This window comes from Bacillus cereus group sp. BceL220 (assembly GCF_051776965.1).
In the GTDB taxonomy this organism is placed as follows: Bacteria; Bacillota; Bacilli; order Bacillales; family Bacillaceae_G; genus Bacillus_A; species Bacillus_A cereus.
Genome location: NZ_JBPWBC010000004.1, coordinates 57,672 through 114,398, shown reverse-complemented (window position 1 = coordinate 114,398; position 56,727 = coordinate 57,672). Strand labels below are relative to the sequence as shown.

Here is a 56,727-nt window from a genome sequence, read left to right as displayed (position 1 = left end):
TACGGCTGGGAACTTTGTGCGAATCTTCTCGTATGTCATATGACTAAGAGCGATTTAGTTATGAAAAAACAAGTAAATGGCACCGTGAAACGTTTCAATAAAGAAAATCATCCAGAAGAAGTCGAGAAGCTATATGAAATTTTTGCAGAACGTTTTTCAGGTATGTTAGTTCGAGAGAAGAACTGGTGGTTACAAGTGGTTTATGATGATTTAGCATTAGCGATTTACTATGATGAAAATAAAACGGCAGCTGGTTACATGTTATATAAAATAGAAAACTATAAAATGACAGTAGAAGAATTTGTACCACTGCATAATGAAGCACGAAATGGTCTGTGGAACTTTATTTGCCAGCATGATTCTATGATTAAAGAACTTGAAATGACAGTAAGTGAAAACGAACCGTTGTTATATACATTGCAAGAGCCACGCGTGAAGACAGAAGTGAAACCATATTTTATGGGCAGAATTGTAGATGTAGAGCAGTTCTTAAAACAATATGAGTTGAATTGGAACAATGTACAGCAAGAAGTGATCCTACACATTACAGACGCATTTGCTCCGTGGAATAACGTAACAGTGAGACTTGCAAATCATGAAATAACAATTGTAGAAGAAACAACGGAAAAAGGAATCAAACTGGATATAAATGCACTATCGACAATAATGTTTGGATACAAACGTCCATTAGAACTAAACGAACTTGAATTAATTAGCGGAAGCGAAGAGGCAATGTGGTCATTTGAGAATTTAGTACCAGTGCGTAAGCCGTTTATTTATGATTTCTTTTAATTAATACACTGTGCAATGTGTCATTAAAAAAGTACTATAATGAAAAACAGTTATTATAGTACTTTTCAATTAATAGAATGAAAGCATTATTTTAGGAGGGGAAATAGAATGATTAGGCAAGCTGTAGGCGCAATCATATTCCAAAATAGTGAATTTTTATTGGTACATAAGGTAAAAATAAGCGATATAGAAGGAGAATACAATTTGTCAAAGGGGGAGTGGGATTTTCCTAAAGGCGGATTAAAACATACAGATAATGACTTAGAAAGTGCTATATTGAGAGAGCTTGAAGAAGAAACCGGTTCAAAAAAGTTTATAGTTATGAAACAAATGGAAGATAAAATTTGCTTTGAGTTTCCTGAAGAATTAAAAGTGAAAACTGGATTTGAAAAACAAGAAACAACTATGTTTTATGTAGAATATATAGGTGATAGAACAGATTTGAATCCAAAAGATAATGAAATAAGTCAAGTTCAATTTTTTAAGACACAAGATATATTGAGCATTTTAAGTCACGATGATACAAAGAATTTTTTTGAAGTGTTAATTCAAAAAATGCATTGAAATCTAAGTGAGTGTGTTATTTGAAAATGCTACATTTGCGTAGTCACACACTTGACTTTTAATCCATCTAATTTATAATTAAAAAAGGAATGAATTTTCATTCCTTAAAATTGAGGTGAGAAAAATGGCTAAAAATAAACAAGAAGACATTTTTGAAGCAGCTATACAACTATTCGCAGAGCGTGGTTACGATGGTACGACAATTCCGATGATCGCTGAAAAAGCAAATGTCGGCGCTGGTACGATTTATCGCTATTTTGAAAATAAAGAGGCACTCGTTAACTCATTATTTTCAAAAAGTATGTTGCAACTATCTGAAATGATAAAAACAGATTTTCCTGTTGAAGCAAATATTCGTGAACAGTTTAGTCATACATACAACCGTTTATTTGAATTTGCGAGAAACAATGTGGATGCTTTTCTTTTTACAAATTCTCACTGTGATAGTTATTTTCTTGATGAACAGAGTAAGAAAATATTTGACGATTTTATAGGCTTCTTTATGAATATTATAGAAGATGGAATCGCAAAAGGGTTTCTCCGTCCATTGCCTCCAGTTGCATTAATTATCATTGTATACCAACCGCTAGAAAAATTAACTAAAGTAATGGCGACAGGGCAATTAGAATACTCAAAAGAATTAGTAAAAGAATTGGAAGAAAGCTCTTGGAATGCTATTAGAATCATTTGATTCTATAGCTTTATAAGGAAAGGAATGAACATTCATTCCGAAATGGATTTTTAAAATGAAATAGGGGATGATATATTTGTAGTACTAAGAGAATGAATATTCATTCCGTGAAAGGTAATTTAAAAGGGTTTTAAAAATAATTTAATAGAGTGATAGGAATGAACGTTCATTCCGAAATGATAGTTTTAAAAGGATAGAAATGAATGTTCATTCCTAGCTTAACATGACAAGCTAAAAATGGGAGATGATTCAAATGAGCAACCTAAAAAGTTGGAGAAGTTTATCTTTTCTATTATGGATCGTTATTACTATTACAATGGTCGTAACAATGCCTAATATGGATAAACTAGTGAAGGAAAAAGGGAAAATTACAATTCCTAATACAGAACAAAGCAGTATTGCTGACAAAATGATCAAAGAAATGGATAAAGAAGGGGTTGAAAAATACGAAGTTATCGCCGTATTTAATAGTGGCAATAAGGCAGCTTTAACAGATGAACAAAAGAAGGAAATAACAAAAACGATCAACGCCCTGCAAAATGAAAAAGAGCAATTAGGAATTAAGGAAGTTGTTTCACATTTAGATAATAAAGACTTGGAGAAACAATTAGTTTCTAAAGATAATACGACTATTTTAACGCAAATATCGATAGATAAAAAACATGGTGAAATATCAAGGGTTTCAAATAATCTGCATGAAAAAGTGCAAACGAAAGAGGTAAAAACGTATTTAACAGGAAGTGACTTAATAGCGGGTGATTTTCTTAAATCCTCTCAAGAGGGAGTGAAAAAGACAGAAGTTATTTCAATCATTTTCATTCTTGTAGTATTAATCCTCGTATTCCGTTCACCAGTTGTTCCAATTGTTTCTCTTCTTACAGTTGGTATATCGTATTTAGTTTCAATGGGGATTATTGCTCAGCTTGTAGATCAATTTAATTTTCCATTTTCAAACTTTACACAAGTGTTTGTAGTCGTCGTCCTGTTTGGGGTAGGAACAGATTATAATATTTTATTATATACGAGGTTTAAAGAAGAATTAAGTAAACAAGAAAATGCATTTTTAGCTACGAAAGAAACATTTAAATCAGCAGGTAAAACTGTATTATATAGCGGAATTGCGGTGCTAATTGGTTTTGCATCACTTGCGTTAGCAAGTTTTAAATTATATCAATCTACTTCAGCGGTAGCAATTGGTGTTTTAGTATTACTACTCGTATTAACGACTTTAAATCCATTCTTCATGGTGCTTTTAGGAAAAGGAATGTTTTATCCAGTTAAAACATTTAAAGGTCATGAGGATAGTCGCTTATGGGGATTCTTTGCGAAAAACTCAGTAGCAAGGCCATTTGTCGCTTTAATCATTGTATTCGTAATATCGATTCCTTTCGTATTAAAATACTCTAATACACTAAATTACAATGATTTATTTGAAGTGGATAATAAGTATGAATCAAAGATGGGTATTAACGTAATAGAAGATCATTTTCCGCCTGGTTTCTCTTCACCAAGTACATTAGTCATTCAATCTGATAAAAAGCTGGATGAAGGAACTTCTCTACAAATTTTAGACGAATTAACTGATAAAATTTCGAAAGTTAAAGGTGTGTCAGAAGTATATGCACCAACACGTCCAACTGGTGAGAAGATAAAAGAATTATATTTAAATAAGCAAGCGGGAGAATTGAATACAGGATTAGGAGATGCCGATGGTGGCATAAAGGAAATTAATGATGGATTAACGGATGCGAAAAATAAAATGGGAAGTAATGATTCAAATAGTCTTGCGAATGTTCAAAAATTAATTGATGGAACGAACGAGGCGAAAAACGGGGTATCAGCATTAGGAACAGCTTTACATCAATTATCAAATGGCATAAACGACGGTGCACAAGGAGCACAGCAAACTGAGAGTGGTTTAGCTTCAGTAAACGAAAATATAAATGTTCTATCTAATGCAACGTCGCAGCTGCATGCTGGTTATGCACAGTTAGAAAAAGGTTTAAACTCTTACGATCAATACTTCGGAAGTATTTCTCAAGCGATTGATGGTGCGAAAAAGGGATATGAACAAATTGAAATGTTAATGACCAATTTCGTTCAAACGAAACCAGAATTAGCGAATGATCCAAACATACAACAAACGATAGGAATTGCTAAAGAGGCTCAAAAGAAATTAAGCGTACTTTCAAATGAATTAAATCAATTAGCAACGCAGCACAAAACGGCAATGAGTTCATTTAAAGAAGCGAATCAATCGTTACTGAAAGTAGATAACGGCTTAAAAGAAGTGGGCAATGGAGTTAATAAGTTACAAAAGGGAGCAGCGGATCTTAAAAATGGATTAAATGAGGGTTCTGCAGGTTCAAAACAAATTGCAAATAAATCAGTTGAGTTGCAATCTGGATTAACGAAAATAAACGATGGGCAAGGGCAACTTTTAACGGGCCTTAAAGACCTGCAGGAAAAGATGGGGCAATTACAATCCGGTTTATCTAAAAGTACAGAAGGGCTTGGAAAAGTAAGCAATGGCCTGCATGATGCGCAGGAATATTTAGGGGAGCTCAATGAATCGAAAAGCTCTGAGAAGTTTTATATTCCAAAAGAAGTGTTAGAGGGAGGAGATTTCCAAAAAGCATTGAACACGTACATGTCACAAGATAGAAAGATTGCTAAAATGATCATCATTTTAGATGTAAATCCGTATTCAAAAGAAGCAATGCCGATTATTCAAGAAATCAATAAAACAATCGAGGGCACTGTAAAGGGAACGGAATTAAAGGATGCGAAAACAGCAATTGGCGGAACAACAGCTAGAAACGTTGATTTAAAAGAAGTAACGGGGCAAGATTTCTTACGTACAGCTACGATTATGTTATTTGGAATTGCGATTGTATTAATGGTAATTACACGTTCATTATTAAATACAATATTTATTATTGGCTCATTACTATTAGCGTACTTTGCATCGCTTGGTATAAGCGAACAAATTAGTGCACATGTATTACATGTAGAGTCATTAAGCTGGAATGTTCCATTCTTTAGCTTCATTATGATTGTCGCTTTAGGAGTGGATTATAGTATTTTCGTAATGATGCGCTATAACGAGGTAGAAGGGGATTCGGTAACGAAAATTATAACCGCATCTCGTCATATAGGAGGAGTTGTATTATCAGCGGCGCTAATTTTAGTAGGGACATTTGCAGCATTAATCCCTTCAGGTGTATTAACACTTATACAAGTAGCATCAGTTGTTGGCGTTGCACTATTACTATTAGCTTTAATCGTGATGCCGATATTGTTACCTGCTTTAATGGGGTTAACGAGTAAATTGAAGAGTTATAAAGAAAAGATAATAAATACGAAATAAGTGAAGACTGTAGGGGATGATTTCTCTACAGTTTTTCTATATATAAAATTTTGAATGAAAAATGAATCCAATGTATTACAGAATGAGAAGTGAATGGTTATATGAGAAAGAGGTCAATGATATACATACAATAGCTAGGGGAATGGATAAAAACTATCCGATTTCATTATAGAAAGGTAATCAATCGTTGCTATTCATCCAGCTTCTACTATATAATAGCTATAGTCTACAATAATTGAGTCGTAATATGCGATTTTTTAAGACAATCGGTGAGAAAACGCTGAAATAAGCGGTATTAGTAGGAGGACACAAATGATTACAGTAAGTAACGTTAGTTTGCGTTTCGCGGATCGCAAATTATTTGAAGATGTTAACATAAAATTCACGCCAGGTAACTGCTACGGTTTAATCGGAGCAAACGGTGCTGGTAAATCAACATTTCTAAAGATTTTATCTGGAGAAATTGAACCATCAACAGGTGATATACATATTACGCCAGGTGAGCGTCTAGCAGTATTAAAACAGAACCACTTCGAATATGAAGAGTTCCCAGTATTAGAAACAGTAATTATGGGTCACACGCAACTTTACAAAGTAATGCAAGAGAAAAATGCTATTTACATGAAAGAAGACTTTAGTGATGAAGATGGAATGCGTGCTGCAGAACTTGAAGGTGAGTTCGCTGAGCTTAACGGTTGGGAAGCTGAGTCAGAAGCTGCAATCCTTCTAAAAGGTCTTGGTATTGGTGAAGATCTTCATGACAAAAAATTATCAGAATTGACTGGTGCAGAGAAAGTAAAAGTATTACTTGCTCAAGCATTATTCGGTAAACCTGATATTCTATTACTAGATGAGCCTACCAACCACTTGGACTTAAAAGCGATTCAATGGTTAGAAAACTTCTTAATGAACTTTGAAAATACAGTAATCGTTGTATCCCATGACCGTCACTTCTTAAATAAAGTATGTACGCACATGGCTGATCTTGATTTCGGTAAAATTCAACTTTATGTTGGTAACTATGACTTCTGGTATGAGTCAAGCCAATTAGCTTTAAAATTAACACAAGATGCTAATAAGAAAAAAGAAGAGAAAGTAAAAGAGTTACAAAACTTCATTGCACGCTTTAGCTCAAACGCATCTAAAGCGAAACAAGCAACTTCTCGTAAAAAATTATTAGATAAAATTACATTAGATGATATTAGACCATCATCACGTCGTTACCCATTCGTTGGCTTCACACCTGAGCGTGAAATAGGAAATGACTTATTAACTGTTGAAGGCCTTTCTAAAACAATTGATGGCGAAAAAGTGTTAGATAATGTGTACTTCACTTTAAATAAAGGTGATAAAGTTGCATTTATCGGTCGTAACGATATCGCGATGACAACATTATTTAAAATCCTTATGGGTGAAATGGAGCCAGATAGCGGTTCATTCAAATGGGGTGTTACAACATCTCAATCTTACTTCCCAAGAGATAACTCTAAATACTTTGAGAACAGTGACTATAACTTAGTTGATTGGTTACGCCAATTCTCTCCACAAGATGAGTCAGAAAGCTTCTTACGTGGTTTCTTAGGCCGTATGTTATTCTCAGGTGAAGAAGTTAAGAAGAACGTTTCTGTATTATCTGGAGGCGAAAAAGTTCGTTGTATGTTATCTAAAATGATGTTAAGTGGTGCGAACGTAATCACACTTGACGATCCAACGAACCACTTAGACCTTGAGTCTATCACTGCATTAAACAACGGTTTAATTGCTTTCAAAGGTACAATGTTATTCACATCTCATGACCATCAGTTCGTACAAACAATTGCAAACCGCATTATCGAAGTAACACCAAACGGTGTAATCGATAAAGAGGCAACTTACGATGAGTACTTAGAAAATGAAGAACTTCAAAAACAAGTAGATGCAATGTACAAAGGTCAATAATATATCATGAAAAAACTCGCTCTTTTTAGAGCGAGTTTTTTGTCGAGAAAACATAACACCACTGGTGGGGCAAATGAATAATTATTCAAATATAATATTAGTGAACATGAGGATTTTTCATGTACGGAAGAGATGTAATGACTTTAAGATTTAGTTGAAGCAGGGGAATGTAAGGTGAGCAATATAATTAAATAACATTATTTTGTCATGTGAAATATGTACCAAAATTGGAGATAGAATAGTTTGCGAATGAGTTTATAAAGGTATATAGTATGGGATGTCATAATTAGTGGATGAATCTTGGGAGAAAACAGGAAATGTTACAAATTTATTTTGTTAAATAGAAACCAAGGTCAAAATGTTTAAAAAGAAATAGTTGAATAAATACTAGCTTCAAATTATAATTACTAATATTCTTCATATAGTTAAATAAAGATAATCTATTTGAAGAAGAAAATTTGAATAGAGAGACAGACTTATAAAAAATAAGCCTTGGATGATTAAAAGAGGTGGAGAAATGAAACAGTTCTTATTAAAGAGCAAAAGTGTGTTAAGCAATCATTTTGGATTCTTTCTGTTTGCCGTTATTTTATTGTGGCTCAAAACGTATGCAGCCTATGTAACGGAATTTAATTTAGGAATTTCAAACACAATCCAAAAATTCTTGCTGTTTTTCAACCCGCTTAGTTCAGCAGTTCTATTTTTAGGACTTGCATTATTTGCAAAAGGGAAACGATCTTATATTTGGTTAATCGTTATCAACTTGTTATTGTCGATTCTTTTATACGCAAACGTAGTTTACTATCGCTTTTTCAGTGACTTTATTACGTTCCCGACATTAACACAAACGAATAACTTTGGAGATTTAGGTGGTAGTATTCTTGCGTTGCTACATCTTTATGATCCACTATACTTCTTAGACACGATTATATTAATTGTGTTAGTCGCAACAAAATTCGTAAATCCAAAACCAATTCGTGTTGCGAAGCATAAATTATCTCTAGTATTTGTAGCAGGTATTTTATTATTCAGTGTTAACTTAGGTCTTGCAGAGTCTGACCGTCCTGAATTATTAACAAGAACGTTTGACCGTAATTATATTGTGAAATATTTAGGGGCATACAACTACACAATTTATGATGGAATTCAAAGTGCGAAAGCATCGACAGAACGAGCATTAGCTGATGGCGATAATATGACAGAAGTACGAAATTATTTAACATCAACTTATGCAAGTCCAAATCCTGAGTATTTCGGTAAAGGAAAGGGAATGAACGTAATTTATATTCATTTAGAGTCATTCCAAAACTTCTTAATTGATTACAAATTAAATGGTCAAGAAGTTACACCGTTCTTAAACTCATTTACAAAAGATGCGAATACACTATACTTTGATAACTTCTTCCATCAAACAGGACAAGGGAAAACATCTGATGCGGAGTTTATGTTAGAGAATTCAATGTTTGGTTTACCACAAGGTTCTGTCTTTACAACGAAATCTCATAATACGTATCAATCAGCACCAGCTATTTTAGGACAACAAGGATACACATCAGCAGTATTCCACGGTAACTACAAAACATTCTGGAACCGTGACGATATTTATAAATCATTTGGTTTTAATAAATTCTTTGATGCGTCATACTACGATATGAATGAAAAAGACGTAGTAAACTACGGATTAAAAGATAAACCGTTCTTTAATGAATCTATTCCGTTATTACAAACGTTGAAACAACCGTTCTATACGAAGTTTATTACGTTATCGAACCATTTCCCTTATCCAATTGATAAGGCAGAAGCAACAATTGAACCAGCAACAACAGGTGATTCATCAGTAGATACGTACTTCCAAACAGCACGCTATTTAGATGAATCTGTAAAAGGCTTCATCGATTACTTGAAACAATCTGGTTTATATGATAACTCAATTATCGTTATGTACGGAGACCATTACGGTATTTCAGATAATCATAACGCAGCAATGTCAAAAGTAATGGGTAAAGAAATGAACTCATTTGAAAATGCACAGTTACAACGTGTACCTTTAATCGTTCGTGTACCAGGAGTGAAAGGTGGCGTACAACATCAATATGGCGGTGAAATTGACGTTCTTCCTACGTTATTACACTTACTAGGTACAGATACGAAAAACTATGTTCAATTCGGTTCAGATTTATTATCACCAGAGCATAAACAAGTCGTTGCGTTCCGTAACGGTAACTACGTAAGCCCAACTGTTACTGCACTAAACGGCAAATACTATGATACAACAACTGGAAAACCTGTAGAATTTACAGATGAAATAAAGAAAAATGAACAAATGGTTCAAAACTCACTAAAATACTCTGACCAAGTCGTAAATGGTGACTTATTACGATTCTACACACCGGAAGGATTCACTCCAGTAGATCGTTCGAAGTATAACTATAACAATCGTGATAAAAACAAAACGAAGGTAAAAACGACTCCGGAAGGGGAAGCTAAATAAAAAAAAGCGCTATTCATATGAATAGCGCTTTTTATTTGTAAATATACCATCATTATTAGACAGAACTAGCTGTTGCTTTTTGTTTTGCCTTTCCGAAGAAAACTACACCGACGATGATAATAATGATAAATGCCCATTTAATGAAAGGGTTACTTTCGAAAAATCCAGCAAACCATTTCTCATCTACAATCATTTTTGCAGCAGTATAAGCTAAAACCGCTGCTCCAATCGTAATGATGACAGGAAAACGATCCACCCATTTTAAAATCAATGTACTGCCCCATACGACTACAGGAATAGAAACTAATAGACCAATGATTACTAAAGAAAAGTTACCATGGGCAGCTCCTGCAACAGCGAGTACATTATCAATGCCCATTAACGCATCAGCGATAATAATGGTTTTAATAGCAGACCAAAATCCTTCTTCGGCTTTAATATCATGATTTTTGCCCTCAGCAATCAACTTGTAAGCGATCCATATAAGAAGTACACCGCCAATTAGGAGTAAACCAGGTATTTTTAATAACCAAACGACAACTAAGGTAGCGAGGGCTCTAATAGCGATTGCCCCGACAGTACCCCATATAATAACTTTTTTTTGTTGGTTTTTCGGTAATCTTCTTGCTGCTAATCCAATTACGATGGCATTATCACCGGCTAACACTAAATCGATTACAATGATGGCAAGTAAGGCAGACAAATATTCAGATGAGAGAAACTCCATATACATATCACTCCTTATGGTTAATATGTGCTAAGCTATATTAAAAATTCTAAAGATCTTTTTGTCATTGCTGTAAATGAATAATGAGGGGAACTTTAGAATTAAAGGAAAATAAAGTATTCCATCGGGGGAATGTATGCTGAAGTAATTTTTAAAGCACAATCATTGCACTACAGAGAAAACAAAATTTGGACTTATATTTGGAGGTAATAAAAGATATTATATTAATAGAAAACGATTACAAAATCTAATTTTGCAAAGTTAGTATCTATACTTGCAAGTCAATTAGTGAACAAGTATAGAAAGGGTGTACACCATATATGATATTAGGTAATCGAAGTGTAAATATTTTGCAACAAATTATTCAAGCAGAAGGTTATGTGTCTATAAATCAATTAATTGATGTAATTCGAGTTTCTAAGCGAACAATTTATTATGATATTAAGAAGATTGAAGATTGGTTAGAAGAGGAAGGGCTACATTCAATTGAATATATCCGGCCTCTAGGTTATTGCTTAAATAATGAAACGAAACAGATAATAGTAAAAAAATTAAATGAATTTACGAGTGATCAATATGAATATTCTCCACAAGAAAGAAAAATATGGTTAATTTTATGCTTACTCATAAAGGAAAACAGAATTTTATTAGAAGACTTAATTGACCTTTTACAAGTAAGTCGTAATACTGTGCTTACAGATTTAAAAAAGCTAAAAGTAGAACTAAATAAGTATGATTTATTATTACAATTTGGGCGTAAACCAGGCTATCAAATTGCTGGAGATGAACAGGATAAACGAAATTTGTTAATTTCCAGTCTCTCTCACATTATTTCCAAAAACGGCTGGGAGTATTTAATATCACAAGTAAAATGCATTATAACTGACATGAGGAATGAAAAAGATACTCTGGAACGAGAAACACTTTACAACATAAAAAATATTCTTTCAAACTGTGAAGAGTTTTTAGGTATCCAATATACAGATGAGGTGCTTGAAAATTTAAGCGTTTACATGTATTTGTTCCATAGACGTATTTTAAAAGGACAGTACATTGAAATGGAAGAAGCAGAAAAAAATGTTCTTCGAGATTCAAAGCAATTTGAAGCAGCAAAGTATATCGCGAAGCAGTTTGAGCGAAAGTTTGCTGTTAAATTCCCAAGTGATGAAATTTATTATATTACGACGCATTTGTTAGGTGCAAAAGTAAATTACCAGGAAAATATGTATGAAAAAAATAATAAGGATGAAATACATTTGGTTGTTGACAGGATGATTAAAGAATTTCAGGACTATGCTTGCGTTATATTTGAAGATTTTAACGGGCTGTCTTCAGACCTATATTTGCATATGAAACCCGCATTTTATCGGGTGAAGTATGGAATAGATATTGAAAATCCATTACTGAATACGATTCAGCAAAATTATAAAGAGGTATATTGTCTTACAAAAAAAGTGATTCATCATTTTGAAGAATATGTGAGAAAATCTGTTTCAGATGATGAGATTGCATATATTACTATGCATTTTGGAGCGTGGATGAGGAAAGAAGGAATCGTTCCCAATCCGCGGAAAACTGCGCTACTTGTATGTCCGAATGGCATTGGAACATCACGTATGTTGCAATACCAATTAGAAAAATTATTTTCAAATGTGGATATATTAAATGCAATTTCAAAGCGAGAATATGAATCAAATACATTTGATGTAGATTGTATTATTACAACTACTGAAATTGAGAAGAGAGGGGTACCTGTTTTTAAGGTGAATCCAATTCTAACTGATTCTGAAAAAGCATCTCTTTTAAGAAACGTAAATGGAGTATTGTATGGTGAGAATCAAAAGGATTCTGTTGATGTAGTCATGGGAATTATTCGAAAATATTCCGATGTAGTAGATGAGCAATCTTTAAAAAGAGAATTGACTGAATTTATGAGTGGTCCGGTGTATTTTGAGAAGGAGGAGAAATATAAACCAATGTTAAACGAACTTTTAACTAAAGAGTTTATTCAACTACAAAATCGAGTTGATAATTGGAAAGATGCGATAAAGGTAGCAGCTGAACCGTTATTACAAAATCAATATATCATTGAAGAATATATTGATGAAATGATTGTAAATGTAGAAAAATTAGGTCCCTATATTGTTATTGCACCTAAAATTGCAATACCACATGCTCGTCCAGAAGCAGGAGTTAAGCAGCTAGGAATGAGTTTACTACAGTTAAAAGAAAGTGTTTCATTTTCAGAAAAACAAGAGCATGCTGCTAATTTGATTATTGTGCTAGCGGCTATAGATAATGAAACACATTTAAAAGCATTAGCACAATTAAGTGAGATGCTATCTGAACAAAAAAATGTGGAAATGTTAATACATTCAGATTCAAAAGATAAATTATTAGAAATGATAGCTAAATATTCTAATTAAAGGGGAAATTAAAATGAAAAAAGTATTAGTTGTATGTGGAAATGGTTTAGGAAGTAGTTTTATTGTGGAAATGAATGTGAAGAAAATTTTAAATGAACTAGGATTACAAGCAGAAGTATCTCATACAGATTTAGCTTCTAGTAAATCTGAGCAAGCTGATTTATATTTAGGTGCAAAAGATATTATTTGTAATCTTGAAGATGGCACACGCACAGTTGCTGGTTTAACAAATATTTTAGATCAAAATGAAATTAAAGAAGCATTACAAAAACACCTGATGTAGTACAGTGAAAGGGGAGTAATGCTATGTTTGATATAATAATGAAGGATATTTTGGGACAGCCTGCAATATTAGTTGGATTATTTGCTATGTGTGGTTTACTACTGCAAAATAAAAACTTTGCAGACACAGTTTCAGGAACCTTAAAAACAATTATGGGCTTTGTCGTTTTAGGAGGCGGAGCTACTATATTAGTAGGAGCTTTAGACGTTTTTGGTAAAATATCTGATAAAGCATTCCATATTAAAGGTATAATTCCAAATAATGAAGCTGTTGTTGCAATAGCTCAGCAAACATTAGGAAAAGAAACGGCATTAATCATGGTATTTGGTATGATTACAAATTTAATAATCGCACGATTTACGAAATTTAAATATGTATTTTTAACTGGTCATCATACGCTCTTCATGGCATGTTTAATTTCAGCGGTATTTTCAACTACAGGGATGCAAGGCGCTTCACTAGTCATTATTGGGTCAGTTATTTTAGGGGCACTCATGGTGATTTTTCCAGCATTACTACAACCGTATGTTAGAAAGATTACAGGGATGGATGATATTGCAATTGGCCATTTCGGTTCTGTTGGATATTTAGCGGCAGGGTTTGTTGGAAGTAAATTTGGAAATAAAGAAAAATCAACAGAACAAATTCAAGTTCCGAAATCACTTGGTTTCTTACGTGATACATCAGTATCTATGTCATTAACGATGGCTGTATTGTTCTTTATTGTCGCGCCATTTGCTGGTAAGGGGTTTATCGAAACTGAATTAAGTAACGGACAAAATTATCTCGTTTATTCTTTCATGCAGGCCATTACGTTTGCAGCAGGTGTATATATTATTCTAGCAGGTGTACGTATGTTAATTGCAGAAATTGTACCTGCATTTAAAGGGATTGCGGATAAACTTGTACCAAATGCAAAACCGGCATTAGATTGTCCAACAATCTTTCCGTTTGCACCAAATGCAGTTATTATTGGCTTTTTAACAAGTTTTATTGCTGGACTCCTTTCCATGTTTCTGCTTCCATTTATCGGTTTAAGTGTAATAGTACCAGGATTAATTCCTCACTTCTTCACAGGAGCAACAGCAGCTGTATTTGGAAATGCAACAGGAGGTAGGAGGGGAGCGATACTTGGCGCTTTTGTAAATGGGTTACTAATTTCATTCCTACCAGCGATATTATTACCTATATTAGGTGGTTTAGGATTTGAGAATACAACATTCGGGGATTCTGATTTCGCAGTGGTCGGTATTTTGATTAGTGAAATTGTGAAGTTAGTTGGCTATATTTTTTAATATATGGAATAAAAAAAGACTTGATAACCTACTAGAGGGAATCAAGTCTTTTCATTACATACGATTATCATGCCAGAAGTTTAATGGGAAATGTTCGTTCTCATTATATGCTTCTAATTCATATCCTTTTTCTTTCAGTCCTTTAATAATTCCAGGTACTGCTTTTACTGATTGTGGATGAATATCATGCATAAGGATAACTTCTGTTGGATTTGTAGCACCATTTAACACGTTCTCTACAATTTTAGCAGATGCAGCATCAACTTGCATTTTGTTGTATTTCCAGTCTAAAGAATCAATTGTCCAATCCCAAACTTTTAAGCCATTTTCTACAACTTTGTTGCGAAGAGCTTCGTTTAATCCTGGCATAGAGCCGTAAGATGGACGAGTTAATACTGGTGATTTACCTAAAACACCAGCGATTAAGCCTTGGTCTTCCTTCATTTCATCTACGTAATGACCTTCTGTGTAAAGTTTCTTGTAGTTATGAGTCATACTGTGCATCCCAACGTAGTGGCCTTCAGCATCTTCGCGTTTTACAAGATCAGGGAAAGCTTTTACGTTTGAACCAATTAGGAAGAATGTTGCTTTTGCATTTTCTTTCTTTAACATATCTAAAAGCTCAGCTGTGTATTTTCCAGGACCATCATCAAATGTTAAATAAGCGACTTTTCTAACTTGCCCGTTATAATGTTTAGGAGCTTCTTTCGGAGCAAGAGATGTTTGAATCTCACTTACAAGTTGAACAGATTTTGCTTCATCCTCTGTACTAGCTAGAGCAGTATGTACTGATCCCAAAGCCGCTTCGTATGTGAATAATACCCCCGCACAAACTAACATAGCCCTTTTTACTAAAGTTGTCATTCGAATTCCATTGTGCATAATTTTCCTACTCTCTATAAAAGTTCTACTCTACTATATTAGCAATTATAGGTAGGGAAATGCAAAAAAACTTTTTTACAAGTGTAAAAAAGTTTACTCAAAAGTATGCAAGATTTTATATCAATTGCAGTTTTGAAAAATAGGATGAATTTAAACTTTATTATTTAAACTTTCAATCATCAAATTTAAATCTTCTAATAAGGATGCATGCGCTTTTTTAGGAGAACCTGTATCAAAGGGAGGCTGAGGGTCGTATTCTAACATGAGTTGAACTGCTTTGCTTTTTTCATCTCCAAATTCCCAAGCTATTAACTGAAGGGCCATATCAATACCTGCAGATACACCAGCAGCTGTTATAATTTTTTCATGGCGCACGAATCTCTCTTCAGTTGGAATAGCTCCGAGAGAACGAAGTAAGTTAAAACAGCTCCAATGACTAGTAGCATTAACACCATTTAGTAGACCAGTAGCACCTAAGATTAAGGAGCCCGTACATACAGTTGTAGTCCACTTTGTCGTTTTATGTATTTGGAGAATCCAATTAAGAGTTTCTTCATCCTTCATAAGTTGTGTAAAGTTTGGTGGACGACATCCGGGAATAATAAGAATATCTGCTGAAGTAATTTCATTAAAATTGTAATCAGCATGTAAATAGCCCATTTTCGAATCTAATTTTATTAATCCCTTCGTTTTAGCAACAAATTTTATGTTGTTGCTTTCTGCAGCAAATACTTCGTATGGACCAATAGCATCTAATGCAGTAATTCCATCATAGAGCATAATAACGATTTCCATTAAAACCTCTCCTTTATTTGTTACGAATTGAATCTAGTAACGATAAGGAAGATAAAATTATTGAATATTCTTTTATCGTTACTTTAAATATACTATACCCCTAATGTGTATCGCTTAGTGCAACTTTGTCAAAGGTGTGACAAAATCTATGAATAGGTTCATTTATTTTGAAAAGATGTATTCACTTATTTAATGGGTAAAAGTTTAATTTACTTGGAATTTCTATTAAAAACGATATGCAACTTTCACAGAAAGAAGAAATGAAAAATATAGTACTTAGGCTAAAGTCTTAAAACGAAAGGAGACTAATCATACTTTCGTATCATTTCATTTTCGTTCCAATTATTGATTCGAATATTTTTGTTTTTTATTAAAATATTGGTAAAGAAACAATTACATGAAAAAAGGAGTGGGAATATGGATAATTATATTTGCACTACATGTGGAGTACAGTATCCCGAAAATGAAGAAGCACCTTCTCGCTGTAAAATTTGTAATGAGGAAAGACAATATGTTAATCCAATTGGGCAGTCATGGACAACATTAGAAACGATGCAAAATAGCAATTTATACAAAAACGAAATAATAAAAGAAGAAAGCGGTTTGTATAGCATTACTACTAAACCTAAATTTGCGATTGGACAAACAGCATTTTTAATACAAAGTAAAACTCTAAATGTTATGTGGGATTGCATTAGTTATTTAGATGATAAAACGATAAAACGTATATATGATTTAGGTGGTATTCAAGCAATAGCACTTTCTCATCCACATTATTACTCTACACAAGTTAAATGGGCGGAAACATTCAATGTACCTATTTATATTCATGAAGATGATAAAGAGTGGGTGGTTCGTCCGAGTAAGCAAATTAAATTTTGGTCTGGGGAGCATCTGATATTATCGGAAGAACTTACATTGCATCGCTTAGGAGGCCATTTTAAGGGTGGAACTGTTATACATTGGAAAGACGGTAATGAAGGGAAAGGTATTTTGTTATCAGGTGATATTATACAAGTAGTTTCGGATCGAAAATGGGTAAGTTTTATGTATAGTTATCCCAATCTCATTCCATTACCAGCGAATAAAGTTAGAGATATGGCAGAGAAGGTAAAAGATATCCAATTTAGTCGACTATATAATGCATTTCATGGTGTGGTGGAAGATGCGAATAAAGCTGTACAAAGATCTGCTGATCGGTATATAAAGGCCCTGCAAGGAGAACTATTTCATACGTAATAGCTTGTAATTCATCTCTACATTTATATAACTAATTTTATATGAATTTTATACTAAAGTCCTATTGTTTATTAACTAATAGGTCTTTCAACTTAGGAAGTTCACACTAATGAGGGATGTTAAAGGGAATATATGTAACCTATACTAATTACTATAAAGCTTTGGAAAATGAAAAGGAGGAGATTTGCATGAAGAATTGGGTTCAATTTAGAATTGCAAGACCAACAGATAAATTTGAAGAAGTGATAAGTTTTTATGAAACAGGATTAGGATTAAAACGTATAGGGGAATTTCACAATCATGAAGGATATGACGGGGTGATGTTTGGTTTACCAGATGAAGAGTATCATTTGGAGTTTACTACACATGTTAATGGAAGTCCATGTCCGGCACCGACAAAAGATAATTTACTAGTTTTTTATATGCCTATTAAAGATGAAATTGAAAAGATAGTGAATCGATTAAGTAATATGGGCTATCATGAGGTGGAACCAGAAAACCCGTATTGGATAGAGAAAGGAACCACAATAGAGGATCCAGATGGTTGGAGAATTGTGCTTATGAATGCATCTGAATAAAGAAACTATTTTCATATGAAATAGAGTGTAACAAAATGATTTAGACATAAATCCCTACAGTGTTTGTAGGGATTTTTATATAAGAAGATCTTATTGAGAGAGTTATTAAAATGTAGAAAGTATTTTGGCTGAGAACAAATGTAATAAACATAATTTATGAAGGAGGTATAAAAGTATGATAGTAAACCATTTTGAAGAGTTTTCTAAACATGTTGGAAACACACCTCTCATGAAATTAAAATGCGAAGAAACGAAGGACCTTTCTATCTATGCTAAATGTGAATGGCACAATCCTACAGGATCGATTAAGGATAGGCCAGCACTTGGAATGATTAATAAATATTTACAAGAAGCGGACAAAAAACAAAATATTTTAGAGTATAGTGGTGGAAGCTTAGCGAGGTCAATTGGGTGTATTTGTAATTATTTAGGGATTCAATGCACGTTAGTTTTAAGTTCTGGAACCGGTAAATCTCTATTAAATGAACTTGATCGTTATGGTGCTAACGTAATCTTAGTTGATAAATGTAAAGGGTTCTACGCAGTAATTGAGAAAACAATAGAGATTAGCAAACAAAAGCCAGAATTATACTTTTTATTCCAACATTATAATAATGCAAATCTAGTAAGTCATATAGAAGGTACAGGGCGAGAAATTATTGCACAAATGATTGGAAAACCAATACACGCATGGGTAGCATCTGCTGGTACTGGTGGAACTCTAATGGGAGTCTATACAGCAATAAAGAATTATACAAAAAATGTTGAACTACATTTAGTAATGCCTGCTGAATTGCCTTATGGTTCGGAACAACCACCAAATGATTTAAAGAAATATGCTGGATCAGGTGGGTTCGGCTTAGGAAGGAAACAACATTTCATAGAACAGGAAGAAAATTTGATAGAAAAACAATGGACTTATTCATATGAAGATACCCTGTATGAAATGGCACGTTTTTACAAAGATACTGGTATAAAAATAGGAACTTCTGCGGCAGCGAATTTATTAGCAGCTAAACAAATTGGGAAAGAAAAAGGTGCGAATTTTAATGTAGTTACAGTTTTTCCGGACGCAGGATCAATAGAAGAGTGGTCAGATGTAAAAAATTTAGTTGAAAATAGGGAATAGACCAAATGATAGAGAGGACCATTAAAAGTTCTATTGTAGTTTATATCTTATTCTACGCAAAATTGATACCATTAAAAAACTGTATGTTTAACAAGTACAGTTTTTTGATGGTGTAGCTGTGCAATATTTAGAAATTTCACATACCGTATTTTAAAAATAAATATAGGAAAACCGAAAAGTAATGTAGAATATATCGTACATACATATATACAGTCAACAGAAAAGATAAAGAGGTGGGTATATGTTACTTGAGGAAGTAATGCAGCAACTAGAGGAATATGGAACAGAACAAAATCGTAAAACGTATAAAAACCACGGAGCGAAAGAGCCACTATTCGGAGTTAGTTTTGCAAATTTAAAATTGTTAAAAAAGAAAATAAAAAAAGATCACGATTTAGCAGTTGAATTGTGGGAAACGAAAAATATGGACGCAATGATATTAGCAACTTATATTTTAGACCCGAAGAATATAACAGCAGAACAGCTTAATAGTTGGGTTCAGGATGTTGATTATTACTGTTTAATGGATGTTTTTATGACATCTATATGTACTTCGCCAATTGCAATAGAAAGAATGGAAGAGTGGACAAAGTCTAATGATGAATGGATTGGAAGAGCTGGCTGGTCTTTATTAGCAAATATATCGATTAAAAATAAAGCGTTACATGATGATTTCTTCTCTCCATACTTAGAAGAGATTAAAGAAAATATACATAATGAAAAAAATAGAAAAAAAGAAGCGATGAATAGTGCTTTAATCGCAATAGGAATTCGTAATGAAGACTTAGAGCGACAAGCGATTGAAATTGCACGTGAAATTGGAAAAGTAGAGGTTGATCACGGTGCAACATCATGTAAAACACCAGATGCAGAAAGCTATATAAAAAAAGCGAGAGAAAGAGCTCAAAAAAAGAAAGTGAAATAAGAAAAGAGGAACGGCTATGAAACCAATTGAAGCAGCACAAAGCATAATTACATCACAATTTCCGAATTGTGATGTAGCTTTACTCGGTGGAAGCGTTGCACGAGGAGAAGCGACGAAAACATCTGACCTTGATATTGTAATAGTTGACCAAAGTTTAACTTCTTGTTATAGAGAATCTTTCTATAGTAATGGATGGCCTGTTGAGGTGTTTGTTCATAATTTTACAACATATAAAACCTTTTTCAAAATGGATTGTGATCGAGGGAGACCGTCGTTACCACAATTAGTTTCAGAAGGGGTTGCATTAAAAGGGGAAAAGGAAATTGTTGAGAAATTAAAAAAAGAAGCGAATGATTTACTACATAAAGGACCAGCTAAATGGACCGAAGAAACGATTAAGCAGAAGCGATATTTTATTACGGATACTTTAGATGACTTTATTGGTGCAACAAAAAGAGAAGAAGAATTGTTTATCGCTAATTTATTGGCGGATTTAGTACATGAATATGTATTAAGAGTAAATGGTAGGTGGCTTGGGAGTTCAAAATGGTTTATTAGAGTGCTAAGAAGATATGATGAGCAATATGCAAACAAATTTGTAGCGGCTTTTGATCATTTTTATAAAACGGGAGAGAAAAATGAATTAATTCATTTTATAGAAATGACGTTAGAACAGTATGGTGGAAGAGTGTTCGAAGGATTTTCTATTGGTAAATAAAAAGGGGAGAGAAAAATGAATGTACCATATGTTCAATTAAGAGAATTGACACTAGATGATGTAGAAGATCGCTATCAATGGTCGTTAGATAGCGATGTAACAAAGCATTTAGTCGTACCAGACCAATATCCTCCGTTCACTCGTGGAGATACGAGAATCTGGATTGAAGCTTGTATAAGCCGAAAAAATGGTTATGAACAAAGGGCGATCGTTACTGAGAAAGGTATACATATTGGATGGGTAGACCTTAAAAATTTTGATAAAACAAATAAAAATGCAGAACTAGGAATTGCGATTGGAAATAAAGACTATTGGAGGAAAGGATTTGGAATGGCAGCTCTAAACAGCATGTTACAAATAGGTTTTTCCCAGTTTGAATTGGAGAAAATTTGGTTACGTGTAGATGAAGATAATACACAAGCTAAAAAGAGTTATGAAAATGCCGGATTTGTATGCGAAGGGTTAATGAGAAATGATCGATTGAGACAGGGGAAGTTCATTCATCGCTATCGTTACAGTATATTAAAAGAAGAGTATGAATCAAAAAATAATAACCTATAAAAATATTATGTCAATTAAAAAGGGGAAGATAAAATGATTCGATTACTTACAAAAGCGGATGCAAAACAATATTGGGAGTTACGTTTACAAGCACTACAAGTAAATCCAGAAGCATTTGTAACGACTTATGAAGAAGCAGTACGTCAAGAAAACCCTCTTGAACGCGTTGCGGGTAATCTTTCATCCAACAGTAGTTTTACATTTGGTGCTTTTAATAATGAAAATCGTTTAGTTGGGGTTGTTACTTTATTAACAGAAGAAAAGGACGCATATAAGCATAAAGGGCATATCGTTGCAATGTATGTAGATACTGAAAATCGAAGAAGTGGTCTTGCACGTGATTTAATACGTAAAGCAATTGAAAGGGCAAAAGAGATGAAGCTAGAGCAATTGAACTTAGGGGTTGTGTCAACGAACGAACCAGCCAAACGATTATATGAATCAATGGGATTTAAAACGTACGGAATTGAAAAAAAGGCTATAAAAATGAATGGTGTGTATAGTGATGATGAACATATGGTGTTGTTCTTTTAAGAGAGGAAGTTTTGTATGAAAAAGGGGAAAATGCGACTATAAGATGGGGAGTTTGGCATATAGCAGATCATAATCGGTATCATCAAGCACATATAAGTCGATTGAGGAAATTATATAGAGAATATAAACTGCATATTCTTTAATTTTTGAATAAACAAACGCCCCTAAATAATAATTAAAGGAGGCGTTTATTTTTATTCGTTTGTTTTTCTTCCCAAGCTATCATTAAATTTTTATGATGATTTTTTGGTTTTTCAATAGAAAACCAGTAAATTGAATGTGCAATAGTTGGTAGCCATCTTTTATGGCAGATTCGTATATTTTCATGGTGAGTATAGTGGGTCGAGATTAAGGTAGATTTTGACCCTTAAAAATTTTGGTATGTAATATCCTCGATTTCATACCAATACACTTTATTCCCATGCAAATCTACTACAATTCCTTCATCATCCCAATAGGAACCTATATCGTTTGCACGTGTTTTCCATAAGGTTAGGGCATACTTTAGTAGCCATAAGGAGAAAAATATTGAAATAATTCCTAGTAAATCAAATTCTTCCATTAAAGATAAAACACTTATTAGAAGGAAAACAACTCCGAAAGAAAGTACAAATAAAATAGATTGTATAGAGGCTCTGTATATTTTCAGTGTTATCACATCCATAGAAGTAACTTATTTTTAAAATTATTTCTGTTTAATGTTTTTATATTAAGTATAATAAATGAATGAATGTATTATTATCTTTTTCATTGCAAGTGAATGGAAAGTGAAATGTAAGTTTGTATGTAGATTTTTCATCGCGTATACTAAAATATATGTTATAGAGATTAAAAATTAAATACAAGGGGTTTTACGATGAAAGCAATTGTTATAGGGATACTGGCATCATTTTTCTTTGCCTTTACCTTTGTTTTAAATCGGGCAATGGACTTAGAAGGTGGAAGCTGGATTTGGAGTGCATCATTACGGTATTATTTTATGGTTCCAATGCTATTACTTATTGTTATGTATAGAGGGAACTTAAAGCAACTCTTTCAATATATGAAAAACAATCCGAAAGAATGGTTAGTATGGAGTATCGTTGGATTTGGTCTCTTTTATGCACCGCTTAGTTTTGCTGGAGCGTTCGGACCAGGTTGGCTCGTTGCATCAACATGGCAAATTACAATCGTTGCAGGGATTTTGTTAACACCATTTTTTGCGGTGGATCCACTACATAAAAAACTTCCGATGAAGGAATTAGTTATGTCGGGCATTATTTTATTCGGTGTTGTTCTCATGCAAGTAGAACATGCTTCTTCATTAGGTATTCGTGAAACCGTTTTATGTGTAGTTCCTGTACTTATTGCAGCATTTGCGTATCCTCTTGGAAATCGAAAAATGATGCAAGTTTGTAAAGGGGAATTAGATGTATTTCAGCGAGTACTCGGTATGACATTAGCAAGTTTACCATTTTGGTTTTTATTATCTGGTTACGAAGTATCAACTGGCGGATTACCGTCAAGTAACCAAGTTTTTCAATGTTTTATTGTAGCAGTTAGTTCTGGGTTAATCGCGACAATATTATTTTTCTTTGCAACAGATCTTGTGAAAGATGATCCACAAAAACTAGCAACAGTGGAAGCGACGCAGTCTGGTGAAGTTTTATTTGCGCTAGTAGGAGAGCTGATCTGGTTATCTGCACCAATTCCGTCATCATTATCTTGGATTGGTATGAGTCTCGTTATTATTGGAATGGTACTTCATAGTTATGTGGCTGTCGTTGTAAAAAAAGAAGAAAAAATAACGGCGTAATGAGATTAGCTCTTTTTATTAAGAGCTAGTCTTTTTTCATAGAAAGGGATGAAAATATGAATTTACAGCGTGTTGAACAAATTGAAAAAGATTCAATATTAAATGTGCTACAATATGCCGTCGGTCCAAATGAAATAAGCTTAAAGAAGGCAGTATTATTTTACCAAAGGAATAAAGGGACTTTGTACAAATATGAAGAAAAAGCTTGTATAGGTATTGAAGTAATCGGAGCAACTAAAGCACGAGTATGTCATATAGCAGTGGATTCAGATTATCGTCAAAAAGGAATTGCACTGCAAATGATTAAAGAAGTGGTAAGGATATATCAATTGACTTATATAGAAGCAGAGACAGACGATGGGGCGGTAGAATTTTATAAAAGAATTGGTTTTCAAGTTAAAAGTTTAGGAGAAAAATATATGGAAATCGAAAGATTTCATTGTTATTTGGAAAAATAGTATAAAAATATGCATATGGAGTATAGCTTGAAAAAATAAGATTTACATTTTTCTTCATTTAATAAAACTCTCGCTTATCATTCTCTACGATTTTAATAGAGTTTTGAGGCTTCAGTACACCCATATACATATTTTTGTAGTAATGAATATGATTAAGTTAAAAATTAAGAAAAATATGATAATATATTTATATAAAAGTTTAAATTTACGTGGCTAGTGAGGGAACCAATATGAAAATGAATGAAATAGTAGCAAGCACACAATTTCCAAATACAATCGAAACAATAACAAAAGATTTAAAAGCATTAGGAATCGAAAAAGGAATGACAATTATCGTTCATTCATCGCTAAGTTCTATCGGATGGATATCTGGTGGTGCGGTTGCCGTAGTAGAAGCATTAATGAAAGTTGTTACGGAAGAAGGAACGATAATAATGCCAACGCAATCTTCGGATTTGTCCGATCCGAAACATTGGTCAAGACCACCTGTACCGGAAGACTGGTGGCAAATTATCCGAGATAACGTCCCTGCATTTGATTCACGTATAACCCCAACAAGGGGAATGGGTGAAATAGTTGAATGTTTTCGTACATATCCGAATGTAGTACGTAGTAATCATCCGTTAGGAAGTTTTGCTGCATGGGGAAAACATGCAGTAGAAATAACAATGAACCATTCATTATCAATGAGCTTTGGAGAAGAATCTCCATTAAGAAAAATATACGATTTAGACGGGTACGTATTATTAATTGGTGTTGGATATGATTCAAATACGTCTGTTCATTTATCCGAGGTGCGTACTGGTGCATGTGAGTTAATACAAGTAGGAGCACCTATTATAGAAAACGGTGAAAGAGTGTGGAAAGAGTTTGTTGAAATGGATTACGAATCTGAGAAGTTTGTAGAAATTGGTGTTGAGTTTGAGCGAAAAGGAACTGTAAAAAATGGGAAGATAGGGAATGCAACGTGTCGTCTAATGAAACAGCGTGATATAGTTGACTTTGGAACAGAATGGTTTCGTAAGAAAAATTAGTAAGGGATGGTTACAATGAAAGGGAAAAAGGTATTAATTACGAGCGGTGGTTGTCTAGAAAAATGGGATCAAGTACGCGGGCATACGAATATGGCTAAAGGTACAATCGGAAGGATAATCGCAGAAGAACTTCTAGCTAAAGGGGCACATGTTATATATTTACACGGTTATTTTGCGGAGAAACCGAGCGATGTACATAGAGGGTTAGAATTACATCCATTTGAAGGGATTGTTGATTTACAAGATAAAATGAAAAGTATCATCACACATGAAAAGGTTGATGCGGTTATTATGGCAGCGGCTGGATCAGATTGGATTGTGGAGAAGATCTGTGATCAAGATGGTAATGTTCTTAATATGAACGGAAAAATTTCAAGTGATATTGCACCGATTATTCACTTTCAAAAGGCTCCAAAAGTATTAAAACAAATAAAAGAATGGGACCCAGAAACAGTACTTATTGGTTTTAAACTTGAAAGTGATTTAAATGAAGAAGAACTGTTTGAAAGAGCGAAAAATAGAATGAAAGAAGCAAGGGCGAATGTAATGATTGCGAATTCACCACATTCTTTATATTCGCGCGGAGCTGTGCATTATGTAATTGGACAAGATGGTAAAGGGAAGTTGTGTAATGGGAAAGATGAAACAGCGAAAGAAATTGTCAAAAGCTTAGAGGTATTATGTAATCGTGTCACTGCTTTTTAAAATTAAGTTTTTAGATAAGAATGAATCCGCATAGTAATAAGTAAGCGAAACTTTAATTGGTGGGAATTTTACTTTTACACGAATGTGAAGCGTATATCAATCAAGAGCTATACACAGAATAATTGGTGAGGAGTGGATTCTATGGAACATTTATTAAAGCAAGCTATTAAACTTAGAAACGAAAAGAAATATGCGCAGTCTAAAGAGATGCTTATAGGATTAACAAACTTTACAAAGGATGCAGAAGTACTGTATCAGTGTGCGTGGATACATGATGTAATGGGGCTAGAAACAGAAGCAGTTCCGTATTATGAGCAGGCAATCGCAAATGGACTTGATGGCGAATCCCTTTGCGGTGCTTATATTGGTCTAGGAAGTACATATCGTTGTATAGGGGAATATGAAAAGGCAATTACAGTATTAGAAGCTGGGGTGAAAAAATTCCCAGAGAACGATCCGATGAAAGTATTTTTATCATTAGCAAAATATAACGTAAACGATCACGAGTCAGCGATGAAATTATTACTTGAAACTGTCGTGAAAGTAGAGGAAGTAAAAGAATTTGAACGTGCCATTTCATTTTATAAAGACCACTTAAATGAGGTTTTTAAATAAAGGAGTGAACGTATGAATGTTACACTATCGCGAAGGCGAAAAGGTATTTGGATTGGACTCGTCTCTTTAATTATGCTATCAAACTATTTATTGTATGCTCTTCCAATAGTACCAGCTGCGCCGAAAGAAGTTGTACTTGGGTCATTATTAGATTGCATGTTTGTCATTCCAATCATCACGTATTTCTTCATTATTCGAAAAAGGTACTCGTTAACGTATATAGTTCCTGTTGTAATAGCTGGTTATATTTTTGCAAGATTTATTATTCCAAGTGACTATTTACAAGATTTTTCATACGTTTCTTATATTATAGTTGCAGGAGAAATTGCTTTTGTATGTTTAGAGTTATTCCTTCTATATAAAATTGTTAGAAAGCTTCCTACCATAATAAAAAAATATAAAGAATATAAAAGTGAGTACTCTTCATTTTCTTATGCAATTGATGCTGCGTTTGACGCTACTATGAAAAGAAATAAATTAATAGATATCATTGTAACGGAGTGTAAGTTAATCTATTATGCATTTTTATCGTGGCGTGAAAAAGTACCAGAAGGTGAATACGTATACTCATATCACAAAAAGACTGGTGCAATAGGTGTATATATCATGATCATCCATGCGACCTTAATAGAAAGTATTGGTTTTCATTATTTGCTACACCAGTGGAATCCAGTAATAGCATGGATTTTACTTATTTTAAATGTATACGCGATGATTTATTTTATAGCTGAAATACAAGCGATGCGCAAAAATCCACTTATCGTAACAGAAGAACAAGTAATCATTCAAATTGGATTAGGAAAGAAAATTGTTATACCATTTACACAAATTGATAATATTGCGTTCTACAAGGGTGATGAATTGCTAACGGCAAAAGAAGGGAAACAGGTATTGGATGCAACTGTTATGGAGTTCATAAAAGAACCTGCTACTTTTGAAATAACATTAAAAGAGCCAGTGAAAGCACAGTTGTTATATGGATTTTCTAAAACAGTAAGTCGTGTGCACTTAAATGTTGATGAAGAACGAAAATTTTATGATGCGGTTAAGGAAAAGTTAAAAGATGAGTAATAGTGCTGTTAGTTACATAAAAACAAATGAGTTTCCGTTAGAAGTGAAAAAATATGAAACATGGATAGTGAAAAACTCTTTCTAAATAAGAAGGAGTTTTTCTTGTGTACTTGTATAAATCATTATATAAAAAACCATATACTTCTTTATCGTTAGATAAAGAAGTATATAATTGAGGATAGAACTAGTATGAGGGGAAACAAAATAATGAATAAGTTACTTACATCGAAAAGTGAAATTATAGAAAGAAAAATCCGGTATAACTCAACAATAGTAGATCACAATTGTTTATTACTTGAAAAGCAATCACAAAGTATCGTTTTATTTCACGAGGTGCAGTATTCATTTACAATGACTGCAAAAGATACTAAGTTAACAATCCCAAAAGGAAGTTATACAATCGCATATTATTGGAAAGATCGTCCGTACAATTTATACGTATGGAGAGATATAAAAGGGAAGTATTTAGGTTCCTATTTTAATATCGTAAAAAACACACAAATAAAAGGCGAAGTGGTTTCCTTCGAAGATTTAATCATCGATATTATGGTACTTCCAAATGGAGAATACTTCCTATTAGATGAGGATGAATTACCAGAACAATTAGGAAATTTCGAAGGTGGTTATGTGAAGAAAGCTCTTTATGGACTGAAAGAAATCATTCAAAAAGAGCTTCCACAAATAGTTTTGGAGACAGCCAGGGTGCAGAAGAACTAAAATTTAATTACATAAATATTTTGAATGGAAATGAGTAGTCTCAAGTTATATGATCTAACTTTTTTGATAAATCTAAGGTTAGTAGCATATTTCTTGAGATTACTTTTTTTGTAGAAATTTCGTTGCTTAGTTATTAAATGGATTTTAAATTTATGAAATAAGATTGACTGAATTAAGTTCAGTTGTTTATGATTGAATCAGATTCAGTCGCAGGAAAAACAAAGTAGGAGATGACCTATGAAAAGAATATCAAAAGAACCAGATATAAGACGGCAAGAGTTAATGGATATTGGTTTTGAACTATATATGAAAAATGGTATGAAAGGATTTGGTATAAAAGATGTTGTGAATCATGCAGGTGTAGCAACGGGCTTATTTTATTATTACTTCAAGTCTAAAGAGAATTTTGTTGATGAAGTTTTAAATGACTGTATTGTGAAAAATATGGAGTTAATTGAAGAAATACTTGTTTCAAATGAACGGTCTGTCATGCAAAAGATGAAAGATTCACTAGATATATTTTGGACATTTATTGAAAAGTTAGCACCCTATAAAAATGTGAGTTCGTTTCAGACGGAACAACATTTTCAACTGGAACAGAAATTATTCGCACGTATGCAACCGTTAATTAGACAAGTAATTGAAGAGGGAGTAAACATAGGGGTTTTTTATACTGATAACTCATTATTAGCTTCTGGGTTTATTCTATACGGTCTTAGCAGTATTGCTCATTCAGAAGTAAAGTTGAATCTAGATACAAAACAAGAAATGGTTAATTTAGTATTAACTACACTACGATACAATCAAAAGGAAGGAGAAAGTTTATGAAAATTATTATCGATGGAAATAATATCTCACAAGAGCAACTTATAGAATGGAAAAGAGAACGGATAAAAAAAGTATTATATACATTAGGACATAAAGAGCTTGAAATAAATGATACAGACGTCATGATAAAACAGCTAACGGAAATAAAGTTGCGATATACATACAATGAAATGTACGAAAAGTTGAAATCAAAACTTAGATTAAGTGCAATAGGTATGCGTATCTGTACTCTTTTATCTGGTGATAGACGAAAATTTTCGAAAACTAGTATTTATTTAGACGGGATTACAGCAGAAGTAGCTATACATGGAATTGATAGTTTGATGCTTGAACAATCATGTGAAAATAACAAAGTGAATTTATCTGCTTGTCCTGATCACTATGTACTAAGACCCTTTGGGGAAAATGAATTAGAGGTTATCGAAACTACTGGTAATTCTCCGTTTCCAGTTCAATTTTTCATTGTTTTTGGTGACGAAACCGGATTGAAAACACCGAGAGATAAATCTTATCAATACCAATCAACAGGTGTTGCACGTATGAAAGGTGGTACTACTATTGGTGGAGTTCGACATCAATTTAAAGATACTGATACAGGGATAGAAGTAAGTCTAGTTGTTGAGTTCCCAGCCCTTTGTCCTAATAGTCTAATTAAATCCCATCAAATGCATTTAGCGTGTGAGTTTTCTTATTGGTTACAGTGGATTAAAAATCAGAAAAAATAGTAAGTAAATGATATCGTTCAAATAAACAACAGTAAAAATATTTAAACGAATCATATGTATGTTTTGATAAAACCCAGTTGACTTATCGGAAATATTTGTATAATATGTACTTAATTCCATAACGTATTGCTGATTGGAGAAACCAAAGGCATTTTATCTGTTGATAAAATGCCTTTGGTTTTTTTATTGCACAAATACTGAATCTGTTCATTTATATGAATCATTTTAAGGAGGGGAAGAAATGACTGTTTCAATTGATGGGGTATCAAAATATTTTTTGAAACAAACTGGTACTGTTCAAGTATTAGAGAATATTAATTTTCAATTAGAGAAAGGGGACTTTGTTACAGTAATTGGTCCGAGTGGGTGTGGAAAAAGTACATTACTAAAAATTGTTGCAGGTCTAGATAATGATTTTGAAGGGGAAGTTGTTATTGATGGGGAGTCTATCTTAAAACCGAGTAAGAAACAAGGTTTTATTTTTCAAGAACATAGGCTTTTTCCGTGGTTAACGGTTGAAGAAAATATAGCGGCAGATTTGTCGTTAAAAGATAAGTATGTGAAAGATAAGGTGAGAGAATGGGTTGAAATCGTTCGGTTAGATGGCTTTGAAAAATCGTATCCGAAAGAAATTTCAGGCGGGATGTCACAACGTGTTGCGATAGCGAGAGCGTTATTAAGAGATCCGAATGTATTATTACTTGATGAACCTTTTGGAGCGCTAGATGCTTTTACTCGAAGTCATTTGCAAGAAGTATTGCTAAATATTTGGGAGCAGAAAAAAACAACAATGATATTCGTTACACATGATATAGACGAAGCGATATATCTTTCAAACCGGATCATCATTATGAATGCAAAACCAGGGAAAATACATAAAGTGATTGAAAATAATTTACCTTATCCGCGAAATAAAACTGCTCAATCGTTCCAACAACTTCGAACGAAAGTATTACAGCAGTTTGAATATGGAGGATTGATTCAAACAAGTATATAGGAAAAAGGGTGATTTTATATGTATAAAAAATTTAAAGTTCTTTCTTTTGCTTTAGCTATATCAATGTTTTTATTAGGATGTGAAAAAAGTACAGCAAGTAGTAAGAAAGAAGATGTAACAATACAAATTGGTATACAGCAAGGATTAAGCCCGCTATTACTAGCAAAGAAAAAGGGATGGTTTGAAGAGGAGTTTAAAAAAGAAGGAGTTAAAGTGAAATGGACAGAGTTCCAAAGTGGACCTCCTTATTTTGAAGCAATCGCATCAAACCGGTTAGACTTTGGTGAAGTAGGGAATTCTCCAGTCATTTCAGCGCAAGCAGCAGGTATTGGATTTACGGAAATCGCCAATACAAGTTATGCGAGAAAAGGAACTGGAATTCTCGTTCAAAAAGATAGCAAGATTGCGAGTGTAAAAGATTTAAAAGGTAAAAAAATTGCAGTAGCAAAAGGAAGTAGTGGCTTTAATTTATTATATCGAGCGCTTGATAAAGAAGGTATTGATGTAAAAGATGTAAATGTCATTCAATTACAACCAGATGAAGCGCAGCCTGCATTCGAATCAGGATCAGTAGATGCATGGGCGATTTGGGACCCTTTCATATCATTACATACGTTAAATAAAGGTGCGAAGGTGGTTGCAGACGGTAAAACATTAAATGTCTCTTCACCAGAATTTTTAATTACGAGGACAAAATTTGCGAAAGAACATCCAGAATTAGTTGAGAAATTCCTCAAAGTTTATGAGAAAGCACGTGTATGGCAAGATGCTAACTTAGATGAAGCAATAAAAGTGTACACTTCTGTAAAAAAGATAGATGCAGAGATTGTAAAAGAAGTGTTTAATCACGACAAACCAATTTTAGTTCCGGTAACGAAGGAAATAATAGAAGAACAACAAAAGACAGCGGATTTTCAATATAAGCTCGGTTCTATAAAGAAAGAAATTAAGACGGAAAAAGTTGTAGATAATTCTTTCGTAGAAAAAGCATTGAAAGCGAAGTGAAAAGAGGTTTTGTAAAGTGGAAAATACGAAAGCTGTTATGAAACCAGCGAGTATAACGATTAAGAAAAATGGCATAAAGAAGGTACGAAAGTTAAATGTAAAAGTTTTAGTAAGGGCGATTACTATACCGGTTATTATATTAATAATTTGGCAGTTGGCTGGCGTATTCGGTCTTGTTTCTAAAACAGTTTTACCAACACCATTAGATATTTTTCTAGCTTTCCAAGAGCTTATTAATACAGGAGAGTTATTCGGCCATTTAAGTATTAGTGTATTCAGGGCTGCGGCTGGTTTCTTTATTGGTGGGGGCTTAGGAATCATTTTAGGAACGATTGTTGGATTTTCAACGAGAAGTGAGCAATATTTAGACCCATCTGTGCAAATGTTAAGAACTGTACCTCATTTAGCTGTTGCGCCGCTTTTCGTATTATGGTTCGGTTTTGGTGAAACATCGAAAGTGCTATTAATTGCAGATGGTGCATTTTTTCCTTTATACGTGAACGCATTTTTAGGTATTAGAGGTGTGGATTCAAAGTTATTTGATGTTGCGAGAGTATTAGAGTTTAGCAAAAGAAAACTAATTACGAAACTAATTTTACCATCTGCATTGCCTAACCTTTTACTAGGAGCAAGGTTATCGTTAGGTGTTGCATGGGTGAGTTTAGTAGTAGCAGAACTTATGGGATCTACAGAAGGTATTGGTTATATGATTATGGATGCAAGGCAATTTTCAAATACAGATATCGTATTTGTCGGCATAATTATCTTTGCATTTGTTGGGAAGTTTTCTGACTCTCTAGTACGTTTACTAGAAGTGAAGTTTTTAAGATGGCGAGATAATTTTAAAGGTGAGACTGGGAATTAACATATAAATTATTAGGGGTAATTTATATAGAATTTGTTAGTATACGTTTCAAAATAAATAAGGGGTGTGTAAAGGTATGGAATTATTATGGTTTATTCCGGCTTATGGAGATGGTCGATATTTAGGAACGACAAAACGAGGAAGAGCAGCTGAATATGATTATTATAAGCAAGTTGCTGCGGCAGCTGATTATTTAGGATATACGGGTGTTTTACTTCCAACTGGTCAAGGATGTGAAGACCCTTGGGTGTTAGCTTCAGCTCTTGCTGCTGAAACAGAAAAACTAAAATTTTTAGTAGCAGTGAGACCAGGACTAATGTCACCTACAGTTGCAGCGAGGATGGCATCTACATTTGATAGAATTTCAGATGGGAGACTACTTATTAATGTAGTAGCTGGAGGAGATCCAGTTGAACTACAAGGAGATGGATTATATCTGGAGCATGATGAAAGATATGAAGCAGCGGATGAATTTTTAAAAGTTTGGAAATCGACATTGCAAGGTGAAACGATCTCTTTAGAAGGAAAACATATTCAAGTTACAGATAGTAAAGTTGTATTCCCGCCAGTTCAAACACCATATCCTCCTATATATTTCGGAGGATCATCAGCTGCTGGAAAAGAAGTAGCAGCTGAACATAGTGATGTATATTTAACGTGGGGAGAGCCACCAGAGCAAGTGAAAGAGAAAATAGAAGAAGTAAGAAAACTTGCAGAAGAGAAGGGGCGTACAGTACGATTTGGCATTAGATTACACGTAATTGTAAGAGAAACAGAAGAAGAAGCGTGGGAAGAGGCAGAACGTTTAATTCAATATGTGGATAATGAAACAATTGAGCTTGCTCAAAAGACATTTGCAAGATATGATTCGGTTGGTCAAAAGAGGATGACACATTTAAATAAAGGTACGAGAGAGTCGTTAGAGATAAGCCCTAATTTATGGGCTGGAATCGGACTTGTAAGAGGTGGGGCAGGTACTGCACTTGTAGGCAATCCACATACAGTAGCAGAAAGGATAAAAGAATATGAATCGTTAGGAATTGATACGTTTGTTTTATCAGGATATCCGCATTTAGAAGAAGCGTATGAGGTCGCAGAATTGTTATTCCCATTATTGAAAGACGAGAAGAAAGAAGAAAATAAAATTGTTGGTGAAATGATTGCTGATGCATATGCATTAAAAAAATAGTGAGAAATAAAGTTTCACATATTTATTGCTTTATTTTGTTCACTGCCTGTTAATACGGGATAAAAAACCCGCAAGTTATTCGCTTGCGGGTTTTCATCGTAAATTATTAGAAAATATGGTAAAATTAAAGGGTAACTTAAGGTGCGGTTGGTTGTTCAATTATCACTTCTCCGAGTAGGAGGGGGGTGATAATACGTGAGTGAAATAGCGTTGCTACTGCAAGGTGGACTGTTTCTCGTTGCATTGTTAACGTTCGTCGTCGTTTTAATAGACAAGCTCAAAAAATAACAACCCACCTATGCTTATAGAATGTGGGTTGTTTTGTTTGTAAGAAACAAATAGGATAAATGAACAATCCAATCTGCTAAGTTACGTGGACTAGTGTGTAGCCGCACACTAGTCTTTTTTATTTATATACAATTTATAATTGGTTTATGTGATTGTATTGTTCTTTTCATACTCATTATAACACAGTGTCTTTTCATCAAGAAAGGAGACCGTATGTTCTGGTTCCTGTTATATAGTAGGTGCTTTTTCTTTAAACAGCCTATCCATATACTGTTTTAAACTTTGGACATAAAATTTCTGCGTATTCACATTATTTACACCGACAATCGGCGATGGAAGGTCAAATCTTTTTTCTGATAAATGAACGACAACATCAAAGATGTCAAACAAACGAATGAAGCAAAACAGGCCGTCTTTATCGCTAAGTAAAATAAAGTAATGATTTTCACTACTTGTATTTAGCGTATTCCATAAAGAACTTTTGCTTAAATCACGTACAATGCTTTTTTCTTTTAGTTCCACGAAATCTGCATTTGAGAGAATGGTAGAAATATCAATTGCATCTTGATCTTCAAAGTAGCCATCAACTGTTTGTACAGCGAATGTATAAGCCATTTTTAATACACTCATTTTATATTTACGGTTATCTAATAGTAATTCACGTTGAATAGAACTCGCTACTTTCGTTACACGTTCCTCCTTCCAAATTTCATTATGTAAGGAAATATCGTGCTTTTTACATAGTTTCATAATTAATGCATTAGAATAAAGAATCTCGTCGCTTACTTCGACAACATCAGTCTCAGCAGCCGCAAGTTCCTCACCGTGCTCATTCGTATAGAGTGGGGAATCAATTTGTCTTTTCATTTGTTCAATCTTAAATTGACTCAATTTATGCCTAATTAAAGGACGATCAATATCTGTTGTCATTTGTTCATGACAAGTATCACAAATTGAGTTTGTGAAATAATATCCACATAATATTTCTGGAATGACATATTGTTCACTAAGTTCTTTCGTATCTTTTCTGCAAATGATGCATTGTGTCATTTTTATCACCTTTACCTGCAAATTTGTATGTAATCTCATTGTAGTGTATTTATTGGTATTTTGGAATATTGTAAAGGAAAATATTATGTGAAATTCATACTTATTTTGGTACAATGAAGAGAAGTGCTAGTTTAAAGGAGGCCATTTTTTTGAAATCAAAAGTGCACTTTTGGACATTAGAAGTGCTAATGGTTGTAGGAATCATATTTATTTGCACAAAAATATCATTTTTATTTCAACCGATTGGTATCTTCATATCAACATTATTTTTCCCAATCTTAATCGCGCTTTTTTTATACTTCATATTTAATCCTGTATTAATCTTTTTGGAGAATAAAAAAGTACCTAGAAATTTAGCGATATTACTGTTATATCTTTTTATCATAACATTAACTGCGGTTGGCGTTGGAGTAGTTGTTCCTACGATTTCACAACAGCTAATGGACTTAGTAAAAAATATGCCAAGCTACATAAAAGAGGGGAAAGTATACATACAAGAATTATCACATCATAGGTTGTTTGAATGGTTATCTACACAAAACTACGTTTCCATTGAAACAATTGAAAAAAATGCGATTGAATACTTAAAAGATATACCAAATACAATTACGTCGAGTGCAACGGCTTTATTTGGTATTATCACGAACGTTGCATTAGTTGTATTTACTGTACCGTTCATTTTATTTTACATGTTTAAAGATGGACATGCCTTTCCGGGAAAAGCGGTAAGTTTATTACCAGAGCCTTACCGTGAAGAGGGGCTTCGTATCATTAAGGAAACGAACGAAACATTATCTGCATATATTCAAGGGCAAGCGCTCGTTTGTATATTTGTAGGTGCGTTTACTTTTATCGGTTATTTAATTATCGATTTACCGTACGCTTTCGTTTTAGGAATTATTGCAGCATTTACAAACATCATTCCTAACTTAGGTCCATTTATTGGGGCAGCGCCAGCTGTTATTGTAGGACTGTTCGTATCTCCGATGCAAGCCGTATACGTAATTATTATCGTAACAATTGTACAACAGTTTGAAAGTAACATCATTTCACCGCGTATTATGAGCTCGAAATTAAATATCCACCCATTAACAATTATTATTTTAATTTTAGGGGTAGGTAACTTTGCGGGAATTATCGGAATGATTTTAGCAGTACCAGTTTATGCAGTAACAAAAACTGTTGTTTCGAACTTAGTGAGATTGTTTAAGACAAAGAGAAGTAATCGGAAATAGTGAAACCTGAGAAAGATACACCGCTTTTTAAGTGGTGTATCTTTTGTTTATAAATAAATAATTAAAAGTGTATTGATTTGATTTTATTATATATTTTTTATACATCAAATTCAGAGATAAACTTGTGTGATATAAGCTCTATAAAACTATGTGGAATCCCTCTGAACTATCCAAATCATTTCCTTACAGCGTGCTATCAACATCAAAATCGACTCCTTTCAATTCTATATAGTTAAACGATTAAAGGTGAGTGTAGTATTTGCTTCTACGATCTCGAATTTCATCAATAACTTGTTTATATTGTCTTTCTTGTTTTAATTCATTTTGAGATATTGTTTCTTTTTGAATCGTAATCGTTAAAAAGAAAAGGTGAAACTTCATATGTGAATTCCTCCTTTCGAATTGGAATTACAGATGACTACAGTAATGACTTTGTCTTTCTTTTACATGATCTATAGCCTGATTAATTTGTCGTTCATGAAACATTTCAGACTCAGAAAATTTATTTTTTTGAATGGTAATGGTTAAAAAGAATACTTTAAATTTCATTAGATAATTGCCCCTTTATAAGTGATTTAGAAAAAACGAGTGTAATAAGAAATTACAGATGACTACAGTAATGACTTTGTCTTTCTTTTACATGATCCATAGCCTGATTAATTTGTCGCTCATGAAACATTTCAGACTCGGAAAATGTATTTTTTTGAATGGTAATGGTTAAAAAGAATACTTTAAATTTCATTGGATAATGACCCCTTTATAAGTGATTTAGAAAAAACGAGTGTAATAAGAAGATTGGCGCTCTTTTACTTCGTCCATAATGTTTTGAATGTGTTGCTCACGTAAAATCTCTTTCTGTGAAAGTTTACGTTTTTGAATAGTGATAGTTAAAAAGAATGCTTTAAATTTCATTAGATTTATGACCCCTTTATAAGGGATTTAGAAAAGACGAGTGTAATAAGAAGATTGGCGCTCTTTTACTTCGTCCATAATGCTTTGGATGTGTTGCTCACGTAAAATCTCTTTCTGTGAAAGCTTACGTTTTTGAATGGTGATTGTTAAAAAGAATGCTTTAAATTTCATGAATATATTACCCCTTTAAAATATATTTTTAATACATTTGAGTGTAGTATGAACTTTTAATGTCAGTTATTTTATCAGTCAGTTGTTTTAACTGTTGTTTACGATTGATTTCAGTTTCAGATAAAGTATTTTTTTGAAGCACAGTCGTAAAAAAGAAAATATGAAAAGTCATAAATGAATTCCTCCTTTCGAAAAGGAATTACAGGTGATCACAGTAAAGTGCTTGGCGCTCCTTAACATCATTCATAGCTTTTTCAATTTGCTCATTATGAAGAATTTCATCTTTGGAAATTGTATTTCTTTGAATCGTAATACTTAAAAACAATACGCTAATAGTCATTGAATGTTGCTCCTTTCTTAGAAAAATAATGTAAGAGACTAAAAAATCGCGCAAAAAAACCACAGGAAGATACAGTTCTCCTATGGCTGGGCGTGAAAAAGCCACAGGAAAGTATACGACCTCCTGTGGCGAATTTATGAATTAAATGAAATAAAGTGCGATTTTCAATTCTCCATTAGGGTGGTCGAATTCATATTTAATTGTCCAGAAAACACAGGTGCAGTTAACGCTAAAGTTAATGCATGTAATTGTAATTTCATCATTTCCTTCGACCTCCTTTTAGAATTTTTTTCTTACGTTAGTAAGTATATACAATTAATGGATAATTGTAAACATAAAAAATGAAAATTTTTAATTTTGATTAAAATGCGTATATTTAAAAAGGGATTTGAAAGTAAATATTGTAATTAACGAAATATCGATAAAAATGGGGGATGCTAAATGAAATATATGCATCATAACATGATCGTTATGCTAACAATTTTTTTATTCATTACGGCTTGTTCTAACGGAGAAAGAATAAAAGATATATATGATGTTAGGTCAGATGATTTTAAGAAATATACTGGGACATACGTTGGTAATAATTCAGATGTGGTTGCAATTATTAATCATTTACCCGGTGGTGGAACAGTTCAAAGTATAAGTTTAGAAAATGAAAATATAAAAGTGAACTATGGCGCAAAAGAGAGTGGGGCTCTTACAGAAGAAATGATTGAGACGTATTGGTTTGATGAGAAAGATACGATGAAGAAGAATTTTCTCTTTAACATTATTTATCTTGTAGTTTTAGTGCCAAATGCAAACAGTTACGAGTTTCAGGTAGAGAATATAAAATTTATGATGAAAAGGGAGGAAATCCTATCAATCTTGCATGGAAAATTTGATGATTTTCCAAAAGAAGATGATATATGGGATAAAAAGAAAGTAGTAAAGTTTCTTAACGATAATAATGAAAAAATTAAAATGCTTGTGGAAGATAAAGATTTTCGGAAATCTTTATTTGCTAAATATCCAGTGAGCCAGTTGAAATAATGGAGGGGAGAAGATGGAGTTAGTATACAAAATTTCTTATCATAGAATGCAGGATCATTATTTACCTAAATTAGTACAGGCAATTAGGCTCGTTAGTGAAGAAGATTTGTGGAAAAAAGAGACCTCTGTTAATTCAATTTGTGGAATCGTACTACATATTTGTGAACATTTACAGAGAAATACAAGGCGTTATAAGGATCCAAATATAGTTTTTGAAAATGGAATTGAAGAATATTTTCCAGTGAAACAAATAAGCTCTGAAGCTTTGTTAAAAACTGTTGAAGAAATATTTGATGAGTGGGGCAAAGCATATATACAGGTCTGGGAAGAAAAAAGGCATATTGATCTTCAAAGTCTATTACATTTGGTTGAGCATACAAGCTATCATTTAGGGCAAGTAGTAGATCGTACAAAATGTATTGAGGGACAACAGTTTAATTTTTGTCAAAATGGTATAAATGAAAAGAATTTGAGAACAAGAGTTGAAACTTCGAATTTTTAGAAAGAGAGACATTCTTAATTGAATGACTCTCTTTTTTTGTAAAAGAAATTTATGGAAAAAAATAATTCTATGTGATATGGTTGATTACATAAGTAATGAACCTATGAACCTAAGGTGGTGAAAATGTGAAGCCGACTCTAGAACAAAATAAATTAATATACATACAAATTGCAGAAACGATTGAATCTGATATTTTAAAAGACATATTGCTTGAAGAAGAACAAGTTCCATCGACAAATCAATTTGCGAAGATGTTACAAATAAATCCGGCTACCGCAGCTAAAGGGGTGAATGTATTAGTGGATGAGGGGATTTTATATAAAAAGAGAGGGATCGGGATGTTTGTTGCAAAAGGAGCAAAAGAAGTCGTACTAAAAAAAAGACAAAATACTTTTATGACTGAATATTTACCTAAAGTGTGGGAAGAAGCGAAAGTACTAGAAATATCAAAAAATGAATTGATGGATATGATTCAAAAGATTACGAAGGAGGGGAAAGAGGGATGATTGCACTTGAAACGAAAGATGTAACGAAAAAATATAAAAAGAAAATAGCTGTAAATGAAGTAACGATTTCATTGGAAGAGAATAAAATATATGGTTTGCTTGGAAGGAACGGAGCAGGGAAAACGACTTTATTAAATTTACTAGCAGGACAAATTACTTCAAGTAGTAGAAGTGTATCAATATTTGGTGAAGATGTTTTTGAAAATAGTAAAGCGATGCAAAATATTTGTTTCGTTAGAGTAAAAGAAGAGTCTCATTTAAGTTATAGAGTAAAAGAAATTTTTAAGATATGTAACATGTTTTATAAAAATTGGGATCAGAAGTTTGCTGAAGAACTGGCGGGTAAATTTCAGCTTAATATAACAGAGAAATACCATAAACTATCTCATGGCATGCAAACAGTTGTAGGAATTATTAAAGGGTTAGCAAGCAGAGCGACAATTACTATTTTTGATGAACCAACTACAGGATTAGACGCAGCACATCGTGAGTTATTTTATAGTTTACTACTAGAAGATTACGGGGAGTATCCCAGAACAATTATATTATCAACACATCTGGTAGAAGAAGTAACCCATGTTATTGAAGAAGTAATTATCATAAAAGAAGGTGCACTTGTTGTTCAATCAACAGTGGAAGATTTATTGCAACAAGGTCATATTATTTCAGGGCAAAAAGGTAAAGTGGAGGAGTTCTTGATTAATAAAAAAGTTATAAATAAAGAAATTTATGGGAATAAAGGTATTGCTGTTATATGGGAAGAGCTTTCTAATGAAGATTGTTACTCTCTTGAAAAAGAAGGTTTAGTAATTGATAGAATTACATTACAAAAACTATTTATTCACATGACTGGTGGTGAAGTGGAATGACGATGTTAATGAAACAATTGAGGTTACATATAAATTTTCATTATAAAGCAATTTTAATATTTTGGATTGTAGCTTTATTAATAAAAGGAGCTTTATATGCTGCTCATTTAAATGAAGCGAAAGTTGGTTATTTACCCGAAATTATCAATAATCCTTCAATTGCAATTATGATTTTTATAGTAGGGAGTGTTTTCATTGTTCAAGATGATTTATTTCGTTTAGCAGTTTCATTTGGTATAACGAGAATACAATATTTTATCGGAGCGATTTGTTATATTGTGTTGCAATCCGCATTGTTTTCATTCCTTCAAATACTGTTTTTACAAGATATAAAATATAACTTAGTAAATGTTAACTTTGGAGAGCAATTAATACAACAGTTTATTTTACAATTTTTATTTTATGTTACGATAGCATGTTTCTTTCAAGTAGTAGTAATTTTTAAGCAAAGATTTCAATGGATTGGTCTCATGATTGGTGGGTCGCTTTTCCTTTCAACAAATAGTGTGCTGTATGGAGAAGTAGGGATAAAAGGATTGTTATTTACAAATGATGTATCTTTAATAGATATCCCTTATTTTATTGTTATTTCAATTGGATTAACAATTCTTTATATCATAACTAGTAGTATATTTATTCGTAAAGTATCATTTGAACGAACAGTTTAAAATAGTGATAGATTATTCTTTTAGGGAGAAGGAAAATATATGGGAGACACGTCCTCACTAATAACCGTCTTTTTATGCATTGCACTACTAATATTTTGGCGTCGTTATCGCTCCATGCATAAGCCAATAAAGGGATCGGGAAAACGTATTTTATGGCCATTACTATTTTTAACACCAGGTATTGTATGGTTTTTAGGTCCCGTACATCCAGCTATATTACAAGTAATTATAGCGGTATTCATTGGTGTACTTTTTGCTGTACCGCTTATAGTATTAACAAATTATGAACGAAGAGATGATGGGAATATTTATACGAAAAAAAGTGCAGCTTTTTTAATTACTTTTATTGCACTTGTCTTTTTAAGATATGGTTCAAGACAATTTATCGTTGATTTAGATCAACAAACGATTGGTTTATTATTTTACGTTGTTGCAGTATCGTATATTTTTCCTTGGAGAATTGCCTGTTATATAAAGTTTAGGAAAGTTTGGCTGGAAAATAATAATCATGCTATATGAAAACTTCTCATTTGAGAAGTTTTTTTATTTTTACAGGTAAGCAAAACAAGTTGTTGAAGGGCAGGCTGTCATAGAATATGATACATATTATAATGAGGAAAAGTTGAGGGGATAAAAATGCGTACAATTTTACTTTTTCTAAACAACATGTTCATTAGCGAAATCGAGGACATTAGGCAAAAACATGATCCTTTATTTGGATTAATTCCACCGCATATTACAATTGTATTCCCATTTGAAAGTTCGATTTCAAATGATGAGCTGAAATTACATATTATAAATGTAACAAAACCGATACAGAATATAGAAATTGAATTTAAGAATCAAATTACAAGTGAAAGAGAATATTTGTTTTTACGAGTTGAAAAGGGGAAAGAACAAATAGAGGAACTACATAATATTCTATATACAGGACCTTTATTACAATTTTTGAAAGAAGACATTCCGTACATCCCGCATGTAACAGTCGGAAGAAAAGAAAGTGCCGAATTAGCTGCTGAAGTAGTGAAGGAGATTCCTAGTTTTCATGGGAAGTTAAATTGTGTGATTGATAGAATAAGCGCGGAGCGAATTGGAGAGAACGGGGAATCAATTATTGAATTTGAAGTGCCATTTCTAAAAAGCTGACAAAAGTCAGCTTTTTATTTCGTAGCATGAAGTAATGCACCAATTGCACCGCTATTACCACCATCTTGTAAAAAGATTGGTGTTTTATTTTGATATTCGGTGTAGCTACTAATAATATGTTGAAGTTGTACGTTATTACATAAAGTCGAACCAATATAAATAATATGTTCAATGTTTTTTGTTTCAGCGAATTGAAGGCTTAATGCAGTAACGACTTCACCGACAAGTCCTTGTACAGTAGCTAGTATATCGGAGCTACTATTATTTGATTCTGTAATGGCTGCTTTTCCGAAGTTACTAGCAGTTAAGTTATTATCGATAGGGGAAAGAATACCACCATAAATATCTCCAACCGTAATATCTAGTTCTTTTCTAGATCCTACTTTTGTTAGAGGGATTACATCTTCAAAATGATCTATATTTGTTAACAATTTTGAAAGTCCCATAATAGTCCCACCGCCAACTCCGGTTCCACCAGCGCGAATATATTGTTCATTATAAACGTAATGGATAGAAGTACCTGTACCGATATTGGTTAAAATAAAATTGCGTATAGCATGTTTTTCTTCTTTTAATATGTATTGGACACCTGCAAGAGTAGCTTCAAATTCGTTTAGCTCTATTATTTTATATGAACCTGTAAGCAGTTGCTGTAATAGTTTCGATTTACCACCCGTAATACATATTTGTTTTATGCCATTGTTGCTTTTAATCCAATCTATTATTTTATGTTGTTCATGCGAATAAAATTTTTCAAAAGTTAATAGCCTTTTTTCGTTAAAATAAGCTATTTTCGTTAATGTGCCTCCAGCATCGATACCGATAGTACGTTCCATTTTCCTGCTCCTAACTACGTAATATGTTTTCCTATTTATTTTTAATTGGTTGAGAATAGATATTCCCAACTGATATAAGGAACAATTTAATCTGCTTGATATATTAATAGTTTTTCTATAGTTACAATAGGCTGGTCGTTTACAGTTGCAATACCTTTACCAAGAACAAAACCTCGGCGATTGCGCGTTAGTTCATAATGTAAATCAAGTTTATCACCGGGATATGCTTTTCCTTGGAATTCAACTCCATCTAAAGAGGAGAGGAATCCTAGTCCTTCAGAATCACTTGTATGTACAAATGCACTAAGCTGAGCAAGTGCTTCTACAATTAACATATGAGGCATATGTTTGTGACTATCATTTATAAACCATTCGTTATTTGTAATGAGTTTATATCCTGTAACGAATTCATCTTGTTTTACATTTGTTACTTTATCAATCATTAAAAATGGATAACGATGGGGAAGTGTGTCTTTAATATGCATATGAAAGTACCTCCAATTAATAATACCCCTGCTAAAGTTAAGCAGGGGAGTGGGAACTAATTTTTAACTAATTCATTTACTTTTTCAAGGACGAAAATGCCGCTATTTCTAATGTTTTCAACAACTTGTTGCAACACTTCTTTATCTTGAACGAGTGCAATACGTACGAAGCCTTCTCCGTGAGGTCCAAATGCATGACCAGGTGTAACAACGACATTCGCACGATCCATTAATGCATAAGCGAAGTCTAGAGAAGTCCATCCTTGTGGAATTTCAGCCCAGACAAACATACTACCAGCTGGCTTATCGACATTCCAGCCAAATGTTCGGAATCCATCGACTAAAGTATCTCTCCGTTCTTGATAAATATCGCGGTTTTTCTCACAAAATACAGCGCCATTTCTTAGTGCTGCAGATGCCGCTTTTTGAATTGGTAAAAATACACCGTAATCGGTATTAGATTTAAATTGAGTAAGTGCACGAACAATTTCTTCGTTTCCAATCATATATCCAATACGGCTACCTGCTAAACTATAACTTTTTGACAAAGAATTGATTTCTACACCAACTTCTTTAGCACCAGGTACAGAGAGGAAGCTAATTGGCTTATTACCATCGAAATAAAATTCAGCATAAGCAAAATCATGGACAACGATAATATTATGCTTTTTCGCGAATGCGATTACTTCTTTAAAGAAATCTTCATGAGCCATTGCTGGAACGGGATTCCCTGGGAAGTTTAAAATCATCATCTTTGCTTGATCGGCAATTTCTTCAGGGATGACTTCTAAATCTGGTAAGAAATCATTCTCTTTCTTTAAAGGCATGTAGTAAGGTGTTGCACCAGCCATTTGAATACCTGTTTCATAAGCTGTATATCCTGGATCAGGAACTAATATAATATCACCTGGATTTGCATAAACCATAGGTAAATGAACGAGCCCGTCTTGTGAACCCATTAATAATAAAACTTCTTTATCCGCATTTAATAAAACGTTATGAGTGTTGTTGTAATATTCAGTTACAGCTTCGTGAAATTCTTGAATACCTGATAATGTATACCCGTAGCTCTCTTTCTCACTCGCTGTATGTACCATTGTTTCTCTTACAAAATCAGCGGGCGGCATATCAGGATTTCCGATGCTCAAATCAATCATGTTATGACCTGCTGCAATTTTTTCTTTTTTATAGGCTCCTAATTCACTAAATATAGAAGATTGGAATGCTTTCATTCTAGTTGCTAACGTGTAAGTCATCAAAACCCCTCCTAAAACAGTGCTTTCATTCTGCGTTTTTAATTATTCTGAAAACACATGTTTATATTTTATCATTTTTTTATGAAAATTAAAACGATTGACAAATTTAGAGGAAGGATTAGCCTATTTTGAAAAGTATCGATGTAAATAGCGTAGATGTGTTAATTGAAATGTCTATTATAGGATTCATTTTATATAACTTAAGGTATTTTCTAGTTTTTATTAAGTATATTTCTCATGTTTTGAATGAAAAAGAATACGAAAACAAGGGCTATTTTTGTGGCCGATTTCTAAAGTGAAATAACGCAGAAAATATTTTCTGCGTCTCCTCTGAAATGTAATCATTTCTTTTTATATGTGCATAATTTTTCGGCTGTCAAAAAGTATACATTTAATGTACCGTCGGCAACTTTTAAAGTTTGGTCCGATGTAAATGAATTACCATAATCAATGTGATATACATTAGAATTTTTGACAAATGAGCCTTTATATAAATCGTCTTTATTCTCTGTGGTTTGCATTTCTACTAAATTTTGCACAATTTCCTCTTTATTTTCTTTTTTGACAACTGTTTCAAATTTATAATATACAGGGCATTCACCATTTTTATTGTCAACGACTTCCCAAGAACCGTATATATCGTTATTGCTGCATCCACTAAGTAGGATGATTAGTATAGGAATTGTAAGTAGAACCTTTTTCATTTTGTACTCCTTTCTTTTAAATTTGAATAAACGTGCGAATACGATAGGGATATTATAATAAATAAAGTTTAAATTTTTTTAAAGAATTATTTAATTTCATATAAAAATTTAGGAGAAATTAAATAAGCATGAATCTAGTGTAAAGTCAGATTCATGCTAGTACTATAGCCTATGTTATGTCTTTTTTGAGGATAAATAAAGAGGAAAGCAGAAGCACTATTCCATTTATTATATATACGCTTGCGATCATAAAGGCTAACGTACCTGCGCCAAATCCTGCTTTATCGAATATAGAAGCAAATGTTGCGATAGTCAAAAAGATAATGGGAGTCAGTAGTAAAAATATGAAACCTGCCACGATTCTTTTTTTAAAACTATGTCCAGATAAGGAAATGGCTAAAAAGTTTAGGATGCTAAACAGAGCAATTGCAAAGAGCAGGACAATAAATACTTCAATGCCATCAGACATTTTACCACTCCTTTTATAAAGAGTACTCTTTATAATCTATTCGAAATAAAAGAGGGATACTCCTTTAGATAATTTCAATAAACGTAATAAATAGGCGTATTATAAAACAAAGAAGTATGGATTCAATATTATATCCATACTTCTTTGTTTATTTTATAAATTCGCAGATTGCGAATGCTGTTTTTCATAATGTTTCTGCTTAGAAAGGGAAATAGAAATAATCAATAATGAAACGACTCCGAAGATGAGAACCATATATTGTAACCCAATTGTATCTAAGAAGAACCCTGTGCCAAGTAAGACGATTTGGAACATAACCCTCTCAAACATATTACGGAATGAGAAGAGGCGACCGTGATAACTTTTTTCAACTTTCGTTTGGAAAATTGTCGACATAATAGGGAAGAAGCAGCCAACACTAAACCCAAACAAACCAAATGATGTAAGAGCCATCCATTTTATATCGCTAAAGAACAATGAAAGGTGTGCAAAAGCAGTACAAACTGCGAAGAAATATAGTAATTTTTCAGGTTTGAAATGATCAGATAGACGTTTAATTACGAAGGCACCTAACATAAATGCGACACCTTCAATTGTATATATAAACCCTTTAATCGTAGGATCATGTTGCATTTCGCTAATGTTAATAACCATTAAATTAAACCCAGCTATAAATAATAGAGGGATAATACTTAATATAAGTGCTGTAAAAGCAATAGGAATTCCTTTTAAAATACGAAATACTTCCATAAAGCTATTATCTTTTGCAGCTTGTTTACTTGGTGTTGTTGATTTCTTATCTTCGAATTGCAGGAAGAAAGTCGAGAGGAATAATAAGGCGTACGCTGCCATTGAGAAGGCATACATGTACTGTAAACTCATCACAACTAAAAGAATTCCACCTAGTGAAGTACCTGCAATACGAGCGATTGTACCAACATTCATATGTACACCGTTCATTTGTAATAACTCATGTTCACTTACGATGAGTGGAATCACAGATTGTAATGCAGGGAAATAAAATGCTGCTGAAATTTGAAGAGCAACCATAAATGCAATCATAAATGCGATACTTTCAAATTGAATAGCGAAAAACATGAAAATAACACTTAAAACTCGACCAAACCCAGCGTAAAGAAGAACTTTTTTCTTTTCATACTGATCGATGACACGGCCAGCCATAGGTCCAACTAGAACACCGGCTAATAGTCCGATAAATAATATAACTGATTTCATGAAATCAGAAGGGACATATTTTTGCATAAATTCAAGGTTGCCAAGAATACCAAGCCATAATCCTAGACCTGCAATAAACTCCCCAACTAGAACAATCCAAACGTTTTTATTACGCCACATAACATAAAACCTCTCCGTCTTTTAAAATGAAAAACTCGTATATAAAACCTCCTTATTTATGTAGTATTTTTATACGAACTTTTTTAGAGTCAGAGTCTATATTACGTGTTTCATAATTGGATTTCAATCTTTTTGATTTGTAAAAAATTTGATGTATTAATTGATGAAATAAGTGAATCAAAACGTAAAAAATTTATGATTAAAGCTAATAGAAAGTAAGGATAAATATAAAAAAGCAAGAACGTATAACTACGTCTTGCTTTTCTCAAGTACAAAATTAAAAATTAATTTCACTTAGTAACATTTACGCTCTTGTCCAATAGCTAAAGCGCTAAAAGATAGAGGACCAACAACTTCTGCACTTGCACCACTAGTAAGGTTTTCTGCAGTTAATGAATATTCGTGTGTTACACTGCCAACGTTTTGATCTATAGCTTGAAATGTTTGTACGTAAAATTGTTCAGAATCTGTTGATTCAAAACCTACTTGTGTATTGAAAATTTCAATATTATCACGGAAAATTCGGAATAAAACTTGTGAAGTCCCAGTTATACCATCTACACCAATTGTAGCGATTAATTCTACTCGATTATTTCGTGAATCTCTACTTGGAATTCTCAATTTCAAATTTGCTAGAATTGCTTTGTTTGGAGAAGAGGGGATTGCAAAAGTTGTTTCACCAGTTTTACTTAAAGGTTGAGTAGCTTGGTAATCAATGATATGTTTAGACAAATATTAGATTATTTAATAGAGTCAACAACAATTGTTGAAAAGAAGCAATTTACATAAAAGCATCAAGAATATATCACAATAAGATGATATTTTTCTTAATGCTTTTTGTAATTAAGCAGAATATTCTTCTTTACGTACTTCAAAAAATTCATTACGTCGTAAGTAATTATAGATTTTCTCTGAAACCTTTTCTTCTTCAGACACTAAGAAACGATGATCAAAAGCGTAGAAAGATTGACCTTTAATTAATTTTACGTAATACATATAATACGCCTCCTGACACTTGATTATTATTTGCTTCATATTATGATGGCCTATATGTCTGCTAAAAATACTTGGAGTTTCAAAGGGGGTACGTAAAGTGATGAAAGAGCTTACAATTCTGTAAGGTTTATGTCACCTTTTTCGATAGTTTACATTCACCAATTTTTTCTATACTACAAATAAGTTACATAAAATAAGGGGGTAAAAAGATGGATGAAGTAATTGGAGAAGTTGTAGCAGGTATTTGTGAATTTGTAGTGGAAGTAACAGCAGATGCTATAGGAAGTTTAGTTTCCGGAAATGATGAGGAAAAAGAAACATTATAATAATTTGTAAAAGCATAAAGTTGATCAAATTATAAAGGCTGATTTCTAAAGGGAAGTCAGCTTTTTTATTTTTTACATTATATTAATCTGATTTGAATATTCATTTGTTATTATATTGAAGAAACCTATATAAGGAGGTGAATAAACAAATATGTCGAATTCGGGGGCTGATTTATCTGTTTCTCGTTTGATTGTGGCAAATGTAGAGGAAAAAGAATATCATTTTATTGTTCGTGAACATCCGATTGTAGGGAAATTTATATCGCTATTTGAAAATGGAAAAGAATATGGTTTACTAGATAAACAAATCGCTAATAAAGATAAATTTATTACATCGGAGCTTACTAAATTAGATTATTTTAACATAGATGTTTTATATCATACACCTGGATGGATATGGATTGGTATGGATCAATTTGGATTACATGCTCGTGAGGCTACTTATAACGAAGTAGATGTTATTATGAAGTTGAAAGAGGATTTATATTATATAGACGTATATGAAGAAATGAAAATGTAATAAATATTTAATCAGGTTAGGGGAGAAGTTCCCGTAGCCTTTTTTGTTTAATAGTAAAAGTAAAATTTATATTATGTTGATGATAGGACAGCACGATAAGAAGTGAGATGAAAAGAGGATTTGAAAATACATGAAGAGAATTGTAATAATTATATGAATCGTATATGTAAATTCCAATAGAAAGAAGATGATAAAATGAGTAAAGAGGAGCTTGTGAAAAAACAGTTTGGCAGTAATGCAGATAAGTATGTGAATAGTAAAATACATGCTAAAGGACAGGACTTACAGCATGTAGTTCAACAAGTTGAATCTCGCCATAATAATCGTCTTCTTGATGTTGCTACTGGTGGCGGACATGTTGCGAATATGTTAGCACCTATGTTTGAAGAAGTAGTTGCACTTGATTTAACAGAACAAATGTTAGAAAAAGCAAAAAGTTTTATAAAGCAGAATGGTCATGAAAATGTGTCTTTTGTAGCAGGAAACGCAGAGGATTTACCATTTGCAGATCATTTTTTTGATACAATTACATGCCGGATTGCAGCCCATCATTTTACGAATCCGGCTCAATTTATTTATGAAGTAAATCGTACGTTGGAGGATAATGGATTATTCATCTTAATAGATAATGTTTCGCCAGAAAATAATGAATATGATACATTTTATAATTTTATAGAAAAGAAGCGGGACCCAAGTCATGAACGAGCTCTAAAAAAGACAGAATGGCTTACTTTATTAGAAAAAAACGGTTTGCAAATGCAGTCATGTCTTACTTTTGATAAGAAGTTTGATTTTGACTGGTGGTGTAATATGATGGATGTCCCTGTACAAAAGCGTGAAAAATTAACAGAATGTATGATGAAAGCACCAAACGAAATGAAGGAATATTTTAATATTCAACTTAAAAATAATAAAGTAGATTCGTTCTATACTGAAATGGCTATGTTTATATGTAAAAAAAGTACAACATTAAAAAGATAAATGTGTTGCAGTCTTTCTGAAGTACGATATACTTAGTACAGAGAAACTGTGAATTGAGGAATAGTTATTATGATTCGTGTACGCATTGAAGGTACTGAGGAAGAAATGCTTGAATTTATGGGGAAAATGCCAGACATTCCTGGATTTGAAAAGACACATATGAGAGAGCCAAGAAAAGGAAATAACCCGAAATACGATTCAAGTAAAAATGTACTAGCATATTTGTCTTATAAAAAGATTGAAGTCGCCAATAAATAGGCGGCTTTTTTAGTTTGCGCTGTTTCACCGCCTTGTCTTTTTCACATAATAATAATAGTAGATTATGCTGAAGAGGGGTGAGAATAGTTAATAAGAAAATCATCTTTTTTGGAGACTTTGGTATTGATGACGCCGTAGCGTTAATTTATGCAAATAAAACATGTAAATTAGATATTCTAGGTATTGTTGCAGAGTACGGGAATGTATCACGAGATATCGTTACGGAAAATGTTTATTTTTTAGAAAGGTACTATGCTACACAAGTGAAAATTATTGAAGGTGCGAGTAGGCCGATGACAGCTGAAGAACCTTTGTTTTTCCCTGAAATCCATGGGGATCATGGTTTAGGTCCTATTATTCCACCTGAAATGAGAATTTGTAAACGAGAAAATTTTTGTGAATTAATCAAATTAATCGAACCTTGTCCAGAAGATATTATAATTGTGGCGACAGGAAGACTAACGACGCTTGCTACGTTATTTTTATTGTATCCAAATATAATGGATCGTATTTGTTCGTATTATATAATGGGCGGCGCTTTCCTATTTCCAGGTAATGTTACACCAGTATCTGAAGCGAATTTTTATGGTGATCCAATTGCAGCAAATATTGTTATGAAATATGCGAAAAACGCTACTATATACCCGTTAAATGTAACACAGGGTGCGCTTATTACGCCTGAAATGGCCAATATAATAGATAAACAAGGAACTGGACAGGCGAAACTCATTAAACCAATGATTGATTTTTATTATGAGAATTTTTATAAAAAAGAATATCCAGGTATTGGTGGAAGTCCCATACACGATTTACTACCGTTTGTCTCGTTTATAAACGATAGTATTTTCGAATATAAAAAATCGGCAGTGTGGATTAGTACGACAAATGATGTGACTAGGGGCCAAAGTGTAGCTGACTTTAGAAAAATAGCTGAACCAACAAGGTTTGATGATCGGCCGATTCAGAGAATTGCTGTTGGTTTTAACTATCCTGCTTTTAAAGAAGAGTTTATGCGAACAATATTGAAGCCAGATTGTCCTTAATGTGTGTAATAACAAGTCGGATAAATCGTTAGTTCGAAAAATAGTTTATCGGTGTGTATTATTCTCAAAAATCTTATAGTTGAGCAGCATGAATAACTTATGAAAAATGTCACATAACTAATAGTAAGCAATTGTTTCTAATTATATTTTGATTGGTTAAATATAAAGGAGGTTATTATATGATTTGGTCTTTAATCGTTGGTGGTTTATTAGGATGGTTTGCAAGCTTAATTACTGGAAGGGATGTACCAGGTGGTGTAATTGGTAATATTATTGCTGGTATTATCGGTTCTTGGATTGGTACGAAATTACTTGGTAGTTTCGGTCCTGTAATAGGCGGATTTGCAATCATTCCTGCTTTAATTGGTGCGGTTATTTTGATCTTCATTGTGAGTTTTTTACTAAGAGCAATGCGGAAATGAATGTAGCAGGACTGTTTACATTTGTAAGCAGTCCTTTTTATATGTTATGCTAGTATTATACAATCAGGAGGTGTCAGCATTGAAATCATTTACAGTAAATTTCCATCAAGAAGATAATGCAAAAGCGACAACAGTACATAAATTAAGTGAAGAGGACTTCAATAAAGCAACTGAAAAAGGTACTCGTCATTTATTTGATTTAGATACAAACGTTGGCTTCTTCGTATTCTTTGATGCAGAAGATGCAGAAGGAAATGATCAATACTTAATGTTACAATATGAAGGAGATCATGAAGAACCAACTGCGTGTTATGGATTTGATTTAAAACTATACTATCAATTTTTAGCACTATACTTAAATGATCTGGAATACCAAGGTGAAACAGATGAGGAAGAGGAAGAATATGGTCCAATTCATCATTTAGCTCACTTACTTTATCATATTGTTGAAGATGGTAAGTCAATCGAAGTGTAATATACATATTTAAATTAAAGCTGTCCTTTTGGGGCAGCTTTTTTATATGACATTGAAATGGTGTACTTTGAGCTAAATAAAGTGAAGCTTTAATCAGTGGGGGGTTCATCCCAACCGATTATTAGCCCTACCAATCGGGCTTTTACGGGCAGCCCTTACCCCCATCTAACTTCTTTGCTTCGACGTGGGGATCTTACTGCCCGGCAAATAGCGGGATAAATTAATAATAGAAATTTATTTATTAAGTAGGATTATTTATTACTTTCATGTTAGTATCGTAAAACACCTGTTATAATGATTGTAATTAAATTCATGGAGGCTAATTCTATGCTTGTAGATGTAAAAGCTTTTATTAAAGCTGCAGGTTTAACATGTATTTCATCATTAAGTGGAGATAATACATTTGCTTATAATTTTGAAACTGTAAAAAGCACTATCGCTACATTTTTTAAGAAACTAAGATTTACCGTTTAATTTCATTTCAACCAGTAGGAAAAGAGTAATCACTTCCTACTGGTTTTTTTCTGTTTCAAGGAGCTGTTGTGACGGCATATTTTCAGCTATAGATAGAGGATATTATCATTGAGAAGAGAAGGTTTAAATAAGGAGATGAATACAGTGATTAACAATATAATTCCAAGTTTTTTAAAATTATGGGAAAGTGACGATTTAGAATTAGAACTCCTTAATCGATACTTTACTTCGCATTCAGAGATATTTGAAGAATACTTTAAGTATCATTGTCCTAAAACGAAAGAACGTCTTTCTAATTCCATTAAACAATATCCCGCAAAAATAGAAGATATTCGTATTATTGCAGAATTATTACCAATCATTATTCAATAGGTAACAAATGAATATCGTAATAAATATAACTTTGATGTAAATATGAAATTCCATTTATTCGTTGGAGGATTTGGTTCAAATGCATTTGTAGAAAGGGAAATCATTGGAGACATATTTTTTGCGGCAGAAAAATTATCTCCAGATTTGAATCATCTTCGTGTTATTGCTGCTCACGAAATAGGTCATATATATCATAATGTTATGCTACAAAATACTGGAATGGATTGGACTAGGGCTGAATGGACCGATGCGTCGGTAAGTTTGTATCGTGAAGGTGTTGCAACTTATTTATCAAAAAAAATCGTTAAAGATTTAAATGAGTCTGTTTACTACTCATATAATAGTGACGGTGATCCATGGCTACAATATTATAAAGAAAATGAAGAGAAAATAAAGAAACGTTTTTTACAAGATTATGTTGAAGGATGGACAGATGAAAAAGAGAAAGAATGGTTCCGTTTATCAGGAGGTAGTTACTTCGGATATAACAGACTTGGTTACTTTTTAGGAACAGCTTTTGTAACATATTTTGTACAAGCCTTTGGAGAGAATGAAGCACTGACTTTTTGGAACAAACATAATTTGAAAAGTAGTGTAATGGGTTGGTTATCGAAATGAATAAGATGCAATAGGGGGGTAAAATGATGAAAGGGTATTTGAAAATAGTCATGTTGTTTTTGGCTTTAGCATGTATGTTTGCGCTAGCAGCATGTAATGGGACAGACGAAAAAAAGGAAACAAATCCAACCTTGGAAAATAATAAAAATGAACAAAGCAATTCTTCAGAAGAACAGAAAAATCCTGAAGCAAAACCAAGTAAAGAAAAAACAACAAAACCATCACCTGAGCCAGATTCGAAAGATAGAACACTTAATCAAAAATCAATTAACCACGTTAAAGATTTGTTTGAACTAGCAAAAGAAGGAAAAGTACCTAATGTACCATTTGGAGCCCATACAGGGGATATTGAAGAAATTGAAAAAGCGTGGGGAAAAGCAAATAAAACCGAATATGCAGGGAATGGAATGTACGCAACTTTTACAAATAAAAATGTTGTTTTCGGATTTAATAAAGGCTCACAAGTTTTTGATGTACGCTCATATCATGCAGAACTAAAATCGATTACATTACAAGAAATTGAAAAAGCGTTAGGAAAACCATCTTCAGTTAAAGGGAATGGTGAAGACAAAATATATGTATACAAAGTAAATAACCAGTATGAGTTAAAATTTGTCATTCCAAAATCGACTGGTAAGGTAGATCATATTTCCGTGTTTTCACCAGAGGATAGTATTAATAAAATGGCAGGATAAGAAATTAAGTGATTTCAAAAACACCTCACTTTCTTTAAGTGAGGTGTTTTTAGTTGTAAACAAGGAACGTTTCCTTTCATATGGGAAATACTTCACTTTTGTTTTTTAGCATGCATCCAATAAGAAATGTTTATCTACTGAAAAAGTAGTAACCTATAAATTATGTGTAGGCTGGTTCACGATTTTTTTTCGTTCCAAATTTTGAACAAATAACGCTTGTACAATACCTCCAACTAATAAGAAACTAGCGCAAATATAAAACAGCATACTTCCATTTAACTTACTTAATAAAACTGCACCAATAACTGGTCCACACGTTCGAGATATATCCCAGTGTATACCGTAAATTGAAAAATATAAACCACGTTTATCATGAGGTGCAATTCCTGAAACGAATCGTAATAAATGGTTTAGAGCAATACTTTCTCCAATGACTAAAAAGAGTAAGGTGAAGAATAACGACAATATCGTCGTTGAATAACTAAAGCCAACTGCAGCTATTGTAAAGCAGGTATAAGAAATAAGGATGATTTTCGCCATAGAAAATCGTTCAGACCATTTTACGAGGAAGATTTGTAGAATGATTTCCAAAATGGCTTTGCATGTTGAAATAAATGCGAGTATGAATACGAGATTAGGAAATACATGTTCTGCAAAAATACGATAATTCGTCTCAGTTTGTGCATAAAAAAAGCTAATAGGAAGTGTAGAAAACATAAGACCGAATATGGCGTAATGTTTAAAAACAAATTGCTTTGGTGAACTTGCCTCAATTGTTTGTTTCGTCTTACTTATAGTCGGAACGGTTTCTGGGAGCTGGGTCCAAACAACAACGGCATATATCGTAAGGGTTACACTTTGCACGATAAATAAATATTCTGGGTGAGTATTATAAAAACTTGCACCGATTAAAGGGCCGATTACGGATCCAACTGCTCCCATCGTTTGTAGAAGAGCAAAAATTTCTGCTTGCTGCTCTTTTTTTGTTAAATCAGCAATTTGTGCACGTTGAGCCGGAATATATAAGGAACGGCCAATGCCATTAATGACATATAACAGTGCAAATATAAAAACGGATTGAGCGAAAACGAAACTACCGATTGCAACACTTTGTAGCAATAAGCCGAGTAACATAATCTTTTTCCGGCCATATTTATCAGTAATTCCTCCAGCAATAAGTGTAAATAAAATGTCTGAAAGTGGCTGTAATCCGAAAATCAGCATAGTTATTATTACATTGCCGTTTAACATTTTATTAACGTAAATAATCATAATGATAGCTAGCATAGATTCAGTCGTTCGGGTTAATAATTCACCACACAGTCTAATAAAAATAGGTTTATTGTAACGAAGTAAGAGATAATTCAATATTAATTCCTCCTTTCTATATTGAAATGATATGATGAAAGAAGAATTGGAAAAAGGGTAGAAACAATAGGGAGTATTTTTCACCTTTTAGGGGGATTATGATGTTTATTTTAGATCAATATATTGAACTATGGATTGCTTATGGAAAAGGGAAAAAAGAGGGAGAACGATTGGAAGTAACAGTGCAAAATATATCTGAAACATTATTTTGTACAGAGCGTAATAGTAAATTAATTATAAAAAAATTAGATGAGTTAAATTGGATCAAGTGGTTTCCAGGTCGCGGCAGGGGAAATCGTTCTAAGTTAATATTTCAAAAGCACCCGATGTCTTTAATTTTAGATAGAGGAAAAGAAATAACGAAAAAAGGGGATGTGAAAAGCGGAAGCATATTTGTGGAACGCTATAG

General features: G+C 33.0%; 68 protein-coding genes and 2 pseudogenes (2 of these 70 running past the window's edge). 49 read left to right on the top strand and 21 right to left on the bottom strand.

Features of this window, described 5'->3' with window-relative positions:
- The 6 genes from ACS2FK_RS12740 to ACS2FK_RS12715 form a co-directional block, all read left to right on the top strand.
- On the top strand, nt 1–792 hold the 3' portion of the coding sequence (locus ACS2FK_RS12740; RefSeq protein ID WP_063547660.1) for a GNAT family N-acetyltransferase. It extends 366 nt beyond the left edge of the window; only the last 792 of its 1,158 coding nucleotides appear in the window; its start codon lies beyond the left edge, outside the window; it ends in the stop codon at nt 790–792.
- Nucleotides 793–900: 108 nt separating this feature from the next.
- On the top strand, nt 901–1,356 hold the full coding sequence (locus ACS2FK_RS12735) for an NUDIX domain-containing protein (protein ID WP_000620963.1): 456 nt from the start codon (nt 901–903) through the stop codon (nt 1,354–1,356).
- Between the two features lie 124 nt (nt 1,357–1,480).
- Entirely contained in the window at nt 1,481–2,047 is a 567-nt protein-coding gene (locus ACS2FK_RS12730) for a TetR/AcrR family transcriptional regulator (RefSeq protein ID WP_001107311.1), read from the top strand.
- Nucleotides 2,048–2,300: 253 nt separating this feature from the next.
- Nucleotides 2,301–5,417 carry an MMPL family transporter gene (locus ACS2FK_RS12725; protein ID WP_063547658.1) on the top strand — a complete coding sequence of 1,039 codons (3,117 nt, stop codon included), beginning with the start codon at nt 2,301–2,303 and terminating at the stop codon, nt 5,415–5,417.
- Nucleotides 5,418–5,729: 312 nt separating this feature from the next.
- Nucleotides 5,730–7,355, top strand: a complete 1,626-nt coding sequence (locus ACS2FK_RS12720; protein ID WP_000633860.1) for an ABC-F family ATP-binding cassette domain-containing protein — start codon at nt 5,730–5,732, stop codon at nt 7,353–7,355.
- A gap of 517 nt (nt 7,356–7,872) precedes the next feature.
- The gene (locus ACS2FK_RS12715) at nt 7,873–9,846 is read left to right on the top strand and encodes an LTA synthase family protein (RefSeq protein ID WP_000808777.1); all 1,974 of its coding nucleotides are present in this window, start codon (nt 7,873–7,875) and stop codon (nt 9,844–9,846) included.
- Between the two features lie 55 nt (nt 9,847–9,901).
- Here the strand turns inward: ACS2FK_RS12715 and ACS2FK_RS12710 are convergent, their stop codons facing one another.
- The gene (locus ACS2FK_RS12710; protein ID WP_063547656.1) at nt 9,902–10,573 is read right to left on the bottom strand and encodes a TerC family protein; all 672 of its coding nucleotides are present in this window, start codon (nt 10,571–10,573) and stop codon (nt 9,902–9,904) included.
- A 320-nt stretch (nt 10,574–10,893) separates the two neighbouring features.
- On the opposite strand from ACS2FK_RS12710, the gene ACS2FK_RS12705 reads away from it, so the two are divergent.
- Genes ACS2FK_RS12705 through ACS2FK_RS12695 form a run of 3 tightly spaced genes read left to right on the top strand, consistent with a single transcriptional unit; the run spans nt 10,894 to nt 14,577 of the window.
- On the top strand, nt 10,894–12,999 hold the full coding sequence (locus ACS2FK_RS12705) for a BglG family transcription antiterminator (protein ID WP_063547654.1): 2,106 nt from the start codon (nt 10,894–10,896) through the stop codon (nt 12,997–12,999).
- A gap of 13 nt (nt 13,000–13,012) precedes the next feature.
- Entirely contained in the window at nt 13,013–13,282 is a 270-nt protein-coding gene (locus tag ACS2FK_RS12700) for a PTS sugar transporter subunit IIB (protein ID WP_000757316.1), read from the top strand.
- A gap of 23 nt (nt 13,283–13,305) precedes the next feature.
- Nucleotides 13,306–14,577 (top strand): PTS ascorbate transporter subunit IIC, encoded by a 1,272-nt coding sequence (locus ACS2FK_RS12695; protein WP_063547652.1) that lies wholly within the window; start codon nt 13,306–13,308, stop codon nt 14,575–14,577.
- Between the two features lie 54 nt (nt 14,578–14,631).
- Here ACS2FK_RS12695 and ACS2FK_RS12690 read toward each other — a convergent pair whose 3' ends face one another.
- Together ACS2FK_RS12690 and ACS2FK_RS12685 are read right to left on the bottom strand one after the other, a co-directional pair.
- A complete protein-coding gene (locus tag ACS2FK_RS12690) occupies nt 14,632–15,459 on the bottom strand; it encodes a peptidoglycan-N-acetylglucosamine deacetylase (protein ID WP_063547650.1) in 828 nt (275 codons plus the stop codon).
- Between the two features lie 150 nt (nt 15,460–15,609).
- Nucleotides 15,610–16,254, bottom strand: coding sequence for a DJ-1/PfpI family protein (locus tag ACS2FK_RS12685; protein WP_063547648.1), 645 nt, complete (start codon nt 16,252–16,254; stop codon nt 15,610–15,612).
- Nucleotides 16,255–16,671: 417 nt separating this feature from the next.
- Here ACS2FK_RS12685 and ACS2FK_RS12680 point away from each other — a divergent pair, with 417 nt between their 5' ends.
- From ACS2FK_RS12680 to ACS2FK_RS12645, 8 genes and pseudogenes are all read left to right on the top strand, one after another.
- Complete coding sequence (locus ACS2FK_RS12680; RefSeq protein WP_063547646.1) at nt 16,672–17,493, top strand: MBL fold metallo-hydrolase; 822 nt, start codon at nt 16,672–16,674, stop codon at nt 17,491–17,493.
- 188 nt (nt 17,494–17,681) lie between these two features.
- Nucleotides 17,682–18,071 carry a VOC family protein gene (locus tag ACS2FK_RS12675; protein WP_000800667.1) on the top strand — a complete coding sequence of 130 codons (390 nt, stop codon included), beginning with the start codon at nt 17,682–17,684 and terminating at the stop codon, nt 18,069–18,071.
- A gap of 175 nt (nt 18,072–18,246) precedes the next feature.
- Nucleotides 18,247–19,200 (top strand): PLP-dependent cysteine synthase family protein, encoded by a 954-nt coding sequence (locus tag ACS2FK_RS12670; RefSeq protein ID WP_063547644.1) that lies wholly within the window; start codon nt 18,247–18,249, stop codon nt 19,198–19,200.
- Nucleotides 19,201–19,441: 241 nt separating this feature from the next.
- Complete coding sequence (locus ACS2FK_RS12665) at nt 19,442–20,125, top strand: DNA alkylation repair protein (protein WP_063547642.1); 684 nt, start codon at nt 19,442–19,444, stop codon at nt 20,123–20,125.
- Nucleotides 20,126–20,141: 16 nt separating this feature from the next.
- A complete protein-coding gene (locus tag ACS2FK_RS12660) occupies nt 20,142–20,843 on the top strand; it encodes a nucleotidyltransferase domain-containing protein (RefSeq protein ID WP_000802433.1) in 702 nt (233 codons plus the stop codon).
- Nucleotides 20,844–20,858: 15 nt separating this feature from the next.
- Nucleotides 20,859–21,404, top strand: a complete 546-nt coding sequence (locus ACS2FK_RS12655; RefSeq protein WP_063547640.1) for a GNAT family N-acetyltransferase — start codon at nt 20,859–20,861, stop codon at nt 21,402–21,404.
- 33 nt (nt 21,405–21,437) lie between these two features.
- Entirely contained in the window at nt 21,438–21,938 is a 501-nt protein-coding gene (locus ACS2FK_RS12650) for a GNAT family N-acetyltransferase (RefSeq protein WP_063547638.1), read from the top strand.
- Nucleotides 21,935–22,081: pseudogene (locus tag ACS2FK_RS12645) on the top strand (DinB family protein); the annotation flags it as partial. The gene ACS2FK_RS12650 and the pseudogene ACS2FK_RS12645, both read left to right, overlap by 4 nt.
- 224 nt (nt 22,082–22,305) lie before the next feature.
- On the opposite strand, the gene ACS2FK_RS12640 reads toward ACS2FK_RS12645, so the two are convergent.
- A complete protein-coding gene (locus ACS2FK_RS12640; RefSeq protein ID WP_230387334.1) occupies nt 22,306–22,500 on the bottom strand; it encodes a hypothetical protein in 195 nt (64 codons plus the stop codon).
- A gap of 294 nt (nt 22,501–22,794) precedes the next feature.
- Here ACS2FK_RS12640 and ACS2FK_RS12635 point away from each other — a divergent pair, with 294 nt between their 5' ends.
- The 14 genes from ACS2FK_RS12635 (at nt 22,795) to ACS2FK_RS12570 (ending at nt 34,230) form a co-directional block, all read left to right on the top strand.
- Nucleotides 22,795–23,733 carry a DMT family transporter gene (locus ACS2FK_RS12635; RefSeq protein WP_053564173.1) on the top strand — a complete coding sequence of 313 codons (939 nt, stop codon included), beginning with the start codon at nt 22,795–22,797 and terminating at the stop codon, nt 23,731–23,733.
- Nucleotides 23,734–23,789: 56 nt separating this feature from the next.
- Nucleotides 23,790–24,191 (top strand): GNAT family N-acetyltransferase, encoded by a 402-nt coding sequence (locus ACS2FK_RS12630; RefSeq protein ID WP_063547636.1) that lies wholly within the window; start codon nt 23,790–23,792, stop codon nt 24,189–24,191.
- Nucleotides 24,192–24,421: 230 nt separating this feature from the next.
- Nucleotides 24,422–25,225, top strand: coding sequence for an aminoglycoside N(3)-acetyltransferase (locus ACS2FK_RS12625; RefSeq protein WP_000783341.1), 804 nt, complete (start codon nt 24,422–24,424; stop codon nt 25,223–25,225).
- Nucleotides 25,226–25,240: 15 nt separating this feature from the next.
- Nucleotides 25,241–25,930 (top strand): phosphopantothenoylcysteine decarboxylase domain-containing protein, encoded by a 690-nt coding sequence (locus ACS2FK_RS12620; protein ID WP_000676727.1) that lies wholly within the window; start codon nt 25,241–25,243, stop codon nt 25,928–25,930.
- A gap of 141 nt (nt 25,931–26,071) precedes the next feature.
- On the top strand, nt 26,072–26,545 hold the full coding sequence (locus tag ACS2FK_RS12615; RefSeq protein ID WP_000400637.1) for a tetratricopeptide repeat protein: 474 nt from the start codon (nt 26,072–26,074) through the stop codon (nt 26,543–26,545).
- A gap of 12 nt (nt 26,546–26,557) precedes the next feature.
- On the top strand, nt 26,558–27,616 hold the full coding sequence (locus ACS2FK_RS12610) for a hypothetical protein (RefSeq protein ID WP_063547634.1): 1,059 nt from the start codon (nt 26,558–26,560) through the stop codon (nt 27,614–27,616).
- A gap of 207 nt (nt 27,617–27,823) precedes the next feature.
- On the top strand, nt 27,824–28,333 hold the full coding sequence (locus tag ACS2FK_RS12605) for a DUF402 domain-containing protein (protein ID WP_063547632.1): 510 nt from the start codon (nt 27,824–27,826) through the stop codon (nt 28,331–28,333).
- A 237-nt stretch (nt 28,334–28,570) separates the two neighbouring features.
- The gene (locus ACS2FK_RS12600; protein ID WP_063547630.1) at nt 28,571–29,161 is read left to right on the top strand and encodes a TetR/AcrR family transcriptional regulator; all 591 of its coding nucleotides are present in this window, start codon (nt 28,571–28,573) and stop codon (nt 29,159–29,161) included.
- Nucleotides 29,158–29,886: a hypothetical protein gene (locus ACS2FK_RS12595; protein ID WP_063547628.1), complete on the top strand. Its 729-nt coding sequence runs from the start codon at nt 29,158–29,160 to the stop codon at nt 29,884–29,886. Before ACS2FK_RS12600 ends, ACS2FK_RS12595 begins: the two co-directional genes overlap by 4 nt.
- 241 nt (nt 29,887–30,127) lie before the next feature.
- Entirely contained in the window at nt 30,128–30,883 is a 756-nt protein-coding gene (locus ACS2FK_RS12590; protein WP_063547626.1) for an ABC transporter ATP-binding protein, read from the top strand.
- Nucleotides 30,884–30,901: 18 nt separating this feature from the next.
- Nucleotides 30,902–31,888 carry an aliphatic sulfonate ABC transporter substrate-binding protein gene (locus ACS2FK_RS12585; protein ID WP_063547624.1) on the top strand — a complete coding sequence of 329 codons (987 nt, stop codon included), beginning with the start codon at nt 30,902–30,904 and terminating at the stop codon, nt 31,886–31,888.
- Between the two features lie 16 nt (nt 31,889–31,904).
- Nucleotides 31,905–32,753, top strand: a complete 849-nt coding sequence (locus ACS2FK_RS12580; protein WP_063547622.1) for an ABC transporter permease — start codon at nt 31,905–31,907, stop codon at nt 32,751–32,753.
- A gap of 76 nt (nt 32,754–32,829) precedes the next feature.
- A complete protein-coding gene (gene ssuD / locus ACS2FK_RS12575) occupies nt 32,830–33,942 on the top strand; it encodes an FMNH2-dependent alkanesulfonate monooxygenase (protein ID WP_063547620.1) in 1,113 nt (370 codons plus the stop codon).
- Between the two features lie 195 nt (nt 33,943–34,137).
- Complete coding sequence (locus tag ACS2FK_RS12570; protein WP_001289320.1) at nt 34,138–34,230, top strand: putative holin-like toxin; 93 nt, start codon at nt 34,138–34,140, stop codon at nt 34,228–34,230.
- A gap of 228 nt (nt 34,231–34,458) precedes the next feature.
- Here the strand turns inward: ACS2FK_RS12570 and ACS2FK_RS12565 are convergent, their stop codons facing one another.
- Complete coding sequence (locus ACS2FK_RS12565) at nt 34,459–35,280, bottom strand: HNH endonuclease (RefSeq protein ID WP_063547618.1); 822 nt, start codon at nt 35,278–35,280, stop codon at nt 34,459–34,461.
- 149 nt (nt 35,281–35,429) lie between these two features.
- On the opposite strand from ACS2FK_RS12565, the gene ACS2FK_RS12560 reads away from it, so the two are divergent.
- Entirely contained in the window at nt 35,430–36,515 is a 1,086-nt protein-coding gene (locus ACS2FK_RS12560) for an AI-2E family transporter (RefSeq protein WP_023522247.1), read from the top strand.
- A 240-nt stretch (nt 36,516–36,755) separates the two neighbouring features.
- Here ACS2FK_RS12560 and ACS2FK_RS12555 read toward each other — a convergent pair whose 3' ends face one another.
- The 7 genes from ACS2FK_RS12555 to ACS2FK_RS12525 are packed head-to-tail and all read right to left on the bottom strand — an operon-like array spanning nt 36,756 to nt 37,938.
- A complete protein-coding gene (locus tag ACS2FK_RS12555; protein WP_000668497.1) occupies nt 36,756–36,896 on the bottom strand; it encodes a YrzI family small protein in 141 nt (46 codons plus the stop codon).
- 27 nt (nt 36,897–36,923) lie between these two features.
- Complete coding sequence (locus tag ACS2FK_RS12550) at nt 36,924–37,064, bottom strand: YrzI family small protein (RefSeq protein ID WP_000669802.1); 141 nt, start codon at nt 37,062–37,064, stop codon at nt 36,924–36,926.
- Between the two features lie 52 nt (nt 37,065–37,116).
- Nucleotides 37,117–37,257 carry a YrzI family small protein gene (locus tag ACS2FK_RS12545; RefSeq protein WP_063547616.1) on the bottom strand — a complete coding sequence of 47 codons (141 nt, stop codon included), beginning with the start codon at nt 37,255–37,257 and terminating at the stop codon, nt 37,117–37,119.
- Between the two features lie 26 nt (nt 37,258–37,283).
- On the bottom strand, nt 37,284–37,427 hold the full coding sequence (locus ACS2FK_RS12540; RefSeq protein WP_000668962.1) for a YrzI family small protein: 144 nt from the start codon (nt 37,425–37,427) through the stop codon (nt 37,284–37,286).
- A 27-nt stretch (nt 37,428–37,454) separates the two neighbouring features.
- Nucleotides 37,455–37,598, bottom strand: coding sequence for a YrzI family small protein (locus tag ACS2FK_RS12535; RefSeq protein ID WP_000668965.1), 144 nt, complete (start codon nt 37,596–37,598; stop codon nt 37,455–37,457).
- A gap of 28 nt (nt 37,599–37,626) precedes the next feature.
- Nucleotides 37,627–37,770: a YrzI family small protein gene (locus ACS2FK_RS12530; protein ID WP_000142729.1), complete on the bottom strand. Its 144-nt coding sequence runs from the start codon at nt 37,768–37,770 to the stop codon at nt 37,627–37,629.
- Nucleotides 37,771–37,797: 27 nt separating this feature from the next.
- Nucleotides 37,798–37,938: a YrzI family small protein gene (locus ACS2FK_RS12525; RefSeq protein WP_000156193.1), complete on the bottom strand. Its 141-nt coding sequence runs from the start codon at nt 37,936–37,938 to the stop codon at nt 37,798–37,800.
- 441 nt (nt 37,939–38,379) lie between these two features.
- Between ACS2FK_RS12525 and ACS2FK_RS12520 the strand changes: the two genes are divergently transcribed.
- The 7 genes from ACS2FK_RS12520 (at nt 38,380) to ACS2FK_RS12490 (ending at nt 42,664) form a co-directional block, all read left to right on the top strand.
- Nucleotides 38,380–38,973: a DUF4825 domain-containing protein gene (locus ACS2FK_RS12520; protein ID WP_063547614.1), complete on the top strand. Its 594-nt coding sequence runs from the start codon at nt 38,380–38,382 to the stop codon at nt 38,971–38,973.
- A 13-nt stretch (nt 38,974–38,986) separates the two neighbouring features.
- A complete protein-coding gene (locus ACS2FK_RS12515; protein ID WP_063547612.1) occupies nt 38,987–39,475 on the top strand; it encodes a DinB family protein in 489 nt (162 codons plus the stop codon).
- Nucleotides 39,476–39,600: 125 nt separating this feature from the next.
- On the top strand, nt 39,601–39,981 hold the full coding sequence (locus tag ACS2FK_RS12510; protein ID WP_053564185.1) for a GntR family transcriptional regulator: 381 nt from the start codon (nt 39,601–39,603) through the stop codon (nt 39,979–39,981).
- Entirely contained in the window at nt 39,978–40,850 is an 873-nt protein-coding gene (locus tag ACS2FK_RS12505; RefSeq protein WP_063547610.1) for an ATP-binding cassette domain-containing protein, read from the top strand. Before ACS2FK_RS12510 ends, ACS2FK_RS12505 begins: the two co-directional genes overlap by 4 nt.
- Entirely contained in the window at nt 40,847–41,518 is a 672-nt protein-coding gene (locus tag ACS2FK_RS12500) for a DUF4052 domain-containing protein (RefSeq protein ID WP_000178200.1), read from the top strand. Before ACS2FK_RS12505 ends, ACS2FK_RS12500 begins: the two co-directional genes overlap by 4 nt.
- Nucleotides 41,519–41,557: 39 nt before the next feature.
- A complete protein-coding gene (locus tag ACS2FK_RS12495; RefSeq protein WP_000502962.1) occupies nt 41,558–42,037 on the top strand; it encodes a CcdC family protein in 480 nt (159 codons plus the stop codon).
- Between the two features lie 117 nt (nt 42,038–42,154).
- The gene (locus ACS2FK_RS12490; RefSeq protein ID WP_063547608.1) at nt 42,155–42,664 is read left to right on the top strand and encodes a 2'-5' RNA ligase family protein; all 510 of its coding nucleotides are present in this window, start codon (nt 42,155–42,157) and stop codon (nt 42,662–42,664) included.
- A gap of 14 nt (nt 42,665–42,678) precedes the next feature.
- On the opposite strand, the gene coaW is transcribed toward ACS2FK_RS12490, so the two are convergent.
- The 8 genes from coaW to ACS2FK_RS12450 all read right to left on the bottom strand — a co-directional run bounded on the left by coaW (nt 42,679) and on the right by ACS2FK_RS12450 (nt 48,766).
- Entirely contained in the window at nt 42,679–43,500 is an 822-nt protein-coding gene (gene coaW / locus ACS2FK_RS12485) for a type II pantothenate kinase (RefSeq protein ID WP_063547606.1), read from the bottom strand.
- Between the two features lie 86 nt (nt 43,501–43,586).
- Nucleotides 43,587–43,985, bottom strand: a complete 399-nt coding sequence (locus ACS2FK_RS12480; protein WP_063547604.1) for a 3-hydroxyacyl-ACP dehydratase FabZ family protein — start codon at nt 43,983–43,985, stop codon at nt 43,587–43,589.
- A gap of 56 nt (nt 43,986–44,041) precedes the next feature.
- A complete protein-coding gene (locus tag ACS2FK_RS12475; protein WP_063547602.1) occupies nt 44,042–45,241 on the bottom strand; it encodes an LL-diaminopimelate aminotransferase in 1,200 nt (399 codons plus the stop codon).
- Between the two features lie 341 nt (nt 45,242–45,582).
- Nucleotides 45,583–45,945, bottom strand: coding sequence for a hypothetical protein (locus tag ACS2FK_RS12470; protein ID WP_063547600.1), 363 nt, complete (start codon nt 45,943–45,945; stop codon nt 45,583–45,585).
- Between the two features lie 169 nt (nt 45,946–46,114).
- Nucleotides 46,115–46,414 carry a hypothetical protein gene (locus ACS2FK_RS12465; RefSeq protein WP_063547598.1) on the bottom strand — a complete coding sequence of 100 codons (300 nt, stop codon included), beginning with the start codon at nt 46,412–46,414 and terminating at the stop codon, nt 46,115–46,117.
- Between the two features lie 153 nt (nt 46,415–46,567).
- Nucleotides 46,568–47,770 (bottom strand): MFS transporter, encoded by a 1,203-nt coding sequence (locus tag ACS2FK_RS12460; RefSeq protein WP_053564191.1) that lies wholly within the window; start codon nt 47,768–47,770, stop codon nt 46,568–46,570.
- 294 nt (nt 47,771–48,064) lie between these two features.
- Nucleotides 48,065–48,502, bottom strand: a complete 438-nt coding sequence (exsC, locus tag ACS2FK_RS12455) for an exosporium protein ExsC (protein ID WP_063547596.1) — start codon at nt 48,500–48,502, stop codon at nt 48,065–48,067.
- Between the two features lie 111 nt (nt 48,503–48,613).
- Nucleotides 48,614–48,766, bottom strand: coding sequence for a YqbF domain-containing protein (locus tag ACS2FK_RS12450; RefSeq protein WP_000291907.1), 153 nt, complete (start codon nt 48,764–48,766; stop codon nt 48,614–48,616).
- 477 nt (nt 48,767–49,243) lie between these two features.
- Between ACS2FK_RS12450 and ACS2FK_RS12445 the strand changes: the two genes are divergently transcribed.
- The 9 genes and pseudogenes from ACS2FK_RS12445 (at nt 49,244) to ACS2FK_RS12405 (ending at nt 54,950) form a co-directional block, all read left to right on the top strand.
- Complete coding sequence (locus ACS2FK_RS12445) at nt 49,244–49,612, top strand: hypothetical protein (protein WP_000071473.1); 369 nt, start codon at nt 49,244–49,246, stop codon at nt 49,610–49,612.
- Nucleotides 49,613–49,807: 195 nt separating this feature from the next.
- Nucleotides 49,808–50,593: a class I SAM-dependent methyltransferase gene (locus ACS2FK_RS12440; protein WP_000031312.1), complete on the top strand. Its 786-nt coding sequence runs from the start codon at nt 49,808–49,810 to the stop codon at nt 50,591–50,593.
- Nucleotides 50,594–50,662: 69 nt separating this feature from the next.
- A complete protein-coding gene (locus tag ACS2FK_RS12435) occupies nt 50,663–50,851 on the top strand; it encodes a DUF3970 family protein (RefSeq protein WP_000621885.1) in 189 nt (62 codons plus the stop codon).
- 77 nt (nt 50,852–50,928) lie between these two features.
- A complete protein-coding gene (locus ACS2FK_RS12430; RefSeq protein WP_001223685.1) occupies nt 50,929–51,894 on the top strand; it encodes a nucleoside hydrolase in 966 nt (321 codons plus the stop codon).
- Nucleotides 51,895–52,073: 179 nt separating this feature from the next.
- Complete coding sequence (locus ACS2FK_RS12425; protein ID WP_000638310.1) at nt 52,074–52,316, top strand: GlsB/YeaQ/YmgE family stress response membrane protein; 243 nt, start codon at nt 52,074–52,076, stop codon at nt 52,314–52,316.
- A 79-nt stretch (nt 52,317–52,395) separates the two neighbouring features.
- Nucleotides 52,396–52,791, top strand: coding sequence for a hypothetical protein (locus tag ACS2FK_RS12420; RefSeq protein WP_000834885.1), 396 nt, complete (start codon nt 52,396–52,398; stop codon nt 52,789–52,791).
- Nucleotides 52,792–53,118: 327 nt separating this feature from the next.
- The gene (locus ACS2FK_RS12415) at nt 53,119–53,265 is read left to right on the top strand and encodes a hypothetical protein (RefSeq protein ID WP_000959551.1); all 147 of its coding nucleotides are present in this window, start codon (nt 53,119–53,121) and stop codon (nt 53,263–53,265) included.
- Nucleotides 53,266–53,400: 135 nt separating this feature from the next.
- A pseudogene (locus ACS2FK_RS12410) lies at nt 53,401–54,255 on the top strand (aminopeptidase).
- A 23-nt stretch (nt 54,256–54,278) separates the two neighbouring features.
- Nucleotides 54,279–54,950: a YjgB family protein gene (locus ACS2FK_RS12405; RefSeq protein ID WP_063547594.1), complete on the top strand. Its 672-nt coding sequence runs from the start codon at nt 54,279–54,281 to the stop codon at nt 54,948–54,950.
- Nucleotides 54,951–55,103: 153 nt separating this feature from the next.
- Here the strand turns inward: ACS2FK_RS12405 and ACS2FK_RS12400 are convergent, their stop codons facing one another.
- Nucleotides 55,104–56,318, bottom strand: a complete 1,215-nt coding sequence (locus tag ACS2FK_RS12400) for an MDR family MFS transporter (RefSeq protein WP_063547592.1) — start codon at nt 56,316–56,318, stop codon at nt 55,104–55,106.
- Nucleotides 56,319–56,419: 101 nt separating this feature from the next.
- On the opposite strand from ACS2FK_RS12400, the gene ACS2FK_RS12395 reads away from it, so the two are divergent.
- Nucleotides 56,420–56,727, top strand: partial view of an SgrR family transcriptional regulator gene (locus ACS2FK_RS12395; protein ID WP_063547590.1) — the start only. Its footprint extends 1,429 nt past the window's final position; 308 of the gene's 1,737 nt are visible here — the first part of the coding sequence; the start codon lies at nt 56,420–56,422; its stop codon lies beyond the right edge, outside the window.

Excerpts from the sequence above, each read along its gene's own strand:
- ACS2FK_RS12720 (WP_000633860.1), top strand. The coding sequence starts at position 5,730 with ATGATTACAGTAAGTAACGTTAGTTTGCGTTTCGCGGATCGCAAATTA.
- ACS2FK_RS12685 (WP_063547648.1), bottom strand. The coding sequence starts at position 16,254 with ATGGAAATCGTTATTATGCTCTATGATGGAATTACTGCATTAGATGCT.
- ACS2FK_RS12725 (WP_063547658.1), top strand. The coding sequence starts at position 2,301 with ATGAGCAACCTAAAAAGTTGGAGAAGTTTATCTTTTCTATTATGGATC.
- ACS2FK_RS12630 (WP_063547636.1), top strand. The coding sequence starts at position 23,790 with ATGAATTTACAGCGTGTTGAACAAATTGAAAAAGATTCAATATTAAAT.
- ACS2FK_RS12555 (WP_000668497.1), bottom strand. The coding sequence starts at position 36,896 with ATGAAGTTTCACCTTTTCTTTTTAACGATTACGATTCAAAAAGAAACA.
- ACS2FK_RS12595 (WP_063547628.1), top strand. The coding sequence starts at position 29,158 with ATGAAAATTATTATCGATGGAAATAATATCTCACAAGAGCAACTTATA.
- ACS2FK_RS12515 (WP_063547612.1), top strand. The coding sequence starts at position 38,987 with ATGGAGTTAGTATACAAAATTTCTTATCATAGAATGCAGGATCATTAT.
- ACS2FK_RS12475 (WP_063547602.1), bottom strand. The coding sequence starts at position 45,241 with ATGACTTACACGTTAGCAACTAGAATGAAAGCATTCCAATCTTCTATA.
- ACS2FK_RS12700 (WP_000757316.1), top strand. The coding sequence starts at position 13,013 with ATGAAAAAAGTATTAGTTGTATGTGGAAATGGTTTAGGAAGTAGTTTT.
- ACS2FK_RS12405 (WP_063547594.1), top strand. The coding sequence starts at position 54,279 with ATGATGAAAGGGTATTTGAAAATAGTCATGTTGTTTTTGGCTTTAGCA.
- ACS2FK_RS12540 (WP_000668962.1), bottom strand. The coding sequence starts at position 37,427 with ATGAAATTTAAAGCATTCTTTTTAACTATCACTATTCAAAAACGTAAA.
- ACS2FK_RS12600 (WP_063547630.1), top strand. The coding sequence starts at position 28,571 with ATGAAAAGAATATCAAAAGAACCAGATATAAGACGGCAAGAGTTAATG.
- ACS2FK_RS12425 (WP_000638310.1), top strand. The coding sequence starts at position 52,074 with ATGATTTGGTCTTTAATCGTTGGTGGTTTATTAGGATGGTTTGCAAGC.
- ACS2FK_RS12705 (WP_063547654.1), top strand. The coding sequence starts at position 10,894 with ATGATATTAGGTAATCGAAGTGTAAATATTTTGCAACAAATTATTCAA.
- ACS2FK_RS12715 (WP_000808777.1), top strand. The coding sequence starts at position 7,873 with ATGAAACAGTTCTTATTAAAGAGCAAAAGTGTGTTAAGCAATCATTTT.
- ACS2FK_RS12565 (WP_063547618.1), bottom strand. The coding sequence starts at position 35,280 with ATGACACAATGCATCATTTGCAGAAAAGATACGAAAGAACTTAGTGAA.
- ACS2FK_RS12695 (WP_063547652.1), top strand. The coding sequence starts at position 13,306 with ATGTTTGATATAATAATGAAGGATATTTTGGGACAGCCTGCAATATTA.
- ACS2FK_RS12495 (WP_000502962.1), top strand. The coding sequence starts at position 41,558 with ATGGGAGACACGTCCTCACTAATAACCGTCTTTTTATGCATTGCACTA.
- ACS2FK_RS12675 (WP_000800667.1), top strand. The coding sequence starts at position 17,682 with ATGAAGAATTGGGTTCAATTTAGAATTGCAAGACCAACAGATAAATTT.
- ACS2FK_RS12590 (WP_063547626.1), top strand. The coding sequence starts at position 30,128 with ATGACTGTTTCAATTGATGGGGTATCAAAATATTTTTTGAAACAAACT.
- ACS2FK_RS12550 (WP_000669802.1), bottom strand. The coding sequence starts at position 37,064 with ATGAAATTTAAAGTATTCTTTTTAACCATTACCATTCAAAAAAATAAA.
- ACS2FK_RS12435 (WP_000621885.1), top strand. The coding sequence starts at position 50,663 with ATGATTCGTGTACGCATTGAAGGTACTGAGGAAGAAATGCTTGAATTT.
- ACS2FK_RS12545 (WP_063547616.1), bottom strand. The coding sequence starts at position 37,257 with ATGAAATTTAAAGTATTCTTTTTAACCATTACCATTCAAAAAAATACA.
- ACS2FK_RS12735 (WP_000620963.1), top strand. The coding sequence starts at position 901 with ATGATTAGGCAAGCTGTAGGCGCAATCATATTCCAAAATAGTGAATTT.
- ACS2FK_RS12480 (WP_063547604.1), bottom strand. The coding sequence starts at position 43,985 with ATGCATATTAAAGACACACTTCCCCATCGTTATCCATTTTTAATGATT.
- ACS2FK_RS12680 (WP_063547646.1), top strand. The coding sequence starts at position 16,672 with ATGGATAATTATATTTGCACTACATGTGGAGTACAGTATCCCGAAAAT.
- ACS2FK_RS12445 (WP_000071473.1), top strand. The coding sequence starts at position 49,244 with ATGTCGAATTCGGGGGCTGATTTATCTGTTTCTCGTTTGATTGTGGCA.
- ACS2FK_RS12605 (WP_063547632.1), top strand. The coding sequence starts at position 27,824 with ATGAATAAGTTACTTACATCGAAAAGTGAAATTATAGAAAGAAAAATC.
- ACS2FK_RS12670 (WP_063547644.1), top strand. The coding sequence starts at position 18,247 with ATGATAGTAAACCATTTTGAAGAGTTTTCTAAACATGTTGGAAACACA.
- ACS2FK_RS12460 (WP_053564191.1), bottom strand. The coding sequence starts at position 47,770 with ATGTGGCGTAATAAAAACGTTTGGATTGTTCTAGTTGGGGAGTTTATT.
- ACS2FK_RS12660 (WP_000802433.1), top strand. The coding sequence starts at position 20,142 with ATGAAACCAATTGAAGCAGCACAAAGCATAATTACATCACAATTTCCG.
- ACS2FK_RS12635 (WP_053564173.1), top strand. The coding sequence starts at position 22,795 with ATGAAAGCAATTGTTATAGGGATACTGGCATCATTTTTCTTTGCCTTT.
- ACS2FK_RS12450 (WP_000291907.1), bottom strand. The coding sequence starts at position 48,766 with ATGTATTACGTAAAATTAATTAAAGGTCAATCTTTCTACGCTTTTGAT.
- ACS2FK_RS12440 (WP_000031312.1), top strand. The coding sequence starts at position 49,808 with ATGAGTAAAGAGGAGCTTGTGAAAAAACAGTTTGGCAGTAATGCAGAT.
- ACS2FK_RS12610 (WP_063547634.1), top strand. The coding sequence starts at position 26,558 with ATGAATGTTACACTATCGCGAAGGCGAAAAGGTATTTGGATTGGACTC.
- ACS2FK_RS12655 (WP_063547640.1), top strand. The coding sequence starts at position 20,859 with ATGAATGTACCATATGTTCAATTAAGAGAATTGACACTAGATGATGTA.
- ACS2FK_RS12650 (WP_063547638.1), top strand. The coding sequence starts at position 21,438 with ATGATTCGATTACTTACAAAAGCGGATGCAAAACAATATTGGGAGTTA.
- ACS2FK_RS12625 (WP_000783341.1), top strand. The coding sequence starts at position 24,422 with ATGAAAATGAATGAAATAGTAGCAAGCACACAATTTCCAAATACAATC.
- ACS2FK_RS12525 (WP_000156193.1), bottom strand. The coding sequence starts at position 37,938 with ATGACTATTAGCGTATTGTTTTTAAGTATTACGATTCAAAGAAATACA.
- ACS2FK_RS12530 (WP_000142729.1), bottom strand. The coding sequence starts at position 37,770 with ATGACTTTTCATATTTTCTTTTTTACGACTGTGCTTCAAAAAAATACT.
- coaW (WP_063547606.1), bottom strand. The coding sequence starts at position 43,500 with ATGGAACGTACTATCGGTATCGATGCTGGAGGCACATTAACGAAAATA.
- ssuD (WP_063547620.1), top strand. The coding sequence starts at position 32,830 with ATGGAATTATTATGGTTTATTCCGGCTTATGGAGATGGTCGATATTTA.
- ACS2FK_RS12615 (WP_000400637.1), top strand. The coding sequence starts at position 26,072 with ATGGAACATTTATTAAAGCAAGCTATTAAACTTAGAAACGAAAAGAAA.
- ACS2FK_RS12620 (WP_000676727.1), top strand. The coding sequence starts at position 25,241 with ATGAAAGGGAAAAAGGTATTAATTACGAGCGGTGGTTGTCTAGAAAAA.
- ACS2FK_RS12710 (WP_063547656.1), bottom strand. The coding sequence starts at position 10,573 with ATGGAGTTTCTCTCATCTGAATATTTGTCTGCCTTACTTGCCATCATT.
- ACS2FK_RS12465 (WP_063547598.1), bottom strand. The coding sequence starts at position 46,414 with ATGTCTGATGGCATTGAAGTATTTATTGTCCTGCTCTTTGCAATTGCT.
- ACS2FK_RS12505 (WP_063547610.1), top strand. The coding sequence starts at position 39,978 with ATGATTGCACTTGAAACGAAAGATGTAACGAAAAAATATAAAAAGAAA.
- ACS2FK_RS12415 (WP_000959551.1), top strand. The coding sequence starts at position 53,119 with ATGCTTGTAGATGTAAAAGCTTTTATTAAAGCTGCAGGTTTAACATGT.
- ACS2FK_RS12500 (WP_000178200.1), top strand. The coding sequence starts at position 40,847 with ATGACGATGTTAATGAAACAATTGAGGTTACATATAAATTTTCATTAT.
- ACS2FK_RS12640 (WP_230387334.1), bottom strand. The coding sequence starts at position 22,500 with ATGGAAGAATTTGATTTACTAGGAATTATTTCAATATTTTTCTCCTTA.
- ACS2FK_RS12665 (WP_063547642.1), top strand. The coding sequence starts at position 19,442 with ATGTTACTTGAGGAAGTAATGCAGCAACTAGAGGAATATGGAACAGAA.
- ACS2FK_RS12690 (WP_063547650.1), bottom strand. The coding sequence starts at position 15,459 with ATGCACAATGGAATTCGAATGACAACTTTAGTAAAAAGGGCTATGTTA.
- ACS2FK_RS12520 (WP_063547614.1), top strand. The coding sequence starts at position 38,380 with ATGAAATATATGCATCATAACATGATCGTTATGCTAACAATTTTTTTA.
- ACS2FK_RS12490 (WP_063547608.1), top strand. The coding sequence starts at position 42,155 with ATGCGTACAATTTTACTTTTTCTAAACAACATGTTCATTAGCGAAATC.
- ACS2FK_RS12535 (WP_000668965.1), bottom strand. The coding sequence starts at position 37,598 with ATGAAATTTAAAGCATTCTTTTTAACAATCACCATTCAAAAACGTAAG.
- ACS2FK_RS12730 (WP_001107311.1), top strand. The coding sequence starts at position 1,481 with ATGGCTAAAAATAAACAAGAAGACATTTTTGAAGCAGCTATACAACTA.
- ACS2FK_RS12470 (WP_063547600.1), bottom strand. The coding sequence starts at position 45,945 with ATGAAAAAGGTTCTACTTACAATTCCTATACTAATCATCCTACTTAGT.
- ACS2FK_RS12585 (WP_063547624.1), top strand. The coding sequence starts at position 30,902 with ATGTATAAAAAATTTAAAGTTCTTTCTTTTGCTTTAGCTATATCAATG.